This is a genomic window from Brevibacterium sp. NPDC056726 (assembly GCF_042790515.1).
Taxonomy (GTDB): Bacteria; Actinomycetota; Actinomycetes; order Actinomycetales; family Brevibacteriaceae; genus Brevibacterium; species Brevibacterium sanguinis.
This window is the reverse complement of record NZ_JBHTYZ010000006.1, coordinates 115,343-167,047: the sequence shown is the minus strand read 5'-3', so window position 1 is coordinate 167,047 and position 51,705 is coordinate 115,343. Positions and strand designations below refer to the sequence as shown.

Annotated in this window: 41 protein-coding genes and 1 riboswitch (1 of these 42 running past the window's edge); of the genes, 21 read left to right on the top strand and 20 right to left on the bottom strand. The window is 68.6% G+C overall.

What is annotated here, in order from left to right; genetic code table 11:
• Window positions 1–201 precede the first annotated feature (201 nt).
• The 3 genes from ACFQ91_RS13790 to ACFQ91_RS13780 form a co-directional block, all read right to left on the bottom strand.
• Window positions 202–603: a hypothetical protein gene (locus ACFQ91_RS13790; RefSeq protein ID WP_140955347.1), complete on the bottom strand. Its 402-nt coding sequence runs from the start codon at window positions 601–603 to the stop codon at window positions 202–204.
• A gap of 255 nt (window positions 604–858) precedes the next feature.
• The gene (gene thiC / locus ACFQ91_RS13785; protein WP_137827063.1) at window positions 859–2,688 is read right to left on the bottom strand and encodes a phosphomethylpyrimidine synthase ThiC; all 1,830 of its coding nucleotides are present in this window, start codon (window positions 2,686–2,688) and stop codon (window positions 859–861) included.
• Window positions 2,685–2,795, bottom strand: a riboswitch (TPP riboswitch). (Overlaps the previous gene by 4 nt.)
• 617 nt (window positions 2,796–3,412) lie before the next feature.
• Entirely contained in the window at window positions 3,413–4,762 is a 1,350-nt protein-coding gene (locus ACFQ91_RS13780) for a M18 family aminopeptidase (protein ID WP_137827064.1), read from the bottom strand.
• 245 nt (window positions 4,763–5,007) lie between these two features.
• Between ACFQ91_RS13780 and ACFQ91_RS13775 the strand changes: the two genes are divergently transcribed.
• On the top strand, window positions 5,008–6,585 hold the full coding sequence (locus ACFQ91_RS13775; RefSeq protein WP_232623820.1) for a DUF1684 domain-containing protein: 1,578 nt from the start codon (window positions 5,008–5,010) through the stop codon (window positions 6,583–6,585).
• 152 nt (window positions 6,586–6,737) lie between these two features.
• On the opposite strand, the gene ACFQ91_RS13770 is transcribed toward ACFQ91_RS13775, so the two are convergent.
• Window positions 6,738–8,732 carry a M13 family metallopeptidase gene (locus tag ACFQ91_RS13770; RefSeq protein WP_137827009.1) on the bottom strand — a complete coding sequence of 665 codons (1,995 nt, stop codon included), beginning with the start codon at window positions 8,730–8,732 and terminating at the stop codon, window positions 6,738–6,740.
• Window positions 8,733–8,857: 125 nt separating this feature from the next.
• Here ACFQ91_RS13770 and ACFQ91_RS13765 point away from each other — a divergent pair, with 125 nt between their 5' ends.
• Window positions 8,858–9,418 (top strand): low molecular weight protein-tyrosine-phosphatase, encoded by a 561-nt coding sequence (locus ACFQ91_RS13765; protein ID WP_137827010.1) that lies wholly within the window; start codon window positions 8,858–8,860, stop codon window positions 9,416–9,418.
• Window positions 9,419–9,507: 89 nt separating this feature from the next.
• Window positions 9,508–10,152 carry a copper resistance protein CopC gene (locus tag ACFQ91_RS13760; protein WP_137827011.1) on the top strand — a complete coding sequence of 215 codons (645 nt, stop codon included), beginning with the start codon at window positions 9,508–9,510 and terminating at the stop codon, window positions 10,150–10,152.
• 234 nt (window positions 10,153–10,386) lie between these two features.
• Here ACFQ91_RS13760 and ACFQ91_RS13755 read toward each other — a convergent pair whose 3' ends face one another.
• A complete protein-coding gene (locus tag ACFQ91_RS13755) occupies window positions 10,387–11,130 on the bottom strand; it encodes a GPP34 family phosphoprotein (protein WP_137827012.1) in 744 nt (247 codons plus the stop codon).
• Between the two features lie 289 nt (window positions 11,131–11,419).
• Between ACFQ91_RS13755 and ACFQ91_RS13750 the strand changes: the two genes are divergently transcribed.
• Genes ACFQ91_RS13750 through ACFQ91_RS13735 form a run of 4 tightly spaced genes read left to right on the top strand, consistent with a single transcriptional unit; the run spans window position 11,420 to window position 15,770 of the window.
• Entirely contained in the window at window positions 11,420–12,517 is a 1,098-nt protein-coding gene (locus ACFQ91_RS13750) for a glycosyltransferase (protein ID WP_137827013.1), read from the top strand.
• Window positions 12,514–13,716, top strand: a complete 1,203-nt coding sequence (locus ACFQ91_RS13745; protein ID WP_137827014.1) for a glycosyltransferase — start codon at window positions 12,514–12,516, stop codon at window positions 13,714–13,716. The genes ACFQ91_RS13750 and ACFQ91_RS13745 overlap by 4 nt, the downstream gene beginning before the upstream one ends.
• Window positions 13,713–14,843, top strand: a complete 1,131-nt coding sequence (locus ACFQ91_RS13740) for a glycosyltransferase (protein WP_198500403.1) — start codon at window positions 13,713–13,715, stop codon at window positions 14,841–14,843. The genes ACFQ91_RS13745 and ACFQ91_RS13740 overlap by 4 nt, the downstream gene beginning before the upstream one ends.
• A gap of 3 nt (window positions 14,844–14,846) precedes the next feature.
• On the top strand, window positions 14,847–15,770 hold the full coding sequence (locus ACFQ91_RS13735; RefSeq protein WP_137826811.1) for a galactosyltransferase-related protein: 924 nt from the start codon (window positions 14,847–14,849) through the stop codon (window positions 15,768–15,770).
• A gap of 3 nt (window positions 15,771–15,773) precedes the next feature.
• On the opposite strand, the gene ACFQ91_RS13730 is transcribed toward ACFQ91_RS13735, so the two are convergent.
• Window positions 15,774–16,718, bottom strand: coding sequence for a LysR family transcriptional regulator (locus ACFQ91_RS13730; RefSeq protein WP_198500404.1), 945 nt, complete (start codon window positions 16,716–16,718; stop codon window positions 15,774–15,776).
• Between the two features lie 77 nt (window positions 16,719–16,795).
• Between ACFQ91_RS13730 and ACFQ91_RS13725 the strand changes: the two genes are divergently transcribed.
• On the top strand, window positions 16,796–18,550 hold the full coding sequence (locus ACFQ91_RS13725) for an FAD-binding protein (RefSeq protein WP_198500405.1): 1,755 nt from the start codon (window positions 16,796–16,798) through the stop codon (window positions 18,548–18,550).
• A gap of 769 nt (window positions 18,551–19,319) precedes the next feature.
• On the opposite strand, the gene ACFQ91_RS13720 is transcribed toward ACFQ91_RS13725, so the two are convergent.
• On the bottom strand, window positions 19,320–20,246 hold the full coding sequence (locus tag ACFQ91_RS13720) for an AraC family transcriptional regulator (RefSeq protein WP_171007117.1): 927 nt from the start codon (window positions 20,244–20,246) through the stop codon (window positions 19,320–19,322).
• A 382-nt stretch (window positions 20,247–20,628) separates the two neighbouring features.
• On the opposite strand from ACFQ91_RS13720, the gene ACFQ91_RS13715 reads away from it, so the two are divergent.
• From ACFQ91_RS13715 to ACFQ91_RS13675, 9 genes are all read left to right on the top strand, one after another.
• Entirely contained in the window at window positions 20,629–22,275 is a 1,647-nt protein-coding gene (locus ACFQ91_RS13715; protein ID WP_137826815.1) for a bifunctional 3-(3-hydroxy-phenyl)propionate/3-hydroxycinnamic acid hydroxylase, read from the top strand.
• Complete coding sequence (locus ACFQ91_RS13710) at window positions 22,272–23,513, top strand: S9 family peptidase (protein WP_198500406.1); 1,242 nt, start codon at window positions 22,272–22,274, stop codon at window positions 23,511–23,513. The genes ACFQ91_RS13715 and ACFQ91_RS13710 overlap by 4 nt, the downstream gene beginning before the upstream one ends.
• Window positions 23,514–23,568: 55 nt before the next feature.
• Window positions 23,569–25,608, top strand: coding sequence for a maleylacetate reductase and hydroxyquinol 1,2-dioxygenase domain-containing protein (locus ACFQ91_RS13705; protein WP_332839540.1), 2,040 nt, complete (start codon window positions 23,569–23,571; stop codon window positions 25,606–25,608).
• Between the two features lie 374 nt (window positions 25,609–25,982).
• Window positions 25,983–26,378 (top strand): hypothetical protein, encoded by a 396-nt coding sequence (locus ACFQ91_RS13700; protein ID WP_198500407.1) that lies wholly within the window; start codon window positions 25,983–25,985, stop codon window positions 26,376–26,378.
• Complete coding sequence (gene kdpA, locus ACFQ91_RS13695; RefSeq protein WP_137826818.1) at window positions 26,375–28,045, top strand: potassium-transporting ATPase subunit KdpA; 1,671 nt, start codon at window positions 26,375–26,377, stop codon at window positions 28,043–28,045. Before ACFQ91_RS13700 ends, kdpA begins: the two co-directional genes overlap by 4 nt.
• Window position 28,046: 1 nt before the next feature.
• A complete protein-coding gene (gene kdpB, locus ACFQ91_RS13690; RefSeq protein WP_137826819.1) occupies window positions 28,047–30,224 on the top strand; it encodes a potassium-transporting ATPase subunit KdpB in 2,178 nt (725 codons plus the stop codon).
• A 159-nt stretch (window positions 30,225–30,383) separates the two neighbouring features.
• Window positions 30,384–30,974 carry a potassium-transporting ATPase subunit KdpC gene (kdpC, locus tag ACFQ91_RS13685; protein ID WP_137826820.1) on the top strand — a complete coding sequence of 197 codons (591 nt, stop codon included), beginning with the start codon at window positions 30,384–30,386 and terminating at the stop codon, window positions 30,972–30,974.
• The gene (locus ACFQ91_RS13680) at window positions 30,974–33,625 is read left to right on the top strand and encodes a DUF4118 domain-containing protein (RefSeq protein WP_198500408.1); all 2,652 of its coding nucleotides are present in this window, start codon (window positions 30,974–30,976) and stop codon (window positions 33,623–33,625) included. The genes kdpC and ACFQ91_RS13680 overlap by 1 nt, the downstream gene beginning before the upstream one ends.
• Complete coding sequence (locus ACFQ91_RS13675) at window positions 33,622–34,302, top strand: response regulator (RefSeq protein WP_137826700.1); 681 nt, start codon at window positions 33,622–33,624, stop codon at window positions 34,300–34,302. The genes ACFQ91_RS13680 and ACFQ91_RS13675 overlap by 4 nt, the downstream gene beginning before the upstream one ends.
• A 38-nt stretch (window positions 34,303–34,340) precedes the next feature.
• Here ACFQ91_RS13675 and ACFQ91_RS13670 read toward each other — a convergent pair whose 3' ends face one another.
• From ACFQ91_RS13670 to ACFQ91_RS13650, 5 genes are all read right to left on the bottom strand, one after another.
• Entirely contained in the window at window positions 34,341–34,889 is a 549-nt protein-coding gene (locus ACFQ91_RS13670) for a hypothetical protein (protein ID WP_137826699.1), read from the bottom strand.
• Window positions 34,889–35,176: a hypothetical protein gene (locus tag ACFQ91_RS13665; protein WP_137826698.1), complete on the bottom strand. Its 288-nt coding sequence runs from the start codon at window positions 35,174–35,176 to the stop codon at window positions 34,889–34,891. The genes ACFQ91_RS13670 and ACFQ91_RS13665 overlap by 1 nt, the downstream gene beginning before the upstream one ends.
• A gap of 203 nt (window positions 35,177–35,379) precedes the next feature.
• Window positions 35,380–36,180, bottom strand: coding sequence for a hypothetical protein (locus tag ACFQ91_RS13660; RefSeq protein ID WP_137826697.1), 801 nt, complete (start codon window positions 36,178–36,180; stop codon window positions 35,380–35,382).
• Between the two features lie 410 nt (window positions 36,181–36,590).
• On the bottom strand, window positions 36,591–38,087 hold the full coding sequence (locus ACFQ91_RS13655) for an MFS transporter (RefSeq protein ID WP_137826696.1): 1,497 nt from the start codon (window positions 38,085–38,087) through the stop codon (window positions 36,591–36,593).
• Window positions 38,088–38,188: 101 nt separating this feature from the next.
• Window positions 38,189–39,691, bottom strand: coding sequence for a sulfatase-like hydrolase/transferase (locus tag ACFQ91_RS13650; RefSeq protein ID WP_171007110.1), 1,503 nt, complete (start codon window positions 39,689–39,691; stop codon window positions 38,189–38,191).
• Window positions 39,692–40,027: 336 nt separating this feature from the next.
• Between ACFQ91_RS13650 and ACFQ91_RS13645 the strand changes: the two genes are divergently transcribed.
• Window positions 40,028–40,780, top strand: coding sequence for an IclR family transcriptional regulator (locus tag ACFQ91_RS13645; RefSeq protein ID WP_137826694.1), 753 nt, complete (start codon window positions 40,028–40,030; stop codon window positions 40,778–40,780).
• A gap of 8 nt (window positions 40,781–40,788) precedes the next feature.
• Here ACFQ91_RS13645 and ACFQ91_RS13640 read toward each other — a convergent pair whose 3' ends face one another.
• Window positions 40,789–41,973: an MFS transporter gene (locus ACFQ91_RS13640; protein ID WP_137826703.1), complete on the bottom strand. Its 1,185-nt coding sequence runs from the start codon at window positions 41,971–41,973 to the stop codon at window positions 40,789–40,791.
• Between the two features lie 350 nt (window positions 41,974–42,323).
• Between ACFQ91_RS13640 and ACFQ91_RS13635 the strand changes: the two genes are divergently transcribed.
• Complete coding sequence (locus tag ACFQ91_RS13635) at window positions 42,324–43,370, top strand: LCP family protein (protein WP_137826693.1); 1,047 nt, start codon at window positions 42,324–42,326, stop codon at window positions 43,368–43,370.
• A 132-nt stretch (window positions 43,371–43,502) separates the two neighbouring features.
• Here the strand turns inward: ACFQ91_RS13635 and ACFQ91_RS13630 are convergent, their stop codons facing one another.
• Window positions 43,503–44,999, bottom strand: a complete 1,497-nt coding sequence (locus ACFQ91_RS13630) for an MDR family MFS transporter (protein ID WP_137826692.1) — start codon at window positions 44,997–44,999, stop codon at window positions 43,503–43,505.
• A 5-nt stretch (window positions 45,000–45,004) separates the two neighbouring features.
• A complete protein-coding gene (locus ACFQ91_RS13625) occupies window positions 45,005–45,370 on the bottom strand; it encodes a DoxX family protein (protein ID WP_137826691.1) in 366 nt (121 codons plus the stop codon).
• A 195-nt stretch (window positions 45,371–45,565) separates the two neighbouring features.
• Between ACFQ91_RS13625 and ACFQ91_RS13620 the strand changes: the two genes are divergently transcribed.
• Window positions 45,566–45,979, top strand: a complete 414-nt coding sequence (locus ACFQ91_RS13620) for a helix-turn-helix domain-containing protein (protein ID WP_198500410.1) — start codon at window positions 45,566–45,568, stop codon at window positions 45,977–45,979.
• A gap of 211 nt (window positions 45,980–46,190) precedes the next feature.
• Here ACFQ91_RS13620 and ykgO read toward each other — a convergent pair whose 3' ends face one another.
• The 3 genes from ykgO to ACFQ91_RS13605 form a co-directional block, all read right to left on the bottom strand.
• The gene (gene ykgO / locus ACFQ91_RS13615) at window positions 46,191–46,313 is read right to left on the bottom strand and encodes a type B 50S ribosomal protein L36 (RefSeq protein WP_131248590.1); all 123 of its coding nucleotides are present in this window, start codon (window positions 46,311–46,313) and stop codon (window positions 46,191–46,193) included.
• Window positions 46,314–46,501: 188 nt separating this feature from the next.
• A complete protein-coding gene (gene pgm / locus ACFQ91_RS13610; protein WP_137826690.1) occupies window positions 46,502–48,142 on the bottom strand; it encodes a phosphoglucomutase (alpha-D-glucose-1,6-bisphosphate-dependent) in 1,641 nt (546 codons plus the stop codon).
• A gap of 140 nt (window positions 48,143–48,282) precedes the next feature.
• Window positions 48,283–48,609, bottom strand: a complete 327-nt coding sequence (locus ACFQ91_RS13605; protein ID WP_137826689.1) for a rhodanese-like domain-containing protein — start codon at window positions 48,607–48,609, stop codon at window positions 48,283–48,285.
• A gap of 197 nt (window positions 48,610–48,806) precedes the next feature.
• On the opposite strand from ACFQ91_RS13605, the gene ACFQ91_RS13600 reads away from it, so the two are divergent.
• Window positions 48,807–49,598: a pyridoxamine 5'-phosphate oxidase family protein gene (locus ACFQ91_RS13600; protein WP_332839541.1), complete on the top strand. Its 792-nt coding sequence runs from the start codon at window positions 48,807–48,809 to the stop codon at window positions 49,596–49,598.
• Window positions 49,599–49,689: 91 nt separating this feature from the next.
• Here the strand turns inward: ACFQ91_RS13600 and ACFQ91_RS13595 are convergent, their stop codons facing one another.
• Both ACFQ91_RS13595 and ACFQ91_RS13590 read right to left on the bottom strand, forming a co-directional pair.
• On the bottom strand, window positions 49,690–51,246 hold the full coding sequence (locus tag ACFQ91_RS13595) for an aldehyde dehydrogenase (NADP(+)) (protein WP_137826687.1): 1,557 nt from the start codon (window positions 51,244–51,246) through the stop codon (window positions 49,690–49,692).
• A 32-nt stretch (window positions 51,247–51,278) separates the two neighbouring features.
• A protein-coding gene (locus tag ACFQ91_RS13590) for an FAD-dependent oxidoreductase (RefSeq protein WP_198500411.1) crosses the window boundary here: on the bottom strand, window positions 51,279–51,705 show its end. Its footprint extends 1,133 nt past the window's final position; only the last 427 of its 1,560 coding nucleotides appear in the window; its start codon lies beyond the right edge, outside the window; its stop codon occupies window positions 51,279–51,281.

Sequence of the window (51,705 nt, the reverse complement as noted above, 5' to 3'; positions counted from 1 at the left end):
GCGGATAGCGGGTGGTGCACCACCCGCTATCCGCACTCCGCCGTGATCCACGATGCGGACGGCTGCTGGACACAGGCGGTCGGGGCGGGCGTCAGTGCGCGGACGCGCGTGGGCGAGGGCACGGGCGTGCGCGCGGGAGGTTGTGCGTGTCCATGGGTCGGTGTGTGCGGGGCGGTGTGTGCGGCCGCTCGCCAGCGCCGGTCAGTAGATCCATCCGGGGATGATCATCGCCGGCACTCCGTAGAAGCCGGTGTTGAACATCTCGATGATGAGGAAGTGGACGACGATCGTCGCACACAGGCAGATCACGAGAGTGAGCGCGCTGCGCAGCGCCCAGTGGACTCGCAGGGCGAGACCGATGACGGTGGCGAACGCGGCCCCGGAGACCCACCAGCCGAGCAGCACCGGGATGCAGAAGAGTGCGACGAAGACGGGCAGCGGAATGATCGACCCCGCGTTCCACCACGCCAGCGCGTAGATGCCCACGGTGATCAGCCCCGTCACGAGGACGATGAGGTACGGGGCGAACCAGTCGAACGACGCCCGGAACGAGGGCTCCGCTGACTGGTTCGGAGCATGCGGCGCGGCGGGCTGAGTGGACACAGAGCGACCCTACCAGCGGTGGACGAGCACCGACCCGAGAGTCCGGGAACGAGACGCTGCCCGGGACCACCTCGGCGAGGTGGGAACTTCGCTCCCAGCCCGGGAGCACCGCGGCGAGGTGGGGCACTCCGATCTCACCCCGGCAACCGCCTCGGCGGGGTGAGGCACGCCGACCCCACCCCGCCGACACCCGCTGACCGGACCCCAGCCCAGCCCGGACCTCAGTCCTGCCCGGACCTCAGCCCTGCCCGGACCTCAGCCCTGCCGCGGACCGATCGTCGGTTCGGGCAGATAGACCTCACCGCCGGCGGCGAGGAACTCCCGGCTCTTGGCCTGCATGCCGGCGATCGCGGCCTGCGCCTCGGCGCTGCCGTACGTGTCGCGGATGTCCTGGGAGATGCGCATCGAGCAGAACTTCGGCCCGCACATCGAGCAGAAGTGCGCGGTCTTCGCCGGTTCCGCCGGCAGCGTCTCGTCGTGGAAGGACTCGGCGGTCTCCGGGTCGAGGCCGAGCGCGAACTGGTCGCGCCAGCGGAACTCGAACCGCGCCTTCGACAGCGCATCGTCCCGGGCCGTCGCCCCCGGGTGGCCCTTCGCGACGTCCGCGGCGTGGGCGGCGATCTTGTACGTGATCACCCCCGTCTTGACGTCGTCGAGGTCGGGCAGTCCCAGGTGCTCCTTCGGGGTGACGTAGCAGAGCATCGCCGTGCCGTACCGGGCGATCTCCGTCGCCCCGATCGCCGAGGTGATGTGGTCGTAGCCGGGCGCGATGTCCGTGACGAGCGGACCCAGGGTGTAGAAGGGGGCGCCGTCGCAGAGCTCCTGCTGGCGCTCGACGTTCTCCCGCACGAGATGGAGCGGAATGTGGCCGGGGCCCTCGACCATGACCTGGACGTCGTGCTCCCATGCCCGCTTCGTCAGCTCGGCGAGGGTGTCGAGTTCGGCGAACTGGGCGGCGTCGTTGGCGTCGGCGATCGAGCCGGGGCGCAGCCCGTCGCCGAGGGAGAACGCGACATCGTAGGCCGCGAAGATCTCACAGAGCTCGTCGAAGTGCGTGTAGAGGAAGTTCTCCTCATGGTGGGCCAGGCACCATCCGGCCATGATCGACCCGCCGCGGGAGACCATTCCGGTCACGCGGTCGGCGGTGAGCGGGACGTAGCGCAGCAGCACACCGGCGTGGACGGTCATGTAGTCGACGCCCTGCTCGCACTGTTCGATGACGGTGTCGCGGTAGATCTCCCAGGTCAGCGCCTCGGCGTCGCCGTCGACCTTCTCAAGCGCCTGGTAGATCGGCACGGTGCCGATGGGGATGGGGGAGTTGCGGATGATCCACTCGCGGGTGGTGTGGATGTCGTTGCCCGTCGAGAGGTCCATGAGGGTGTCGGCACCCCACTTCGCGGCCCACTGGAGCTTCTGCACCTCCTCGGCGATCGAGCTCGTCACCGCCGAGTTGCCGATGTTCGCGTTGATCTTGACGAGGAACGCCTTGCCGATGATCATCGGCTCGGATTCGGGGTGGTTGATGTTCGCGGGGATGATCGCGCGCCCGGCAGCGACCTCGGAGCGGACGAGTTCGACGTCGCACTGCTCGCGGATCGCGATGTAGCGCATCTCGGGGGTGATGATGCCCTGCCGGGCGTAGTGCATCTGCGTGACGGTGCGTCCGGGCTTCGCGCGCCGAGGCGTCCGGTCGGGCCCCTGCCACTGCTGGGAGGGTGCGCCGCGGCGGACGGCTGCCCGCCCGTCGTCCTCGATGAGGTGGCCGCGGGCCGCGTAGTCCTCGGTGTCGTCGCGGTCGGCGATCCACTCCGCGCGGTGCGGGGGCAGGCCCTGTTCGGGGACGGCGCCGGGCCCGACGGTGCGGTAGACGTGGACCGGCTCGTTGGGGCGGCCGTTCGTGTCGTCGAGGTCGATGCGGGTGACGGGCACGCGGATGCCGTGCTCACGGTCCTCGACCCAGGCCAGGGAATGGGTGGGGTACTGCTCGAGAGCGAAACCCGCGGGGGTGCTCGCGGAGTTCTCGGCCGGTGCCGTCGGGCGCGGGGCAACGGTGGGACGGGTGGTTTCTGGGGTGGGCGCAGTCATCTGCGATCCTCTCTTCCTCCGCCGGTATCAACCGGATCAGGTTCAACGGTCTCGAGCGGTCTCAGCTCGATCTCAGCCCTCTTCCGAAGGCCCCCGTGGGGTCACACAACGACTATCACGGTGTGGGCGCCGCCACAAAATCACCCGCGGCAGGTGTTCACTGCGCGAGACGGTGGACGCGCGGTCGCCCGATTTGGTGCCTCAGTTTCAGCGTGCCCAAGTGGACGCGCCCCAGTGGGTGTGCCCCGGTGGACGGGCTCCTGCCGACGTGCCTCGGTGGACGTGCCCAGCGGACGCGCCCTGGGGGAAGTACCCCAGTGGGCTCGCCTCGGATTCCTGCGCACGCTGGACGCCTGCGGCATCGTGCCTGCAGGCCTGCTTCCACGCGCATTGTGCGTGCGCGCCCCGCTCGCTGCGTCATCGTGCGTGCAGCATCGCGCCTCGGCGGACGCACTCCCGCGACTTCGCTGACGGGGTGTCTGCGGGCGTGCGCCGGTGCTCGTCCTCGGGGTGCTCGTTCAACGGCGAGCGTGAATATCGCCGCCTCGGCGAATCTGCCGGCGCTCGTTCAACACGGAGCGTGAATATCGCGTCTTTGGGGACGCGATATTCACGCTTCGTGTTGAGTGAGACTCAGGGGTGAGTGAGGCTCAGGGGTGAACGAGGCGCTGCGTTGAACGAGCAAGCGCTCGCCCCCTGTGTCGGCTCCCGCAGGCGCGGCGCCTCACGCCCCCTGGAGGAACGTTTTCGCGACCGCGCCGAGCGCGACGACGTCGCTGATCGCGCACATCTCCCGCGCCGAGTGCATCGAGTAGAGCGCCGGTCCCACATCGACCGTCGTCATGCCCATGCGGGTGGCCGTCAGCGGTCCGATCGTCGACCCGCACGGCACCGAGTTGTTCGAGACGAAGTCCTGGTACTCGACCCCGGCGGCTGCACAGGCGCGGGCCCACGTCGCCGTGCCGACGGCATCGGTGGCATACCGCTGCTGGGCGTTGAGTTTGAGCAGGGGCCCCGCACCCAGGCGCGGACGCACGTGCGGATCGTGGCGTTCGGGGTAGTTCGGGTGGGCGGCGTGTCCGGCGTCGGAGGACACGCACACCGAGGCGGCCAGTGCGGCGAGGTAGTCACTGCGGTTCGCCTCGGGGAAGAGGGCGGCGACGATCCGCTCGGTGACGTCGGAGAGGAACGGCCCGCTCGCGCCCGAGCGCGAGTTCGACCCCACCTCCTCATGGTCGAACCCGGCGAACAGGGCCACCGCATCGAGCGCCTCGGCGTCGAGGGACGTCATCGCGGTCACCCCGGCGTGGACGGAGAGGAGGTTGTCGAGTCTCGGGGAGGCGAAGAACTCGTCCGCGGCGCCGAAGAGCGCGGGCTCCTGCGCGGGGATCGTGTAGACGTCGTGGCCGACGATGAGTTCGGGGTCGACGCCGGCGGAGGCGGCGAGGATCTCGAGGACATCGGCCTCGGCGAGGTCGGCGAGACCGACGATCGGGGTCGTGTGCCGCTGCTTGTCGAGGGTGAGGCCCTCGTTGACCTGCCGGTCGAGATGGATCGCGAGCTGCGGGATGCGTGCGATCGCCGGCGTGTGCGCGAGGACGACGCTGCCGTCGGCGAGGCTGAGGCGCCCGGCGAGGGCGAGCTCCCGATCGAGCCACGAGTTGAGCAGCGGCCCGCCGTAGATCTCGACACCGAACTGGCGCACGCCTTCGGCGACGAACTCGTCACCGGGCTTGAGTTTGAACGCCGGCGAATCGGTGTGGGAGCCGAAGACCCGGAACGGGGGCACCGCCGAGGCGGTCGACCCGTTCGCGGTCGAATCGGCTTCCGCTGCGTCAATCCGCCCTGTCGGGGCCATCCAGGCGATGATCGCGCCGTCGCGGATGACGTAGTACCCGTGGCCGACCTCAAGGGTCCACGGCTGACGTTCGTCGAGTCGGGTGAACCCGGCGGCGTCGAAGCGCTCGGCCGCTGCGGCAGTGGCATGATAGGAGCTGGGAGAGGCCGTGACGAAAGCGGAGAGGTCGGCTGCGACCTGCGCGTTTGCTGTCTGATCCGTGGATGGAGTGCTCATCTGAACAGCCTATCCTTTGGGGTAGCTTCGACCACAGGGGCCGAAGCGCCAGCGGTCGCCCGAAGCGGACGATCAGCGGTCGTCCGACGTGGATGGTCAGCGGTCTCCCGCACCGGGCGGGCCGGCGGTCGTCCGACATGGACGGTCAGCGGTCGTCCGAACCGGGCGGGCCGGCGGTCGCCGAACGTCGACGGCCGGCGCGGACGAGCGTGCAACGACGAGTGAGAATGCGAGGAGTGTTCGACGTGAACCAATTCGTGGCCGAGTGGAATACGTGGCGGGACTCGCGGAACTCCTCGTTGGCGACGCCCTTCGGGTGGCTCAGCGTCGTCGGGCTCCACTGGCTCGACGAGGAGTCGACGTGGCCGGGAGCGCCGGGAACGTTCACCGTCGACGACGACGGCTGGGTCACCCTCGCGCTCGATCCCGGCACGAAGGCCGGCCCTGCGGCCGCGACCTTCGATCTGCTCAGTGCCCCCACCGAGGCGGCTCCCACCTCCCACGACCTCACCGACACCGGCCCCGGCACCAGGCCCGAGGCAGGCACCGATCCCCGTTCAGGCACCGACGCGGAATGGGAGTCCGGGTCGACGCGCACGGCCGTCCGCCTCGGCGCCGATGACATTCCGCTGCCGGAGTCTCCCCAGGTCAGGGTCGAGGACAACGGGTTCAGCGCGAAGCTGCCGACCGGCGGGTCGCTCGACTGGTTCACTGTCGGCCATGTCCTCTATGAGCTCATCGAACGCGGCGGTCGCCTCGGTGTGCGCATCCGCGACTCGAAGTCGCCGCTGCTCGCGAAGTTCGTCGAGGTCCCCGTCTTCGATCCGAACCGGGACTTCGTCTTCCTCGCCCGCTTCACCCCCTTCGACGAACCCGAGATCCGGCCGGTCGCCTCGGCGCAGGAGAACCTCACGCTCGAGACGATGCTCGTCGGCACCGTCACCTTTACCACGCCCGCCGGGGAGGTGTCGCTCGTGGCCTCGGGGTGCCCGGCGACGGGACTCCAGCTCGACTTCCACGATGAGACGAACGGGCGGTCGACGGCGGCGTGGCGGACCCTTGACCTCGGCATTCCCAACGCCGACGGGTCGCTCGTCGTCGACTTCAACCGTGCGGTCAACTACCCGTTCGCGTTCTCCGCGTTCGCAACCTGCCCGGCCCCGGTCGCCGGCAACGACGTGCCGTTCGCCGTCACCGCCGGTGAGCGCCGGCCCCCGTTCTTCTACTCAGAGGCCGGCATCAACGTGCCGTTCCTCTTCTACTCGTGGTGGGACGAGGACAGCGCCCGCGTGACCCGGCCGTGGTACGACCGGTTCGGGCTCGACATGACGATCCTCAACCCGAACGAGAACGATGAGGAGCAGTCCCTCGTCGGCTTCGACGGGGTCGCGATGTCCGGCGGCGACGTCACGCCGCTGACCCGGAAGGCCAGGTCGCGGCTCGTCAAGGTCGCCACCGACGCGCTGACCTCGCGCCTGCCGGTCATCGGGATCGGGGCGTACGCGGAGTTCCTCGTCACCGCCCAGCGGGAGCTGCGCGAACAGCAGGGATACGCCGAGGCGGCCCCGGAGATCCCCGCCCCCACGCCGGGTCGCCTGCAGATCGTCATGAACTCCGAACTCGATCCGCGGGCCGTCGGCCTCGACGTCGTCCACACGGATCCGACGGGTCTCATCGTCGCCGAGGTCGACCTCGAGCTGCCGCTCGAATCACGGTTCGCCGAGCTCGAGGAGTTCGCTGCCGCGCTGCGGGCGGGCTCGCCGATCGCCAGCTGGCAGGAGTTCGACTACCGGGTCGTCACGATGATCCGCCGCCACCGATGATCCGCCGCCACCGCTGAGCCGCGCGCGGGCCGGTGACCTCCGAGTCGGCCGGTGAACCTCGCATCGGCCGGCACGACCCCAGCAACACGAAGGGCGCTCAGCCACCCGGTGCAGGGTGGCTGAGCGCCCTCGAGGCTGCTGAGACCGGCCGCCTACCAGATGCTCACGCGCTGCTCGGGCGCGAGGTACATGCCGTCGGACTCCTCGACGCCGAACGTGTCGTGGAAGACCGTCATGTTCTTCACGACCTGGTTGCAGCGGAACTCCTCCGGCGAATGCGGGTCGATGCTCAGGCGGCGGATGCGCTCCTCGGTGCGCATCTTCGCCCGCCACGCCTTGGCCCACGCGGTGAAGAACGAGGCGGCCTCCTCCGGCGAGGGGGCGCGACCGAGTTCGAGTTCGAGGGCCTTCCACCCGATCGACAGACCGCCGAGGTCACCGATGTTCTCACCGACCGTGAGCGCGCCGTTGACGTGCTGTGAGGCCTCGAGCCCCGCGGGCACGAGCGCATCGTACTGGTCGATGAGCGCTGTCGTCCGCTCCTCGAAGCGCTCGCGGTCCTCGGCCGTCCACCAGTCGACGAGGTTGCCGTCGCCGTCGTAGCGCGAGCCCTGATCGTCGAAGCCGTGGCCGATCTCGTGGCCGATGACCGCGCCGATCGCCCCGAAGTTCGCCGCGACGTCACCGTCGGCGTCGAAGAACGGCGGCTGGAGGATCGCGGCGGGGAAGACGATCTCGTTCATCACCGGATGGTAGTACGCGTTGACCGTCTGCGGCGTCATCAGCCACTCGGTGCGGTCGATCTCCTTGCCGATGCGCCCCACCTGGCGGGCGTGCTCGGCGCGGGCGGCCCGCCGGACGTTGCCGACGAGGTCACCGGCGTCGACCGTCGCGGGGTAGTCGCGCCACACCTCGGGGTAGCCGACCTTCGGGGTGAACTTCGAGAGCTTGACGAGCGCGCGCTGCTTCGTCTCCTCGCTCATCCAGTCGAGCTCGGTGATCGACTTCTCGTACGCCTTGATGAGCATGGCGACGAGGTGGTCGATCGCCTCCTTCGCCGCCGGCGGGAACTCGGCGGCGACGTAGAGCTTGCCGACCGCCTCGCCGAGGAGGGACTCGACGAGCCCGACCCCGCGCTTCCAGCGCTCCCGGAGGGCAGGCGTGCCGGAAAGGGTGCGGGAGTTGAAGTCGAAGTCCTCCTCGACGATCTCGTCGGTGAGCAGCGCGGCGTTCGCCGAGAGCACCGACCAGCGCAGCCACGTCTTCAGGGTGTCGAGGTCGGTCTCAGCCCACACCGTGACCATGCCCTCGACGTACGAGGGCTGACCGATGATGACGGTCTCGAGCTCGCCGTCGGCATCGGCGGTCAGGGCGGACAGCCACGCATCGAAATCGAAACCCGGGCCGATCTCGCGCAGCTGGTCGACCGTGTACTTGTTGTAGGTCTTCTCCGCATCGCGCGTGGCCACTCGGTCCCAGTGGTGGCGGGCGAGTTCGGTCTCGAAGGCCATGATCTTCGCGGCCACCTCGGCGTCGGAGAGCCCTGCCGCGGTCCCGAGCCCGCCGAGCGCGGACATCTTCTGCACGTGCGCGAGGAACTTCGCGCGCACCTCGGCGAAGTCGTCGTTGAAGTAGTAGTCCTCATCGGGCAGGGAGATCCCGGCCTGGACGAGGTAGAGGGCGTAAATGTCGGAATCCTTCGCATCCGCGGTGACGTACCCGCCGAGCAGACCGCCGATGCCCTCGGTCTCGAGTCGGCCGAGGAGGTTCGCGAGCTCCGACTTCGATTCGGCGGCGTCGATCGCGGCGAACGTCGACTCGAGCGGGGTGACGCCGAGGCTGTTGATCCGCTCAAGGTCCATGAACGAGGTGAAGAGGTCGGCGACCTTCTGGCCTTCGGTGTCCGGCTCCTGCGGGGTGTCGGAGACGGACTCGATGATCTCGCGGACCTTCGTCTCCGCGGTGTCGAAGAGCTCGCGCATGGCACCGTCGCCTGCGCGATCGTCGGGGATGGTGAAGCTGTCGATCCAGCCGCCGTTGGTGTGGCGGAAGAGGTCGTCCTGCGGGCGGACGGAGCTCAGTTCGGCTGAGGCGGCGGCGTCCGAGGGCTCCGGATCGGCCGGTGCATTCGCAGTTTGTGATGTCATGGTGCAACAGTATCGTGACCGACGATGGGCATGGGCTGAGAAGTTCGCCGCGGGCCCGAGACCGCGGTGCCGTGGCGTCCGCGGGGCGATTGCGCCCATCGTGCCCGCTGAGAAGGAGGAGAAGTATGACCGCACCGTCCGTGGTGTTCGTGTGCACCGGGAACATCTGCCGCTCCGTGACCGCCGAACGCGTGCTCGAGCATCATCTCGAGGCCACCGGCGCCGAGGCGGTCGTCGACTCCGCCGGGATCAGCGACGAGGAGGACGGCAACCCGATCGATCCGCGGCAGGCGCGGGTGCTCGCGGCCGCCGGCTACCGCACCGACGACCACGTGGCCCGGCAGATCACGCCCGAGTGGCTGGCCGACCGGGACCTCGCCGTGGCGATGACCGCCCGCCATTATCGGGCGCTCGCAGCGATGATCGCCGACCTGCCCGCCGAGGTGCGTCCGGAGCTGCGGATGCTCCGCGAATTCGATCCGGAGGCCGGTGACGGACCCCGCCGAGGCGGCACCGGGGCCTCCCACGGAACCGGGCACCGCCTCGGCGAGGTGCCGGCTCCCGACGTCGCCGATCCGTGGTACGGGGGTCAATTGCAGGATTTCGAAGAAACTCTTGAGACAATGGAGAGGTCAGTGCCGGGAATCGCCGATCACCTGCACGCCAAGGCCGCGGAAACTCGGTGATCCCGCCGAGGGCCGCAGCGATGGTCCGATACTCCGACCGACCATGCGGTCGCCCACAAACCATGGCAAACGTTGAAGGAGAAACACGTATGACTCGCACACAGAGGTCTGCTCTCAGGCTCGTCTTCGCCGCGCTCGTCGTCGCCGCCATGAGCGTCTTCGCGGCCTCCCCGGCCAGTGCACACGACCAGCTGATCTCGACGAACCCCGAGGACGGGGCACAGCTCGACGAGCAGCCCAAGTGGCTCGAGATGGATTTCTCCGGTGAGATCCAGCAGGTCGGCACCGAGGTCAAGGTCATGGTCGACGGCACCGACGTCTCCGCAGGCGAGCTGACCACCGAAGGCAAGAAGCTGACCGTGGCGCTGCCCGACAACCTCAAGCCCGGGGCGTACAACGTCGTGTGGCGTGTCGTGTCCTCCGACGGCCACCCGATCTCCGGCGACTACTCCTTCACGATCGGCGACGCCGAGGGCGCCGGCGGCTCCGTCGAGCAGACGACGCAGGCCGGCCTCGGCGGCGCAGTCGTCGACAACCCCTCGGAGACCCCTGAGGAGCGCGGTCAGATCGGCGAATCGACGAGCGCTGACTCGGGCATGTCGATGCCGATGATCATCCTGCTCGCCGTCGGAGCGCTCGCGATCATCGTCATCGTCGTCCTCCTCATGCGCCGCAAGGCCCAGGGTCTGCCCGGCACGAAGAACGACGGAAACGGCACCGGCTCGGGTCAGTGAGCTGAGCCCGCCGCACCGCAGTTCCCCGGACGCATCGTCCGGGGAACTGCTGCATTCACCGGCAGATCCACCCGCAGCTCTTCCCTCGCCGAGGCGGCGGAACGGTCGTCGATCAAGGCGCAGTGCGGATAGCGGGCCGTGCACCGCCCGCTATCCGCACTCCGCCGTGATCCACGATGCGGACGGCGGTCGGACACTGGTGGCCGGTGCGCCGGATGGGTGGGGACGCGGGGTTCAGAGTCCGATCTGGGCGGCGATGCGGGTGCGGCGCTCGCCGCCGGCGATGACCTTCTCCCGTCGCGCCTCCCCGGATTCGGCCGCTGCCCTCCTGGCGGTCACCTCGGCGACGTCGAGGACGGCCTTGACCGAGGGAGTCGCCCATCCGGCCATCGCGATCTGCTGGACGTGCCCGGCGATCGCCGAGTTCCACGGTAGGGACGCCGACAGTTCGGGGAGCACCCCGGCGGCAGAGAGCAGTGCGATGATCGTGCCCGTGCGCGCATCCGGGCGCACGCGTCCCTCCATCACCGCCGCCAGCGTTTCGCACAGCTGCTCCTCGGGCTCGGGATCGACGACCCGCCACGACATCGTCGGGATGATGAAGAGGAACTTCGCGGTGTGCTGGGTGAGGATCCCGTGGTTGGAAAGCCGCACGAGGAGCACATCGTCGAGCCGCGGCAGCAGGACCGGGAGCACGTCGGCAAGCGGCCTAGCGTCCTGGCCGAGGAGCGCGATGACGTTGACGAACATCGGATCGTGGGGGCGCGGCACCTCGGTGGCGCGGATGAGCGGCGCATGCGGCTTCTCACCGGGGAGGACTTCGATGAACCCGGCCTCGATCATGTCGACGAGGAGACCGCCGGTGAGCACGCACTCGAGCGCCGGGGAGAGCTCCGGGATCTGCCCGCTCGGCGGCAGCAGGAGAAGCATGAGGTCCTCGGAGATGAGGAGGTCTGGGCGGGGCGATTCGGCAGTCATGGGCTCATCCTTGTCCGGAACGTCCCCGAAGCCGCGACGCGCCTTCCGCTGGGACACATTCCCTTGTCAGGCAGTGTAGCCCTCCGGCGTCGGAGAGTCAGTCGTCAGTCGCCACACGGAGGGCCTGACAGGACTCTTGCCGCCGACTTGTTTACTGTGTAAGGTGAAATTTCGTCCGGGTGGGATCAGAAATCCGGCAAATGCCGCATACCGCGATTACCTCATTTCATGACAGCGGTCAGTGCTGTCGTCTGCGACGAGTCCGAACCAGCGAAGGAGTGTCATTGTCATGCGCGCGATGAAAGTGCTCTCCATTCCCCACCGGCACCCGTACGTCGAGGCGATCACTGAGCACGCGGCGGTCACTCTGGTCCCTGCACCCCTTCCGGGCGGCGCCGATGCGCCTGCCGGGTACGCGCAATTCGATATGGACAATTGGATTTCCGGACAATTCGAGACATTCGATATCGTCCATGTGCATTTCGGATTCGAATTGGTTCCGCACGCAGTCCTGCGTCGCTTCGTCGACGACCTGCGCCGCCACGAGGTCCCGCTGCTCGTCACCGTTCACGACCTCGACAACCCCCAACTGCTGCCGGCCGGCCAGGCCGAATTCCATCGCCGCCTGGAGCTCCTCGTGCGCAGCGCAGCGCGCATCATCACGCTCACCCCCGGGGCGCAGGCGGAGATCGCCGACCGCTGGCACCTCGACGCCGAGGTCATCGCCCATCCGCCTCTGGGCAGTGGTCTGCCTGCGGGCAGAGAGGATGTCGGTAGTGATCGGGTCGGCACACCGGCGAGCGCGCCCGCGCGATTCGCGGTCGGAGTGCTCGTCAAGGATGCGCGGCCGAGTGTCGACCTCGACGGGATCGCCGCACTCGCACGGACGCTGCACCAAGATGACGAACTCCGGGAGGCCACGAGCCTCACAGTGCTCAGGCGGCCGGTGGTGCGCCAGGGCAGGGAGGCCGAGGTCGCGCGCCTGGCAGCTGTGCTCGCGGAGACGGGAATGCCTGCCCCGGTGGTCGCCGAGCGGATGAGCGACAGTGAGCTCGAACAGTGGCTGGCAGACCTCGACTGCCTCGTCCTTCCCTACAGTCACGGCACGCATTCGGGTCTGCTCGAACTCGCGAACGACCTCGGCACCATGGTGCTCCACTCACCCATCGGGCACCTGTCCGAGCAGCGGCCGGGGCAGAACATCTCCGTCGACTTCCACGACCGGTCCGCATTGACCGGCGCGCTGCGTCGGGCGGCGGAGCGACCGCCTCTGCGCCCGATCGCACCGGCAGCGCACCGCGCGGCGCTGGCCCGGGTGAGGAGCGCGCACACAGAGATCTACCGGGCCCTGGCGGCGATGAGCACAGCGGGGAGGGCAGGCGCATGAGGATCCTCGTCATCGCCGACTACCGGTACCCGCTGCGCGAACCGCTGCGAGGCGGACTGGAGACGCACGTGTGGACCCTCGTGCGCGAGCTCGAACGGCGCGGACACCACGTCACCCTTGCCGCGAAGTCCGGTTCCGACTTCCTGGAGAACTCGCCGCCGGAGCTCATCTATGACGACCTCGCCTGGCCTCCGGGCGCCCGCCGCAGCGACTCGTCGCTGCCGCGGGAGATCGAGGACCATCAGCGCGCCTCCCTCGAGGCGGTCATCGACTACCTCGCCGCCCATCCGACGCAGTTCGACGTTGTCCACAACCACGCCGTGAGTGCGCTGCCGCTGTCGCGCGCGGCCGCGCTCGACGTTCCCGTGTTCACCACGCTGCACACGCCCCCGCGCCTCGACCTCGTCAACACGATCGACCCCGCGCAGCGCGGCCGCGTCTTCACCGTCTCCGGCTACGCACAGGAGTCCTGGGCGAATGCCGGAGTCGACACCACGGTCGTGATGAACGGCGCCGATGCGACGGTCTGGCCGCTCGGTCCCGGCGGTGACCGCCTCTGCTGGTTCGGACGACTCGTCCCCGAGAAGTACCCGCATGTCGCAGTCGACGTCGCCAACCGCCTCGGCGCGAGACTCACGCTCATGGGGCCGGTCGGCGACCCGGACTACTTCGCCGACTACGTCGCACCGGCGATCGCCCGCTCGCACGGGCGGGTCGACTACCTCGGCTGCCTGAGTCAGCGGGAAACGGCGCACATCGTGGGAGGGAGCGCGGCTACATTGGTCACGCCGATGTGGAACGAGCCCTTCGGCCAGGTCGTCATCGAATCCCTGTTCTGCGGCACTCCCGTCGTCGCCCTCGATCGGGGAGCCTTCGGCAAGCTCTACCGCTCGGTGCCCGGGGTGACTCTCGTGCCGACGGCGATGTCGGACGACGAGCAGCTCGCGGCGATGGCCTCAGCCGCCCACGACGGTCTCCGGGCCGGGGGCGAGCGAGCAGGGATCGCCGCCCGGCGTCGCCTCCGGGACTACGCGGTATCTCACTTCAGCGTCAGCTCCGTCGCCGACACCCTGCTCGGGCACTTCGCCGCAGCGATCCGTGATCCCGAGCGGTTCGGGACCGTCTGGGAAGGGCGTGCGCCGGTCGATGAGGATGCCGTGGCCGCCACGACCTATGCCCGCACCGGAGCGGCCGGATGATCGGCTGGTACGTCCACCATCATGGGCACGGTCATCTGCGGCGGATGATCGCGGTGCTGCCGCATCTCGACGATGACGTCATCGTCTTCTCCTCACTGCCGCGGCCATCCGCTCTGCCGACGCCGCGATCGGGGAGCGTCACCTGGGTGCAGCTCGAGCCGGACACCGCGCCGGGAGTCGACCCCGCCGATCCCACCGCCGGCGGCAGTCTGCACTGGGTCCCGACGAACATCACGGGGCACGCGCAGAGACTGGCGACGATCGCCGGCTATGCCCCCGAGCTGACGGCCATGGTCGTCGACGTGTCGTGTGAGGTCGCGATGCTCTCGCGCCTCCTCGGCCTGCGGGTCGTCGTGGTCGCGCAGGCCGGAGAGCGCACCGACGTCGCACATCGGCGGTGCTTCGAACTCGCCGAGGCGATCATCGTGCCGCTGCCGGCTCCCACCGTGAGGACGGGTCAGGCGTATGCGGCGGCCGTTCCCCACGCCTTTCGGTTCTCGGCCACGACACGATTCACCGGCGGGATCTCAGCGACCCGACCGGTCCCGAGCGAGGGCGCGAGAGCGGGCTGTCTTCTCCTCGGCTCGCGCGGCGGCTCGACCCTCGACGGGGATGCGTTCGCGGCGCTGCGAGCGGGCAGTCGTCACTCGTGGTCTGCGGTCGGGCTCGACGATGCGACGTGGACCGCTGACATCCTTCCGCGGCTGCGAGCCGCGCGCGTGGTGCTCAGCAATGCAGGTCTCGGCGCGATCGCCGACGTGATGAGCGCCCGCACTCCGGCGATCTTCGTGCCCCAGACGCGCCCGTTCGGCGAACAGGACGCCAACGGTGTGCTGCTGCGAACGCTGGGGTTCCCCGTCCTCGCCGGCAGCGACGTCGGTCCGGATCTCGATGATGTGCTCGCCGAGGCGGCCGACCGTGAATTCCCCTGGGAGGCATGGCAGATCGGCGGGGCTGCGGAACGCGCGGCCGAGGTCATCGACGGAGTGTCCCAGCCCCCGACACGGGTCGCTGGGGGAGCGGGACGCTCGCTCGCCGCCCCGTCGGCTGCCTCACCGACCGGTCCGTCCACCCCGCCATCGACACCGACGCCCACCCCGACCGCCGCCTCGGTGCCGGGTGACTGACCTATGCCGCAACCGCGCACGGTGATCGTCAGCCTCGCCTCCCCGGACCGGTTCGCCCGCATCCGCCGCCAGCACGAGGCTCTGATCGGCTTCCACTCAGAGCGCTTCGACGCCGGCACCCTCGCGCACGTCGTGAGCGTCTTCCCGTCACAGCGATCGGGCAGCGACGACAGTGTGGGGCGCGCCGGCGACGGGCTGCCGGGCATCGACCTGCCGGGCATCGACCTGCCGCCGACCGTCGACACCGTCCGCGTCGAATCCGCCACGGGTCGGGCCCCGCTGGCGGCTGCGCGCAATGCCGGTGCCCGCCGGGCCGCCGACCTCGGCGCGAGTCTGCTCGTCTTCCTCGACGCCGACTGCGTGCCCGGCCCCCGACTGCTGCTGCGTTACGAAGCGGCGACCGTGCCGGATCGCCTTCTCCTCGGGCCCGTCACCTACCTGACCGCGGAGGAGACGGCCGCCCTCGACGACGCCGTCGCGATCACCCCGCACCCCCATCCGGCACGCCCGGACCCGGCCGACGGTGAGGTCATCGACGTCGCCTCCGACGCGCCCCCGGACCCACAGGACCCGTATGCGCTCTTCTGGTCGCTGTCGTTCGCCTGCCGGCCCGAGCTCTACGCCCGCCTCGGCGGATTCCACGAGGGCTACGCGGGATACGGGGCAGAGGACACCGATTTCGGCTTCACCGCCCGACGTCACGGCATCGGGCTGCGCTGGGTGGGCGGTGCTCACGCGTTCCACCAGTTCCACCCCGTGAGCTCCCCGCCGATCGAACACGTCGCCGACATCGTCGCCAACGCCCGCGTCTTCCATTCCCGCTGGGGTCGCTGGCCGATGGAGTCATGGCTCGAGCGGTTCCGCGCCGCCGGCCTGGTCACCTACGACGCCGGTGTGGGCTGGCAGGTCGTGTCGGTCGGCGCCTGAGGCTCAGCCGCCCGGCAGCAGTCGGACGTAGGGGGCGAGGCCGGTGCCCTCGGCGGCGAGGCGGCCGGCCGTGTCGAGGATCGTCGTCTCCATCGCCGAGGCGGCGGCCGTGGCCCGCACATCCGCGCGGGAGGCGAGGCTGACGGTGCGCGAGAGGTGCGGATCGGTCAGCCGGATCGAGCGCAGGCGCGGACGGTCGACGAGGACCATCGCGGGGACGATCGCGAGCCCGAGGCCGCGTTCGACGAAGCGGAGGACCGCGTCCATCTCGGCTCCCTCGACGACGACGCTCGGGTCGAGGCCCGCGGCGTCGAAGGCCGCCGAGGTGGCCTCCCGGAGGTCGTACCCGTGATGGAAGACGACCTGGGGACGGTCGGCCACCTCGGCGAGAGTGATGCTGTCACCCACGGATTCCCAGTGGTCGGCCGAGGTGATGACGACGAGGTCCTCGCGGAGGACCTCCTGGGTGTGCAGGCGCGGGGTGAGCGCGCTGAGGTCGACGGTGCGGGTGATGAGGGCGAGGTCGAGCTGCCCCTGGCCGAGCGCCTCGACGAGCTCGCGCGAACCCTTCTCCATGACCTCGAGCTCGATGCCGGGGTGGTCGGCGTGGAAGCGGCTGAGCGCCTCGGCGACGAGGCTCACGCACAGCGTCGGGGTCGCGCCGAGGCGGACCCGGCCCTTGCGCAGACCGGCGAGTTCGTCCATGTCACGGCGGATCGCCTCGGCGTCGGCGAGCATTCTCCGGGCGGTCGGGAGGAGGGACTCACCGGCCGCGGTCAGGGTGATGTGACCGCGGGCGCGGTGGAAGAGCTCGGCGCCGAGCTCCTTCTCCAGCGTCGAGATCTGCCGGGACAGGGACGGCTGTGCGAGGTGGAGGGCCGCGGCGGCCTTCGTGAAGTGACCGGTCTCGGCGACCTCGACGAAGCTGGCGAGCTGTTCGAGATTCATGACTATAGTCTATCGCTATCGTCATGAGTCAAACAATGCATTGGACGTATCGTGTAGGCAAACCTAACGTGGAAGGCATGAGTACAGCACAGGGCAATGCCCGGATCAGGGAACACTCACTGTCGACCTCGGTGCTCGTCATCGGCACCGGCGGATCGGGTCTGCGCGCGGCCATCGAGGTCGCCGAGGCCGGCGTCGACGTCATCGCCGTGGGCAAGCGGCCGAAGGACGACGCACACACCTCGCTCGCGGCCGGCGGCATCAACGCCGCGCTCGCGACGATGGACCCCGAGGACAGCTGGCAGCAGCACGCCGCCGACACGATCAAGGAATCCTACGACCTCGCGAATCCGCGCACCGTCGAGATCGTCACCCAGGGCGCCGAGCAGGGCATCGCCGACCTCGAGCGCTACGGCATGAACTTCGCGAAGGAGGACGACGGGCGGATCTCGCAGCGCTTCTTCGGCGCGCACACGTGGCGGCGCACCGCCTTCGCCGGTGACTACACCGGCCTGGAGATCCAGCGCGCGCTCATCCACCGGACCGAGGAGCTCGACATCCCGGTCCTCGACACCGTCTACATCACGAAGCTGCTCACCGCCGACGGCCGGATCTTCGGCGCCTACGGCTTCGACCTCGTCGACGGCACCCGGTACCGGATCCACGCCGACGCCGTCATCCTCGCCGCCGGCGGGCACAACCGGATCTGGCGCCGCACGTCCTCGCGCCGGGATGAGAACACCGGCGACTCGTTCCGCCTCGCCGTCGACGCCGGCGGTCGCCTGCGCGACGCCGAGCTCGTCCAGTTCCACCCCTCGGGCATCATCGAACCCGAGAACGCGGCAGGTACGCTCGTCTCCGAGGCCGCCCGCGGTGAGGGCGGCATCCTCCGCAACGCCCTCGGCGAGCGGTTCATGGAGCGCTACGATCCCGAGCGGATGGAGCTCTCGACCCGTGACCGCGTCGCGCTCGCCGCGTACACCGAGATCGCCGAGGGCCGCGGCACGGCCAACGGCGGCGTGTGGCTCGACGTCTCCCACCTGCCGCGGGAGACGATCATGTCCCGCCTGCCGCGGGTCTACCAGACGCTCATGGAGACGCAGATGCTCGACATCACCAAGGAGCCGATCGAGATCGCGCCGACCGCGCACTACTCGATGGGCGGGGTGTGGGTCGATCCCGTCGACCACAGCACCGACGTCGAGGGCCTGTGGGCGATCGGCGAGGCCTCGTCCGGGCTGCACGGGGCCAACCGCCTCGGCGGCAATTCCCTCATCGAGCTCCTCGTCTTCGGGCGCATCGTCGGGCAGTCGGCGATCGCGTACTCCGATGGTCTGACCGCTCAGGTGCGGTCGCCGGAATCGCTCGCCGAGGCGCGCGCTGAGATCGATGATCTCCTCGCCTCCGACGGGGCGGAGAACGTCCGGGCGCTCCAGCGCGAGGTCCGCAACCTCATGACCGAGCATGCCGGCGTCGTCCGCGACGAGGCGGGTCTGCTCGCCGGGCTGGAGAAGCTCACGGCGATCGAGGCGCGGATGGCCGACGTCGGCATCCATCCCGACATCGCCGGATTCTCCGACCTCGCGCACGCCTTCGACCTCAAGTCGTCCGTGCTCGCGGCCCGGGCCACCCTCGAGTCCGCGCTCGAGCGGCGCGAGACCCGCGGCGCCCACAACCGCAGCGACTACCCCGACCTCGATCCGGCGATGCGGGTCAACCTCGTGTGGTCGCCGTCGACGGGTGTCGTGCGCGAGGAGATCCCGGCCGTCGACCCCGAGGTCGCCGAGCTCATGGGCGGGGAGATCAGCCAGGAGGGCAAGCTCGTCGAATGAGGGTGAGTGGGCCGAATCCGGGGCCGGGCCGAGTCCGACCGGGAAGGGCCGAGTGAGCTGAGTTGGGCCGCCTGCATGAGGTGTTCGTGCGGGCGGCCCCGCCGTTCTGAGGAAGATTCATGGCGGCCACCTGGATTGTGTGGAAGGTTCATGGCGGTCGCCCGGGTTGTGCGGAAGGTTCATGGTGGAATCGGCGCTGAGATCGCCATGGCGGCGGCGCACAATCACCGTGGATGTGGCGCAGACCCTCGCCTGCCGGAGCCGCAGACTCCGCGATCAGCCCCACTCGCTCGGTATGACCCTCCGCCCCAACCCCGCTCCGCAACCAGCGCGCCGGTTCAGCCCACGCGCTGGGCACGACCCTCAAGCCCAACACCGCCCCGTGGCCTCGACAGGATTCTGCGGAAGGTTCATGGCGGCCACCTGGATTGTGCGGAAGGTTCATGGTGGAATCGGGCCTGAGATCGCCATGGAGGCGGCGCACACTCACCGTGGATGTGGCGCAGACCCTCGCCTGCCGGAGCCGCAGACCCCGCAGACCCCGCAGACCACCCCCACTCGCCGGTCACGACCCTCCAGCCCAACACCGCCCCGCAACCAGCGCGCCGGTTCAGCCCACGCGCTGGGCAAGACCGTCCAGCCCGACACCGCCCCGTGGCCCCGCCGTTCTGCGGAAGGTTCATGGCGGAATCAAGCCTGAGATCGCCATGGCGGCGGCGCAGAATCACCGTGGATGCGGCGCAGACCCACCGCGTGGCCGCGAGCCCCCTCAGCGCATCGCGCGGGTCTGCGAGGGACGCTCGCCGAAGAGCCGGGCGTAGGCCGCGGCGAAGCGCGACGGGTGGGAGAAGCCCCAGCGGAAGGCGATGTCGCTGATCGCGGTGTCGCTGCCGAGGATGTCGGTCCGCGCGGCGTGCAGGCGCTCCTTCTGCACGTGGGCAAGAGGTGAGACGCCGAGCTGCTCGCGGAACGCCCGCTGCAGGGTGCGCACGCTCAGCCCGGCCGCCTCGGCGATCCCGGTCACGGTGAGCGGTTCGCCGAGGTGGTCGGCGATGTGATCGAGGGCGAGGCGGACCCGCTTCGTCGTCGCTGGGCCCGCGGGGTGAGCGTCCATCGTCTCGGGTTCGCCGGCACCGAGGTCGGGGTGGCCGAGGACGAGCTGGGTGAGCAGCATGTCCTCGAGGGACTTCGTCATCAGCGGAGACATATCGGCTCCGGCCCGTCCCTCGGAGACGAGTCCCTCGAGGGTGCCCAGCCACGCGCCGAACCCGGCGCCCAGCCGGAAGGTGTGGGTGCGGAATCGTGGCGCTGCGGGCGCTGCGCGCCCGAGCAGGGTCTCGGCATGGGCGCGCAGCACCGCGGCGTCGACGCGCAGATGGAGCTGATCGTAGTCGGGCCGCAGATTCATGCGCACCCGTGCGCCGGGGACGAGGATCGCCGCACTGGCAGCCGGCGTCACCGCGACCGATTCGGATCCGATGTCGACGCGCGCCCCACCGCGGCGGGCGATGAGGAAGCCGAGGTAGTCCTCGTGCTCGGGCACATCGACGTCGACCTCCGTGCCGAGGGAGAACTGGACGAAGCGCAGGCGCTCAAGATCGAGCTTCCAGACTTCGGGTTCGAACGCGCGCTGATCCACGCCCAGCAGCCGATGCGGGCTGAGCGAGCGACCGACGTCGCGCTCGAATTCGTCCACGCCTCCAGGCTTCGTCACCCCGGTCATGGTGCCAGATCCTACCTGCGATCCCTGATCAGACGGTGACGGCGACCGAAGAGTGACCCCGCGCAGCGGCGTCGGCCACCGGCGCGGAGGAGCCGCCGCTGCGATTCGTGTCGCGAATCGGCCAGAGGTGTCGCAGATCGTGTCGAAGCGGGCGCGCGGGCTTCCTATCGTGATGGCACGGTTCGATCCTCAGCGGTCGGCAGCGCAGCCGCGGCAGTTACGGCAGCGCAGCTGCGGCAGCCGCGCCGCAGCCGCTGCAGCCGCGGCAGCCACACCGCCCGTCGACGTTCCGGCGTCGCGTTCGCCGACCGGCCCGGCACGGATCGAACACCCTCTCAGTCACGAAGGAGTGCACATGAGTACCACCGCCCACACCGATTCCGCCGCCGAGACCACGTACGACGTCGCCGTCGTCGGATACGGCCCCTCGGGACTCGTCCTCGCCTCGGCGCTGGGCCGACGCGGCCACCGCGTCATCGTCGTCGAACGCTGGAAGACCCTCTACGGACTCCCGCGGCTCAACCACATCGACGGCGAGGTCGCCCGCATCATCCAGAACGTCGGTGACATCGACGTCGCGCTCAAGGGCGCCGAACCGGCCGACGAGTACGTCTGGCGCAACGGCGAGGACCACAAGCTGCTCACCGTCGACTGGTCGGGCGAGTCCTCGGGCTACGCGGCCCACTACACGATGTACCAGCCCGACATCGAGGACGCGATCGACGCCGACATCAAGACCCGCGACAACGTCGACGTCCTCCAGGGCTGGAAGGCCATCGACCTGAGCCAGGACGCCGACGGGGTCACCCTGCGGGTGCGCCAGTGGGACAGGCACGATCCCGAGCAGTGGGATCACGGCGAGGACGACCGGGTGATCCGGGCGAAGTACATCGTCGGCGCCGACGGGGCCAACAGCTTCGTGCGCACGAGTCTCGGCATCGAGCGCGACGACCTCGAATCCGATGATGTGTGGCTCAACCTTGACACCGAGAAGCTGCGCGACCTGCCGGAACGCTACTCGACGAGCACGCAGTACTGCGACCCCATCCGCCCGAACATGTCGATGCCGATCGGCGCCACGCGCCAGCGCTTCGAAGTCGCCATCCTCCCCGGTGAGAGCCAGGAGGAGGCCGCGACCGAGGAGTACGCGTGGCGCTGGTTCCGGGAACGGCACAACCTGGGCCCTGAGGATGTGCGCATCCTCCGCCAGATCGTCTATATCTTCTCCGCCCGCACCGCGGTCCGGTGGCGCGACGGCCGCGCCTTCCTCATCGGCGACGCCGCCCACACCATGCCGCCCTACATGGGTCAGGGTGCGTGCTCGGGCATGCGCGACGGCCTCACCCTGGCATGGAAGCTCGACCTCGTCCTCCGCGGGCACGCCGACGACGCCTTCCTCGACACCTACGAGACCGAGCGCCGACCCCACGTCGCGGCGATCCAGGCCGGCAGCGTCGCCCTCGGCGACATCGCGAACACCCTCGACGTCGAGGTCGCCCGTGCCCGCGACGAGGCGTTCTTCGCCGGCGAGGAGCTCGACGCGCCTGCGTTCCCGATCCTCGAGGCCGGTTACCTCGCCGGCGGTGAGCAGCCGCACGCCGGGACGCTGACCCCGCAGGGTGAGATCGAGAAGGACGGCCGCACCGCGCTCTTCGACGACATCATCGGCAACCCGCTCAACCTCGTCACCGTGGGCGATCCCGCCTCGGTGCTCTCGGCGGAGCAGTTCGATCGCCTCGCCGAGGTGGGGGTCGCCGTGGTCTCCCTGACCCCGGGCACACCGTGGTCGGTGACCGATGTGGCCGGCACGTACCGTGACTTCTTCGCCTCCATCGACGCCGAGGCGTACATCGCGCGCCCCGACTTCGTCGTCTTCGGCACCGGGTCGATGGCCGAGGTGCCTGACCTCGTCGAGGACATGCTCGCCCAGCTGCGAACCGACGCGACCGCGTCCGCGAGTGCGGCGACAGAGGAGCGGGCCGACACCGAGGCGGTGGCGTGACGGACGACGAGCACCGAGGCGGTGGCGGCGTGACGGTCGACCACCGCCGAGGCGGTGGCGGCGTCGACGACCAGCGCAAGGAACTCGCCGCGCACTGGCGAGCGATGCCCGCGCAGCGCCTCCTCGACGGCGGCATGGTCCACGGCGACGTCCTCCGACTCGAGGCCGCGACCGATGCCCTCACGCCGTGGGATGATGCCGCCGAGCACCTCGGCGAGGCACAGCTCGCACGTGCCGAGGCTGCCGCGAGCGCAGGACATGACCGGACGGCGATCGAGGCGTATCGCGCGGCCGTCGCGGACTTCCTCTTCGCCCAGATGCCGCTGCCCGACGGGCCGCGGAAGACCGCCCTCTACCTCCGGGCGCGGGAGGCCCTGGCAGCGATCGCGGCGATCCCGGGGTCGGGACTCAGCCGCGTCGAGGTGCCCTTCGGCGCCGGGGCCCGCGATTCCGGCTCGGATGCGGCTCGGCCAGGCAGCACCGGCACCCTCGTCGGATGGCTGCTCTCACCCGCGAACCCGCGCGCGAGCGTCATCGTCTTCGGCGGGCAGAGCGGGTGGGGTGCGACGTACCTGCGGATGGCCGACGCGCTCGCGGCCCGCGGCATCGCCACCCTCATGGCGGAGGGGCCGGGACAGGGCGAGAGCAGGATCGTCTCGGGCATCAACCTCGACGTCGACGTCGCCGCCGCGTTCAGCGCGTTCGTCGATGCCCTCCTCGACCGGCCCGAGCTGGCCGGCAGACCGGTCGGGATCTGGGGCAACAGCCTCGGCGGGACCTTCGCCGCCCTCACCGCCGTCGCCGATCACCGGATCACCGCCACCGTCGTCAACGGCGGATTCGCCCGACCCCGCCTCCTGCCGTTCCACACCTTCCGCGCGCAGGCGGCGGCCATGCTCGGCACCGCCGACGAGGCCGCGCTCGAGGCGAACTTCGCCCGGCTCGCGTTCGACGTAGCGACCGACCGGGTGGCCGGGGGCATCCTCGTCGTCCACGGGGGCGCCGACCCGATCGTCGACCGTGACGATCAGACCCCGTTCCTCGCCGCCGCAGAGGACGCGACGCTGCTCGAATGGCCCGGCGGCGACCACACGATCTACAACGACAGCGAAGCCCGCACCGCCGCCGTCGCCGACTGGCTCGCCGACCGCCTCGGTGCCGGTGATGCCACCGCAGCCGCGGACCACCCATCCGCAGCGGCTGCCTCGTCCACCTCGCCGCCTCCCCACGACCCCTGACCACCCGGACCATCCCCACGGCCCTATGACCCCGACCACCCCAGAGGAGAACCCCATGTCCACGACTGCCGCCCCGACCCTTCCCGCCACCGGCTTCAGCCACGCGAGCGCCGCCCAGCGCGTGCACTTCGGCACCGGCGACGGGCGACAGCTCCTCGCCGAGGAGGTCGCGCGGATCAACGCGAACCGGATTCTGTTCGTCGGCACTGAGTCAGCGCAGGCCAGGGCGGCAGGCATCCTCGGCGATCTCACCCCTGCTGCGACGTTCGCCGAGGTGGTCCAGCACGTGCCAGTCGAGACGGCCGAGGCCGCGCGGGCCCTGGCGACCTCGAGCGGTGCCGACCTCGTCGTGTGCGTCGGCGGAGGATCGGCGACCGGGGTCGGCAAGGCGATCGCCCTGACCCATCGGGTGCCGGTCATCGCGATCCCGACGACGCTCGCGGGATCGGAGGCCACCGACATGTGGGGCCTGACCGAGGCGGGCGAGAAGGTCACGGGGGTCGATCCCGTGGTCCTGCCCGAAGCCGTCATCTACGACACCGATCTCATCGCCGAGGCGCCCAGGGACCTGCTCGTCGCCTCGGCGCTCAACGGCGTCGCGCACTGCGTCGACGCGCTGTGGGCACCGCGGGCCGACCCGATCAACGCGGCCACGGCGACGACCGGGCTGACCGCGTTCGCCCGGGGTCTCGAGCCCTTGGCCGCCCCGAGCTCTGAGGGGTCGGCCGAATCCGGGCCCGTGACATCAGCCGTCGCCCTCGACCTCGCCTTCGCCGCCTACGAGGCGGGAGTGGCGTTCTCCTCCGCCGGGTCGGGCCTGCACCACAAGATCTGCCACATCCTCGGCGGGTCGTTCGGGATGCCGCATGCCCAGACCCACGCCGTCATCCTGCCCTACGTCGTCGCCGTCAACGGCCCCTTCGACACGGCGGCGATGGACCGCATCGCCGACGCTCTCGGGGTCGAGGACGGACTCGTCGGGCTCGTCGACCTCAGGGACCGCCTCGGCGGACCGACGTCGCTGAGCGAACTCGGGTTCGCTGCCGAGGACATCGCCCGGGCCGCCGAACTCTGCACGGCCGCGGTGCCGCCGTCGAACCCGCGCACGGTCGCTCTCGACGCGATGACGGCCCTGCTCACGGCGGCGGTCGAGGGACGGGATCCCGCCGAGCTGCGGGCACAGCTGTCACCGGAAGCCGGCGACGCCGCGGCGCAGGCCGAGGTCGAGCGCGACGTCGTCGACCGGGTGGTCCGCTCGTTCGACGAAGCCCCCGATCCTCGGCTCAAGCGGGTGCTGCAGTCGCTGACGACGCACGTGCACGACTTCATCCGCGACGTCCGCCTCACGGAGGAGGAGTGGCAGGCGGCGATCGACTTCCTCACCCGCGCCGGGGACATCACGACCGATGTCCGGCAGGAGTTCGTCCTCCTCTCCGATGTCTTCGGCGCCTCGATGCAGACGATCGCGGTGAACAATCCGGCGGTCGGTGAGGCCACCGAGGCGACGGTGTTCGGTCCGTTCTTCGTCAACGATGCGCCGCTGATCGAACTCGGCGAGGACATGTCCGGCGGCGCCCACGGTGAGGCGTGCTGGGTCGAGGGACGCGTCACCGATGTCGACGGCAACCCCCTGGCCGGGGCCCGGATCGAGGTGTGGGAGGCCGACGACGACGGATTCTACGACGTCCAGTACGACGACGGCCGGGTGGCTGGGCGTGCGCACCTCTTCACCGACGACGATGGGAACTACCGGTTCTGGGCGGTCAAGCCGACGCCGTACCCGATTCCCAGCGACGGGCCGGTCGGCGCCATGCTCGACGCCGTCGGGCGCTCGCCCTACCGTGCCGCGCACCTGCACTTCATGGTCACCCACGATGATGCGCGCACCCTGGTCACCCACATCTTCGTCACCGGGGATGAGCTGCTCGGCTCCGACTCGGTGTTCGGGGTCAAGGACTCGCTCGTCAAGGACTTCAACGCGCACTCCGGTGACGAACCGACGCCCGACGGCCGTGACCTCGACGGTCAGCCCTGGCACGACGTGCGCTTCGACATCGTCCTCGCCCCACCGAAGGATGGAACGCCAGCTGTGTGAGGCTGATTGAGGGCGGGGGCCGTGGCCGCCCCTGGAATTGAGCCATTGTGCGGAAGGTTCATGGCGGCCGCTTGGGTTGCCCCTGCCATTGTGCGGAAGGTTCATGGCGGCCCCTTGGGCTGCCCCTGCCAGTCTGCGGAAGGTTCATGGTGGATTCGGCGCTGAGATCGCCATGGGGGCGGCGCAGAATCGCTGTGGACCTTCCGCACTTCGCGATGATGCGGGGCCGGGGTGTGAAAAGTGCGTTAGGACCTGTTAAGACGGCGTAAAGATCGGGCCTCGCAGCCGGCGGCGGCATGTGAGATGGGTGAGTACCGCAGCTGGAGCGTGCTGAGAACGCGGCAGCTGCTCGACCGGACTCACGAAAGTTAGACATGGACGCCCCTTACGCCGACTTCCTCTTCCTCCTGCTCATATTCGCCGGGGTCGCCGGACTCGCCGCCTTCGCGAAGGTCGTCGAGTCGGTGACCGCGCAGGGCACCCCCGCCGTCGTCACCGCTGATGCCGCGGCCCGTCCCGCCGAGGCGACCGCCAGCGACCGCGCGGCCCGTCCCGCCGAGGCGACCGGCACCGACCGCGGAAGCCGCACCGGCACCTCGGCGACCACCACCGCAACCCCCCGCCTCACGGAAAACCCCCGCTCCACCGACACGGCGACGACCGCCGCGCCGACTCCCCACGCAATCCCCCGCACCACCGCGGCGAACGATGCGCCCCGCCCCGCCTCGGTGAATGATGCGCCCCGCACCGCAGAGGAGCCGCGCGCATGACATGGTTCACCGGCATCACGCAGATTCTCCTCGTCCTCGCGCTGCTCGCCGCTGCGCACAAGCCGCTCGGCGCGTACATGGCGCAGGTGTACCTCAGCCCGAAGGACACGAAGGCCGAGTCTCTCTTCTACCGCCTCACCGGCGTCGACCCGCATTCCGAGCAGCGGTGGCGGACCTACTTCCTCTCCGTCCTCGGCTTCTCGCTCGTCTCGATCCTCGTCCTCTACGCGCTGCTGCGCCTCCAGGAGTTCCTGCCGCTTTCCAACGGCAAGACCGCGGTGCTCGCCGATCAGGCCTTCAACACCGCGATCTCCTTCGTCACGAATACGAACTGGCAGTCGTACTCCGGTGAGGCGACGATGGGCTACCTGTCGCAGATGGCCGGCCTCGCGGTGCAGAACTTCGTCTCCGCCGCCGTCGGCATCTCCGTGGCCATCGCCCTCATCCGCGGCCTCATGCGGCAGCGCTCGCTGTTCATCGGCAACTTCTGGGTCGACCTCACCCGCACGACCTTCCGCATCCTCCTGCCGATCTCCGTGATCTTCGCCCTCCTCTACATCGGCCTCGGCGTCATCGAGAACCTCACCCCCGACCAGGTCGTCCAGACGGTGGCCGGCGGCGCTCAGGCGACGCAGACGATCCCGGGCGGCCCGAACGCCAGCCAGGAGGTCATCAAGCACCTCGGCACGAACGGCGGCGGCTTCTTCAACGCGAACTCCGCCCACCCTCTGTCCTCGCCGAACGCCGTGGTCAACCTCTTCAACATCTTCCTCATCCTCCTCATCCCCTCGGCCCTGCCGCGCACCTTCGGGATCATGGTCGGCAGCCGCAAGCACGGCTGGGCGATCCTCGGGGTCATGGCGACGTTCTTCGTCGTCTCCCTCGTCGCCGTCATCCTCACCGAGACGACGCTGCCGACACCGGCCACCGACGCGGCCGGGGCGGCCATGGAGGGCAGGGAGACCCGCTTCGGGGTCATCACCTCGGCGTTCTTCGCGGTCTCGACGACCCTGACCTCGACCGGCGCGGTCGACTCGTTCCACTCGAACTACTCGGGACTCGGCGGCGGCGTCCTCATGCTCAACATGATGCTCGGCGAGATCGCCCCCGGCGGTGTCGGCTCCGGCCTCTACGGCATGCTCATCGTCGCGATCGTCGCGGTCTTCGTCTGCGGCCTCATGGTCGGCCGGACCCCGGAGTTCCTCGGCAAGAAGATCCGGAAGAAGGAGATCACGCTCGCCAGCGCCGTCATCCTCATCACCCCGACCCTCGTGCTCGCCGGCACCGCGGTCGCGACGATGTGGCCGGGCGCCTCCGACTCGATCCTCAACACCGACAATCCCCACGGCCTGTCCGAGATCCTCTACGCGTTCACGTCGGCGGCGAACAACAACGGGTCCGCCTTCGCCGGGCTCGACGCGAACACGCCGTTCTACAACACGGCCCTCGGCCTGGCGATGCTCATCGGCCGCCTCGCCCCGATCTGCGCGGTCCTCGCGCTCGCCGGTGCGTTCGCGGCCCAACCCACCACCGAGGCGACCCCGGGCACCCTGCCGACCCACCGACCCCTGTTCGTCGGCGTCACCGCCGGCGTCGGACTCGTCATCAGCGCCCTGACGTTCCTGCCTGTCCTCGCGCTCGGCCCCATCAACGAAGGACTCCTCTGATATGAAGACCGACCTGTCCACCACCTCCACGCCCCACCTCGTCGAGGACACGCCCACCCCGTCCGGTGGCCGGCACCCCGGCACCGAGGCGACCGGCACTCCGCTCGAGACCCGAGCGCCGCGCCGGGCCCGGTCGATCACGCTGCCGGCGCTCACCCAGGCCGTCGTGCTCGGGCTGCGGAAGTTCGATCCGCGCATCGCGTGGCGCAATCCTGTGATGTTCCTCGTCGAGATCGGCGCGGTCGTCACCCTCGTCCTCGCCGTCCTCGACCCCACGCCGTTCACGTGGGCGATCAGCGTGTGGCTGTTCCTCACGTGCATCTTCGCCAACACCGCCGAGGCGCTCGCCGAGGGCCGCGGCAAAGCGCAGGCCGACTCCCTGCGGGCGACCCGGGTGACGGCGAACGCCACCCGCGTGCTCGACTCCGGTGCCACCGAGACGGTGCCCGCCTCCCAGCTCACCGCCGGTGACCGCGTGCTCGTCACCGCCGGTGAGGTCATCCCCGGCGACGGCGATGTCATCGCCGGCGCTGCGACCGTCGACGAATCCGCGATCACCGGCGAATCCGCGCCGGTCATCCGGGAGGCCGGCGGCGACCGCTGTGCGGTCACCGGGGGCACGAAAGTCCTCTCCGATTCGATCACGGTCTCGATCACCGCGAGCCCCGGCGAGTCCTTCCTCGACAAGATGATCGCGATGGTCGAGGGCGCGAGCCGCCAGAAGACCCCCAACGAGGTCGCCCTCGGCGTCTTCCTCTCCGTGCTCACGCTCATCTTCCTCCTCGTCGTCATCACGCTCGCCCCGATCGCGGCGTTCTCCGGCGCCCCGCAGTCCCTGACCGTGCTCATCGCCCTCCTCGTCTGCCTCATCCCGACGACGATCGGCGCGCTGCTCTCGGCGATCGGCATCGCCGGCATGGACCGGCTCGTCGCCGCGAACGTCCTCGCGAAGTCCGGGCGCGCCGTCGAGGCCGCCGGCGACGTCTCGACGCTGCTGCTCGACAAGACCGGCACGATCACGATGGGCGACCGGCAGGCCACCGACTTCGTGCCGCTGGGGGAGACGACGGACATCGAGATCGCCGAGGCGGCCCGTCTGTCCTCGCTCGCCGACGAGACCCCGGAGGGCCGGTCCGTCGTGGCCCTGGCCGAAGGGGAGTTCCGCATCGACGCCGCCGGCCTCGAGGCCTTCCCCGACGCCGAGTTCATCCCGTTCTCCGCGACGACCCGTCTCTCCGGGATCGTCCTGCCCGCCTCGGCGGATCCCGCGACCGGCACGGCCACCCCGGCCCGCACGATCGTCAAGGGTGCGGCGAAGGAGGTGCTCACCTGGGCCGATGATCGCGGGGCCCGGGTTCCCACCGAGGCGAGCGCCGAGGTCGAGCGGATCAACGTCGGCGGCGGCACCGCGCTCGTCGTCGCCGAGGCGGTCGACGGTCACGGTGCCCGCGTGCTCGGCGTCATCGACCTGCGCGACATCGTCAAACCGGGCATGGCCGAGCGCTTCGCCCAGCTGCGGGAGATGGGCATCCGCACGGTGATGATCACCGGTGACAACGAACTCACCGCCCGCTCGATCGCGAAGGAGGCCGGGGTCGACGACTACCTCGCCGAGGCGACCCCCGAGGACAAGCTCGCCCTCATCAAGTCCGAGCAGGCCGGGGGACGGATGGTCGCGATGACCGGCGACGGGACGAACGACGCTCCCGCACTCGCCCAGGCCGATGTCGGGGTCGCGATGAACACGGGCACCTCGGCGGCGAAGGAGGCCGGCAACCTCGTCGACCTCGATTCGGATCCGACGAAGCTCATCGACATCGTCGCGATCGGCAAGCAGCTGCTCATCACGCGCGGGGCGCTGACGACGTTCTCGATCGCCAACGACATCGCGAAGTACTTCGCGATCGTGCCCGCGATGTTCCTCCTCGCGTTCCCCGGACTCGGCGCGCTCAACATCATGGGCCTGCACAGTCCGGAATCGGCGATCCTGTCCGCGGTGATCTTCAACGCGCTCATCATCGTCGCCCTCATCCCCGTGGCTCTGCGCGGGGTGCGGTTCCAGGCGACGACCGCCTCGGCGCTGCTGCGGACAAACCTCCTCGTCTTCGGACTCGGCGGGCTCATCCTCCCGTTCCTCGGGATCAAGCTCATCGACCTCATCATCAGCCCGCTGATGTGAGGGACGGGCCGGCGCTGCGACTCGTCCGTGACACAGCGCCCCACGCGTCCGCGGCGGCCGGGTCTCACGCCGCCGCGGGCACCCGCCGGCCAGGTCTCCAGGCCGCGGACACCGCGCCCCCACCCAACTCACCCCCACCGATCCCAGTTAGGAACTGTCATGCTCGCCCAACTCAGCCGCCAGACGTTCACCGGTCTGCGCGCCCTCCTCGTCTTCACCCTCGTCCTCGGTCTCGCGTACCCGCTGACCATGGTCCTCATCGCCACGGTCGTGCCGAGCCAGGACTCGGCGCTGCGCAACGCCGAGGGCGAGGTCGTCGGCTCCGCCCTCATGGCCCAGCCGGTCACCGGCGACGAATGGTTCTACCCCCGGCCCTCGGCCGGAGACTACGACGGGCTGGCCTCGGGGGCGTCGAACCTCGCGGTGACGAACCCCGATCTCGTCGACGCGATCGCCGCCCGCCGCGCCGACATCGCCGTCCGGGAGGACGTCGACCCCGAGGACATTCCCGCGGACGCGGTGACCGCCTCGGCGTCGGGACTCGATCCGGAAATCAGTCCTGAGTATGCTCGACTGCAGGTGGCCCGGGTGGCGAGGGAGACCGGACTGAGCGAGGAGGACGTGACGACGATGGTCGAGGACAACACGCAGCAGCCCCTGCTGGGCTTCATCGGCGAACCCCGCGTCAACGTCGTCACCCTCAACAACGAGCTGGCGAACAACGCCGACGCCCGGGTCGACGTCAACTGATGGCAGCACCGCGGCGAGGGAAGCTCACGGTCTTCCTCGGGTACGCACCCGGAGTCGGCAAAACCGTCGCGATGCTCGAGGCCGCGGCACTGGCCCGCAAGGCCGGCCGCGACGTCGTCGTCGGCATCGTCGAGGACCACGGGCGCGCGTTCACCGCGAGCCTCGCCGCCGGCTTCGAGACCCTCGACCGGGCGTCGGTGCCCTACCAGGGGCGGACCTTCGACGAGCTCGACACCGAGGCGGTGCTGGACAGGGCCCCCGAGATCGTCGTCGTCGACGAACTCGCCCACACGAACGTCCCCGGCTCCGGGCCGCGGGCCAAGCGGTGGGAGGACGTCGCGGCGATCCTCGACGCCGGCATCGACGTGTTCACGACGATCAACATCCAGCACCTCGAATCCCTCGGCGACGTCGTCGGGTCGATCATCGGCCGCGTCCAGCACGAACGCGTCCCCGACCCGTTCCTCCGCACGGCCGATGAGATCGAACTCGTCGACATCTCCCCGGTCGCCCTGCGGGCCCGCCTCGTCGACGGCAACATCTACGCCGCGGCGAAGGTCGATGCGGCGATGTCGAACTACTTCCGGCTCGGCAACCTCACTGCGCTGCGCGAACTCGCCCTCCTCTGGCTCGCCGACCGCGTCGACGAGGGCCTCGAGGAGTACCGCGACGCCAAGGGCATCCGGGAGACGTGGGCGGCCCGCGACCGGATCATCGTCGCCGTCACCGGCGGGCCCGAATCGATCACGCTCATCCGCCGGGGGCTGCGCATCGCCGGGCGGGTGGCCGGCCGCGAACTCCTCGTCGTCCACGTCATCGAACCCGACGGCACCCGGTCTGGGGCGGCCCCCGATCTGCTGCGCGCCCGCGAACTCGCTGAGGAGAACGGCGCGACGTGGCACACCGTCGTCGGCGACGACGTCGCGAAGGCCCTCATCGAATTCGCCCGCACCGTCAACGCCTCGCAGATCGTCCTCGGTGTCTCCCGCACCCCGTGGTACGGCCGGATCGCGGGGCCCGGGGTTGCCAACCGGGTCATCAGTGCTGCCGCGGACATCGACGTCCACATGGTCACCCACGCCCAGGCAGCCCGGACGTGGCGGCCGGGCCGGGACGTCCGCCGTGAGAATCCGCTCTCGAAGGTCCGCCGGATCCTCGGCTGGGTCATCGGGGCGCTCGCCCCGCTCGCACTCACCGCCCTGTTCATCTCGCTCGGACCCGGGGCCGCCTCGCTGAGCATGAACTTCCTCAGCTTCATCACCGTCGTCGTCATCGTCGCCCTCATCGGCGGACTGTGGCCGGCCATCATGACCGCCCTCCTCGGCACCGCGCTCATCAACTGGTTCTTCACCCTGCCCTACGGGTCGTTCACGATCGCGCAGCTCGAGAACATCATCGCGCTCATCATCTTCGTCGCCGTCGCCGTGGCCGTGGCCACCGTCGTCGACCTCGCCGCCCGCCGGTCCCGGCAGGCCCAGGCCGCCGAACACGAAGGAGCCGTGCTCAGCGAACTCGCCCGGTCGATGATCGCCGAGGGCGACAGTCCCGCGGGCATCGTCGAGAACATCCGCGCGACGTTCGTCCTCGACGGGGTGGCGCTCCTCGAACGCACCGAGGCGGGGGAGTGGACCCCGATCGCCTCGGCGGGGGACCCGGTGACGACCCGCGCCGAGGCGACCGAGACCGTCGACCTCGACGACGACACCGCGCTCGTCCTCCGCGGCCAGCCGCTCAGCGCCGGCGAACAGCGGATCCTCGACGCGTATGCGGGCCGGATCCTGCGCGTGCTCACGGAGTCCGAGCTCGCCGCGACCCGGTCCGAGGCGCGCGAGCTCAGCGCCGGCAACGCCGTGCGCACGGCCCTGCTCACCGCGGTCTCCCACGACCTGCGCACCCCGCTCGGGGCGATCAAGGCGGCGACGTCGACGCTGCTCCTCGACGAGATCGACCTCTCCGACGCCGACGAGAAGCTCATGCTCGCGACCATCGAGAACGGCACCCTGCGGCTCGAGAAGCTCATCGACAATCTCCTCGACATGAGCCGCATCCAGTCCGGGGCCGTGAGGATCTCGACGTCCCCGGTGCCCGTGTCCGATCTCGTCACCGCCGCCCTCGCCGAGGTGGGGGTCGGCACCGAGGGCGACCCCGGCCCCGAGGTCACCGTCGACATCGATCCGCAGGCGTGGGTCGACGTCGACTTCGGGCTCCTCGAGCGCGTGCTCGTCAACATCATCGAGAACTCGCTCAAGTACGGGGAGGGCTCGCCGCTGACGATCGATGCCTCGACCGGCGCCGAGGCGGTCCACCTCCGCATCGCCGACTCCGGACCGGGGGTGAGCGACGAGGCGCTCGAGACGATCTTCACGCCGTTCACCAGGCTCGATGAGTCGAATGCGAAGGGACTGGGGCTCGGCATGGCCGTCGCGCTCGGCCTCTGCCGGGCGATGGGCATCGAGCTCAGCGCCGAACACACCCCCGGCGGCGGCTTCACCGCCGTCCTCACCTTCCCGACGTGCACCGGGGCGACCGTGCAGGAGTCCGAGACTCCGGAATCCGGGGCACTGGAGGCTGAAGAATCTGAGCCCGAGGCGCCGGAGTCCGAGGCACCGGAGTCCGACATGTCCGCTGGTGTGTCCGAGGAGGCCCGATGAAGCGCGTGCTCATCGTCGAAGACGACGCGGACATCGCCACCGCCGTGGGCATCGGCCTCCAGGCGAAGGGCCACGAGGTCACCGTCGCCGGCAGCGGCCGCCGGATGAACGAGGTGCTCAGCGAATCGGAGATCGACGTCATCCTCCTCGACCTCGGGCTGCCCGACGTCGACGGGATCGAACTCATCGGGCAGGTGCGGCGCTGGAGCACGGTCCCGATCGTCGTCGTCTCCGCCCGCCACGATTCGCACGGGAAGATCGCGGCCCTCGACGCCGGTGCCGACGACTACGTGACGAAGCCGTTCTCCCTCGGCGAGGTGCTCGCCCGCCTGCGCGCGATCGAACGCCGCACCGGCCGCACAGGGGAGTCCGGGGTGGTGCGCACCGCCGACGGGCGGGTCGTCATCGATCTCGCCGCCCACGTCCTCGAGGTCGAGGGGGAGGGCAGGCACCTCACCCCGATCGAGTGGAAGATGCTCGAGGTCTTCGTCAAAAACAAGGGTGCGCTCGTCGAGGCGCAGACCCTGCTCACCGAGGTGTGGGGCCCGGAGTTCGGCACCGAGCGCGGTTACCTGCGCGTCTACATGTCCCAGCTGCGGGCCAAACTCGAAGCCGACCCCGCCAGGCCCCAGTACCTCCACACGCAGATGGGCATCGGCTACCGCTTCACCCCGTGAATCGTTCAGCTTTAGGAGCTGTCGACAGTTCTGTAAACTCACTCACTGTCGGAATTTACGCCACTGGCGTCGCGCCACGGTCCAAAGAAGGCGACTTTAGCAGCGGAGCCTTGGATCAGCTTGTTTCTAAAAACGTTCCAGACGGCACGTGCAGGAGGTGTCTCAGAAACTCGAATCAGCCCGTGAGACTTCCTCACTTCCTCTGACGTGATCGAGTCCGTTGCTTCACTGAGGATGATTCCCCCTCTAATTTCTACATCCTCGCCTGGCGGAACCGTGCCGGTCGTTACCTGAGTTGAAGTGAATTGTTCGCCTCGCTCCTGTTTTCGAACCGTCCAAGCGCTGAAGCGAGCAAGGCCGAGTCCGATATTCCAGTCGATCAGGTCTGTATCGGTTACCCCAAATTCCGACATCGCGGACGAGACATACACGCTCATGCCGTCGTCCCTGTATCGGTATGCGGTGATATTTAATGTGGGTTCTCCGGTTGCTGAATCGAGAAGAATGTCAGAGTCGATCTTGATCCGTCGATAGGCAAAAGCATCATCAGGTATCGAGGGGTCATCTATAATCCATTCGGCGTTCATTATAGATTAGCAAAATTATCTCGCCAATTGGGGTTTACGGATTCGAGGTCGGCGGTAAACCGTTCTAGCGCTGTTTTGATAATTTCCGTATCCAAGCGGTTGGCTGTTGCGTGATTAAAAACTAACGCTCCGTTTAGGTCTGCGTACACGAACGAGAACCCTTCTGGCGAGACCTCAATCACCAGATAACTGCGCCCGGCGCGCCACTGTGCGCTCGCGCCCCCATCGGTGTCTGCAAAAATAGTCGGGTAGGCTGAGTGATCGTTCAGGGTTTCCTTCAGAATCATCTCTAAATCGTTTCGGAATTCATTCTCAGTTCGTTCGAGTTTCCACCATTGAGATTTCGCGAAACTGAACGCACGATTGAAAGCTCCATGGGCTATTGGTTTCCGGTAGCGTAGCTGTTTCCCCCCCTCCATTCTGACCTTAGTTCCCCTGGGAAAAACTTCGCGAAAGGGTTGGGAGTACACTGGTTTCTTGTTAAGCGTTTTCACCGCTGCCCCCAATTCAACTTTTGTTTCGATGTCGTGAGTTGGTCAAAGCATTCTATTAAACGCTTGTGTGCGACGTCCAACGCAATGGCCCAGTTCGTCAGTTCCTCGTACTTTGCTTCGTCTTCTGCTTCCTCGGTCGAGAAGGTCGAAGATCTCAGCGAGAGAGAACTTTCGCTACGATCTGAAATTGCGACGAACTCAACGTGGGTTGCGAGGTCGTCGTCGTCAAAATGAAACAGACCTCCCGAGTTAGCGCCCTGTAGTCCTGGCAGTAAGTCGGCATTATCGTCTTCGGAGTGTCGAGAATAGAGTTTCTGGGATACGGTCCAGGGAACCTCAGGCCCGGTGCTATTTGTGTACTCTCCTCGCACCTTGCGCACCACTATAGTCTCGTTCAGTACGTTTGAAGCGTGATCGCTGAAATCATTAAAGAATGACTGAAGGTTGTTTCGTAAGATCTCATAGCCGGGGTACTGAGCGGTCTTATTGAACTCCCATCGGAGTATAATCCTGTCGTCTTGAAAAGATACTGAATGACCGCTCGGATTTGACAGAGTTAGCCAGGGAAAAGGAAAATGCTCCGAGCTTTCAGGTATGTACCCTGCGAAGGAAGTGTCATCCGCCTCCACTTTCCAAGGTACTCGCGCGAACTCTTCAGCGGCGTCGGGGTAAGCTTCCTGTAGCTTTGAAACCAGCGGTGCCATAGAAATTAGCCTTAATGGAATCTGATCGAAATAGATTGAAAGTTCCACGGCGCGCACTGGAGGATTGTCGAAGCTTCGGTCAGCAGTGGTCATGGTGTGATCCTACTTGGTGATGTCTGGTGAGTCTTGCAATACTACTGTGTGTCTCCGTGATCGGCCTGTGAGCGCTGATTCGGCGGGATCTTCTTGTATTTTGCTCAGCGTTTACTCGCGAACTGCCATACGCGGGCGGAGCAATCCGGTGTCGCCTTGAGCTGAGGAGACCGGATCCTTTTGCTCGCGCTGCTCACGGACACGATCAAGTAGCTTGAGGTCGTGCTGCGACTTGCTCAGATGGGATTGCCGGCGGTTGCGCGCAACTGCTGTTGGGACACTACGGAGGGGTGATTAGTCTCACTCTCACCGATAAGAGCGACAACGCGCCGAGGTGGGGGCGTGGTCACCCGCACCCCCACCTCGGCGGCCATCCGCCCCTCTCCGGGGATCAGGGGAGGGCCGTACGCTCACTGACCGTGGAAGTCCGTCCGCGGTCGCTGTCCGGACTTGAGCGGAATGCGCTTCCAGTCGCGTTCGGGATTGATGATGAGCATCCCGATGATCCCTGCGACGATGCACAGCGCCGAGGAGATCCCGAAGATGATCGCATAGCCCTGCAGCGGATCCGCTGAGGCTTCGACGACGGCACCGGTGAGCGCCGGGGCGATGACACCGGTGAGCGAGTAGATGCCGGTGTAGATGCCGAGGATCGCACCGCGCTGGCGCAGCGTGCTGATCTCGCCGATGAGGACCTGGGCGACGGGGATGACGCACATGCCGACACCGAAGGCGAGGGCGAGCAGCACCATGCCGAAGGAGCCGGAGCCGAAGAGCATAAACAGCAGGAGGAAGATCCCGGCGAGCGTGATCGCCGCGGAGCCGACGATTCCGCTGGCGACGCGGGCGCTCACGCCCCGCTTCATGAGGAACGTGGACAGCCAGCCGACGACGAAGAGGTTGACGACGATCTGAACGGCCCATGGGGCGGAGATCGCCCAGCCGACCTCGGCCGGACCATACCCCTTCGTCGTCGTCAGGTACACGGGCACCCACGCGATGAGGAGCACGGTGAGCCAGTACGCGGCGACACCGCCGAGGATGCTGCCGATGAACGTCCGGGTGAGCAGGGTCGACCCGATCTTCCGGGGAGCCTCATCGGCATCCGCGGCCGCCGACTCGGCCGCGACGGCCGATTCCCTCTCGACCGTCGTCATCTCGGAGTCGGGGTCAGCCTCCGAGCGCACAGGGGCGGGACCAGCGGTGACATCGGGACGAATCGCCTCGGTGCCGGGATCGGTCGCCTCGGCGGTGGTGCTCGCCTGGGCCTTGTCGAACCGGTACGGTCCTTCGCGTCCGAACAGCATCCACAGGACGCCCCAGACGAGGCTGGCGGCACCGAGGATGCCGAAGGTCTCGCGCCAGCCGATGCCGGCGACGAGGGCCCCGACGACGGGGGCTGCGACCATCGTGCCGGCGGGGACTCCGACGCCGACGATCGCGGCGGCCATGCCGCGACGATGCTTGGGGAACCACTGCATCGCGGCATGGTTCGCGGTGCCGTACGCGGGGCCTTCGCCGGCGCCGAGGAGCACTCGCGTGAGGATGAGCGCCGAATAGCCGGCGAGAGGGGAGACGATGATCGCCTGGGCGATGGACCAGATGATCGCGAGCACTGCGAGGATTCTCTTCGCGGGGAAGCGGATGGTGAGGAATCCGACGACGAAGGAGGAGATGCTGTAGAGGATGAAGAAGCTGCTCGAGATGATGCCGTACTGGGTGGGGCTGAGGCCGAGCTCCTGGCTCATCGGCTCCGCGGCGATGCCGAGCAGCGCCTTGTCGGCGAAGTTGATGACCATGAAGATGAAGATGGCCGTGAGAGCGAACCAGCCGTTGATCCCGAGCCGGAAGGCACGGTCGGTTCGCTGCGGTGAGAAGTCAAGAGGTGGTGCGGTGCGACGTTGCACGGTGGCATCCTATCGTCAGGCCCTGGGGCGGTAAGGTCTCTCCCCGCCCCAGGTGGGGGCCGGATGGTCGATGGAGCGGCGCCCCGCCGGTGGGCGGGGTGTCAGTGGGTGGGCGAGAGTTCCTCGAAGGTCTCCGTTTCATCGGTGACAGGAGCCCAGTCGGGTCCGTAGAGCTCCTGGTAGAGGTCGGTGCGGCGCACCGATCCCTTCGGGCGTCCCCCGGTCCACAGGTCGTAGCGCGGATCGGAGTACTCGGCGAAGAAGGTGTCGAGCTGCTCATCGAGTGAGGCGATGACCTCGGCATAGGCGGGATCCTTAGAGACGTCGGTGTTCTGCTCCGGATCGCGGGTGAGATCGAAGAGCTCGGCGTCGCCGGTGCCGGGCAGGCGCTTCCAGTAGGAGTACTCGGGCGTGCGGATGCCGCGGGACTCCTCCTGCTCGAAGAACACCGCGCCCCGCCCGGGGTCGGAGACTCCGGTGCGCAGCGCCTCGGCGAAGCTGTGGCCGGGGCTGTTGGCGAATTCGAGGTCGCCGAGGCCGACGTAGTCGAGGATCGTCTGCGCGAAGTCGTACTGGCTCGTCAGCTCCTCGTGGACGGTGCCGGCCTTGAGCGAGCCCGGCTGGGAGAAGATGAGCGGGATGTGGAGTCCGGCGTCGTAGAGGTGCGAGGGATTCGTGTCCATCGTGTGACCCCACAGGCCGTGCTGGCCGTAGAGGTTCGACTGGTCGGCGGTGACGATGACGAGGGTGTCCTCGGTGAGTCCGCGGGCCTCGAGGGCCTCCATGAGACGGCCGATGCCCTCGTCGACGAGTGAGATCTGGGCGCAGATGTTCGCCATCGTCGCCGGGTCGTTGTGCATCCGCAGGTAGCCGTAGAGGTGGTGGAGGTAGAAGTTGTCCGGATCGTCGGGGCCGTCGACGCGGGCGAGGAGCTCATCGCTGATCGCGGTGCGGGGGAAGCTCGGGAAGTCCTTGCCCTCGAAGCGCGCGTAATAGGGGTTGCGCGGGTCCGGACCGTAGTTGGCCGGCGGCAGCAGGTAGGGGGCGTCGTAGTTGACGTTGAGGAAGAACGGGGTGGAGGCGTCGACCTCGGCGAGGTAGTCGACGGCCTTCTCCGTGAAGAAGTCGACGATGTGGCGGTCGTTGACCTCCTTCTCGACCCCGTCGTCGACGACCATGTTCTCGTAGAAGCTCGTCGTGTGGCCGACGCCGAAGGCGAGCCAGCGGTCGAAGCCGGGCATCGGGGTGCGCGGGTTGCCGAGGTGGTACTTGCCCACCAGTGCGGTCTGGTAGTCGTTGGCCGACAGCGCCGAGGCGAGCGTGCGGAACTCGCGGACCGCGCACCAGTCCTCCGGCCAGACCTTGAGGTAGCGGTCGTCGAGCCAGTTGTGGATGCCGTGGGCCGAGGGCATGAGGCCGGTGAAGATCGAGGCCCGCCCGGGCGAGCACATCCCGTTCGTCGAGAACGCGTTCGCATACCGCACGCCGCCTGCGGCGAGCTTGTCGGTGTGCGGGGTGTAGACGTCCTCGTTGCCGTAGCAGCCGAGCAGCGTCGCCGGCTGGTTGTCTGCGGTGATGAGGATGATGTTCGGGCGGTTCGTCATGAGCGTGCTCCTCGTGCTGTGGTGCGGAGTGAGTCGGGCCGCGCTGAGGGGGCGACTCCGTGCAGTGGCCCGTCCGGGCGACCACACCAGCATGGTCTGCGTCACAGCCCGACGGAAGAGTAATGTTCCGGTGAATGGAAGTCGAAATCGCCGAGATAGTGAAGCTTTTCACAAGACTTTGTGCTGTCTGATCGATCGATCGGCGCTGTGACCTGCGATGATTCTGCTCAAGCCGGGGAGGCGAGCGATGCGCGACGGCTCGGGTCGCGGCAGAGATCGGTGATTCCTTCGTGACGAACTGTGGCCGATTTTTCCATTCAGTGAAACACTGTGGGGATGAGAAACTCCGCCGGCCCCGGCGAGACAGTGGCGTCCCGGATCATCCGCATCCTCGAGTGCTTCGACGGCTTCCATCGCACGGCGACGCTCACGCAGATCGCCGAGAGGTCGGGGCTGACGATGCCGACGGCGCACCGCCTCGTCAAGGAGCTCGCCGAGGCGGGGCTGCTGCGCCGCGGGCAGGGCGGGGCGTATTCGATGGGGATGAAGATGTGGGAGCTCGGCTGCGCCGCTCCGGACATCACGCGCCTGCAGGAGGGAGCGATGCCCTACCTCCAGGACCTCTACGAGGCGACGCGGGAGAACGTCCACTTCGCGATCCGCGACGGCCACGAGACGATCTACGTCGTCAAGCTCAGCGGCCCGACGAGCATCTCCCTGACGACGCGCGTGGGCAGGAGGCTCCACTGGCACACGACGGGTGTCGGCAAAGCGATCGTCGCGTTCTCCGATGAGGAGGTCCAGGAGGAGATGCTCTCGGTGCCGCTGCCGCGTCTGAGCCCGACGACGATCGTCGATCCCGAGCAGATGCGCCTCGAGTTCGCGCGCATCCGCGAGTCGGGATTCGCGCTCTCCCAGGGCGAGCACGAGACGGGGACGTTCTCGCTCGCCGCTCCCGTCCTCGACCGCAGCCGCCAGCCCGTGGCCGCTGTGGCCGTGACGCTGCCGAGTTCGCGGGCCAACGTCGCCCAGCTCAACGCCGCGGTGCGGACCGTGGCGATCGGCATCACCCGCACCCTCGTCGGGTAGGGCAGGGCCTACTCCGCGATGCGGGCGCGGCGGCGGTCCTTCTCGATGCGCACCTCGTGGCTCGACCGTGAGGGGTTGAGGAGTTTGAGGAGCGTGAGCGCGAGGATCGCCCCGAGCACCGCACAGCCGGCAGGGAGGAGCATCGCGACATGCGCACCGTAGTGGTCGACGAGGTTGCCGGCGATCGCCGAACCGAACGCGACGCCGAAGCCGAGCGAGGTGCCCAACCAGGCGAACGCCTCGGTGAGCCGTCGCGGCGGGGCGAGCTGCTGGATGACGGAGTTCGCGCCGACGAGGCTCGGGGCGATCGTGAACCCGACGATGAAGAGGATGAGCCCGAAGGTGAACATGTCCCGGGCCAGGAGCATCGTGCACGTGCCGATCGCCAGCAGGGACACGGTGACGCCGAAGCGGTGGTGGGTCTGGGACTTCCAGCTCATCGCCCCGTAGACGGCGCCGGAGATGAGCGAGCCGAGGGCGAAGGCGCTGAGGAGGAAGCCGGCGAGCTCCTTGACGCCCTGTTCGTCGGAGAATGCGACGGCGATGACGTCGATCGCGCCGAAGTTCACGCCGAGGAAGACGTTGACGATGATGATCGTGAAGATCCCCGGGTTGGAGAACACGTGGCCCTTGGCCTCGGTGGAGCGTTCGATGGGCGGGGGTTCGGTCGACTTCTGGATGTAGAGGAGGACCGAGCCGATGCCGGCGGTGATCATCGAGAGGATGATGCCGGCCGGCGGCCACACGGCGGTGGCGAGGATCGTGGCGATGACGGGGCCGGAGACGAAGAGGAGTTCGTCGGCGACGGATTCCCACGAGAACGCGGTCTGCAGCTGCCGGGGCGAAGTGACGAGATGGGACCAGCGCGAGCGGACGAGGGAGCCGACCGAGCCGACGGTGGCGCCGCCGATGCCCGCGAAGACGAACGTCAGTCCGACCCACCAGTCGAGGTAGACGGAGACGATGAGGAGGCTCAGGGCGATGAGGTGGGTGACGACGATGGGCACCATGACCGTCGCCTGCCCGCGACGGTCGACGAGGCGCGCGATCACGGGGCCGGTCAGGGCTTGGACGATCATGTAGACGGCGGCGACGATGCCGGCCAGTCCGTACGATCCCGTCACACCCTGGATGAAGAGGACGATTCCGAGGCCGAGCACGGCGATCGGCATTCGCGCAACCAGACCTGCCATCGAGAATCTGAGGGCACCGGGAAGCGCGAGGATTTCCCGATAGTTTTTGAACATCAGAGAAGTCTATCTGCGGTCTCAGCCGTTGCAACTGCGGAATCCGTCGAATGAGCGCGAAGTCACGACGATCGCCTCAGTGACCTCGCGATCCCCGGCGCGATGCCCCTCCCGGCGCTTGTCACAGTGCTCGTCCGGGCATTCGCCGGTGTGCTCGGGTCGGCAGGGTGCCCTGTCTCACCAGGGGTGGGAGGGGCCGGCGAGGTCATCGACGGGTCACTACAGGCCTATACAATAGGCGGGATTGCCCACCTCTCCTGCCGGCTAGCGCCGCCCCGACCCCACCCGGAGTGCAGATGACCAACAGCTCGTTCGACGACATCTTCGACCAGCAGAACGACGAACCCCAACGTCCCCGCCGCAAGAAGAAGCGCGTCTGGCGCAAGGTGCTCGTCGGCGTGCTCGTCGTCGTCGTCCTCGGCGTCCTCGGCGTCGGCGTCTACCTGTGGAACGTCGGACGGTCGTTCAACGACAACGCCAACCAGCTCACCGACGAGCAGGTCTTCGGCACGCAGCGGCCCGACGGGGACAAGGAGGACGGCGGGACGAACATCCTGCTGCTCGGCTCCGACGAGCCGATGAAGAACGTCGACGTCAACTCCTCGCAGGGCCTGCGGTCGGACTCGATCATGGTCATGCACCTGCCGGCGGACGGTGCGAACGTCCAGATCATGTCGATCCCGCGTGACAGCTGGGTCGACATCGAGGGCCACGGCAAGGCGAAGATCAACGCCGCGCTCTCCTACGGCGGACTGCCGCTCGCGGTCTCGACGGTCTCCGATTTCATCGGCACCCCGATCGACCACGTCGCGATCATCGACTTCGAGGGCTTCAAGGGGCTCACCGACAGCCTCGGTGGGGTGACGGTGAACTCCGAGCAGGCGTTCACGCAGAACGGCTACACGTTTACAAAGGGCGAGAACACGCTCAACGGCGATGAGGCGCTCACCTTCGTCCGGGAGCGCAAGTCGTTCAAGGACGGCGACTTCCAGCGCGCGCGCAATCAGCAGGCGTTCATCAAGGGCCTCATCAGCGAGCTCATCTCCGCCGACACCCTGTCGAATCCGCAGAAGATCCAGAACATGATCACCGAGTTCGCGCCGTACATGTACGTCGATTCGGGTCTCAACGCCCAGTACATCTCCTCGACGGCGTTCGCGATGCGCGACGTCCGCCCCAGCGACATCGAGTTCTTCACCGCCCCGACCGCCGGTGTCGGCCGGTCGTCGGACGGACAGTCGATCATCAACGTCGACCAGGACGAGCTGAAGAAGGTCCAGGACGCGTTCAAGAACGACACCCTGGCCGACTATGTGAAGAACGCTCCCGAAGCGCACCTCTGATCCCTCGCCGAGGCGGTCCAATCCGGGCCGTCGACGCGCAGTGACAGCAGAACCCCGTCCCAGGTGATCCTGGGGCGGGGTTCTGCTGTGTGCCGCGGGTGTGCGCTCAGCCTCGCCGAGGCGGGGCCTCGGTCAGGCGTCCGTCGTTGCCGGAGCTTCCGGAGCTTCCGTCGACGCCGGCGCCGGCCGCGGCGCCGGGTTCTTGACGAACCAGCTGCCGACGACGGCGACGAGCGAGAGCACCGCGCCGGCGAAGAACGCCGTCGAGACGCCGTCAGCCTGGGCGACCACCGGGGTGGCGCCGCCGCCCGCGGCGGCGACCGTGCCGAGGCTGAGCACTGTGATGAACAGTGCCGTGCCGATCGCGCCGGCGACCTGCTGGATCGCGCCGACGGTCGCGGAACCGTGCGAGTAGAGCTGCGGGCTCAGCGACCCCAGCGCCGAGGTGAGCAGCGGGGTCATCATCATCGCGACGCCGAGCGAGAGGCCCATGTGTCCGAGGAGGACGAACCAGGCCGGACTCGTCTCGTTCAGCTGGGTGAGCGACCACAGCACCGCGCTGGCGATGAGGGCGCCCGGGATGACGAGCGGACGCGGTCCGTAGCGGTCGAAGAGCCGACCGACGAACGGGGCTGCCAGGCCCATCGCGAGACCGCCGGGCAGGAGCATCATGCCCGTCGTCACCGAGTCGAGCTGGAGGACGTTCTGCAGGTAGATCGGCAGGAGGATGATCGAGCCGAACATCGCGGCCATCATGACGACGACGAGCCCCACGGCGAGGGAGAACGACCGGGACTGGAAGACCCGCAGGTCGAGCAGGGCGCGGTCACCGCGCTGGAGGACGAGCTGGCGCCAGATGAAGAGGCCGAGGCCGAGGACGCCGACGGCCAGTGCGGCGAGTGCCTGCGGAATCGTCTCGGGCGAACCGCTGCCGAGCGTGCTGAAGCCGTAGACGAGTCCGCCGAAGCCGAGGGCCGACAGCGGCAGTGACGGCCAGTCGAGCGGCGAATGGCTCTGCTCGCCGATGTTGCGCAGGCGCAGGGCACCGATGATCATCATCGCGATCGCCACCGGCAGGATGATCCAGAAGAGGAAATGCCAGGTGAGCGTGCTGAGGATGAACCCGGACAGGGTCGGGCCGAGCGCCGGAGCGACGGCCATGACGATGGTGATCCGACCCATGAAGCGGCCGCGCGCGTGTTCGGGTACGACCGTCATGATCGTCGTCATGAGCAGCGGCATCATCATCGCCGTGCCCGAGGCCTGTATGACGCGGGCGACGATGAGCACGGAGAACTCGGGCGCGAGCGCACCGAGCAGGGTGCCGGCGGTGAAGAGGCTCATCGCCAGGAGGAAGACCTGTCGTGTCGTCAGCCGCTTGAGGAGGTAGCCGGTCGTCGGGATGACGACGGCCATCGTCAGCATGAACGCGGTCGTCGTCCACTGGGCGACGTTGAGCGTGACGCCGAGGTCGGTGACGAGGTGCGGGATCGCCACGCCCATGACCGTCTCATTGAGCAGGGTGACGAAGGCGGCGCCGAGGAGCAGCCAGATCACCCCGGTGCCGCCGGTGGTCGGCTGTGCATCGGAGCGCGCAGCCGCCTCGGCGGTGTCGGTGGTCTTGGTCATGTGCATCAGACTCCAGCCAGGCGCAGCACGACGACGATGAGGGCCATGACCATGACGATGATGTTCATGGTGAAGTTCTCGTTGTGGCGGCGGTGCGCGAAGATCGCGAGGAATTGGATTGAGGCAAGACCGAGGCCGGCGACCACGGTGAGCCACGGGAGGATCCCGGTCAGGGCGGGGAGGATGAGCCCGATGGCGCCCGCGATCTCGGCGACGCCGAGGAGGCGGACCTGTCCCTCGGTGTAGTCGAAGAGGGTGGGCATCGGCTTGTCGGCGTTGTGCGGTTTGAGGACCTTCATCGTGCCGGCCATGAGGAAGAGGACGGCGACGAGGCCGGAGAGGACCCACGTGATGATGGAGAGAGCGAGCATTGATGCCCCTTTCGTTCTGTCTTTAGTTACTGGTGATAACCTAGATACCAACGGTAATTATTCCCGACGGACCGGCACGCACAGCAACGTCACCGAGGCACATGGATGTAACCATTGGCCCTGATCAGAGGTGATGCGCAGGTGAGTCAGGGCGTCGGTCGACCGGCAGGGACCGGTCGAGGAGAGGAGAGGGACATGGAATCGCTCAGCAGGCCGGCAGCGACGGGTCACGAGCCGCGGATGCAGTCGATGTGCTCGGGGCCGGCCGCCGATCCGGAGATCTTCCGGTCGATCCTCGCGCGCGTCGGCGACAAGTGGTCGATGATGCTCATCGGCATGCTGCAGGACGGCCCCCGACGGTTCACCGAGCTCAAGTCGATGACGAACGGGATCTCGGCGCGGATGCTCACCCAGACGCTGCGGCAGCTCGAGCGCGACGGTCTCGTCGAACGCGAGGTGTTCGCGGAGATCCCGCCGCGCGTCGAGTATCGGGCGACACCGCTCGGGCGCTCGCTCGTGCCCGCCGTCCTCGCGATCGCCGAGTGGGCCTCGACCCACACCGAGGAGATCGCTGCGAACCGCGAGCACTACGACGCGAACGCGGACTGAGCGGCGGTCGCGCCGAGGCGGTGGCCGCCGTCCGTGCGACGACCACCGGCACGCCTGCTGGCGACCGACCGTGGCGCGACCACCGGCGCCCCCGGCTGGCGCGGGTCGGCCGTTGGGCGGGTCAGCCGCGTGAGGCGTCGAAAGTCGCGCACGAAAAAGGTGCCGACCCCCTTGAGTGGGAGTCGGCACCGTGTCGCCGGTCGCCGGGGTCTCAGCCCTGACGCGACTTGAATCGCGGGTTCTGCTTGTTGATGACGTACGTGCGTCCGCGACGCCGCACGACCTGCGAACCCGGCTGCTTCTTGATCGAGCGAAGGGAATTCCTGGCCTGCATCGTGTCCTCCTCTGTGTGACTTGTTCCATCAACAGAGACGACGTCGATTGTATTCCGAGACCCCTCGCAGCCCAGGCCCCAACGAGAACAGCCGCCCCGCAACACCGCCCGCCCCACAACACCGCACTCCACACGAGAACAGCCGCCCCACCTCGGCGAGGTGAGACGGCCGAACGACCGGATGGGCCCTATTCGAGCACGCCGTCGACGAGGGTCCGTGCCTCGTTCTGGACAGTGCGCAGGTGGTCTTCGCCCTGGAGAGATTCGGCGTAGATCTTGTAGACGTCCTCGGTGCCGGATGGGCGCACGGCGAACCACGCGTTGTCCGTCGTCACCTTGAGTCCGCCGATCGGGGCGTCGTTGCCCGGCGCCGCGGTGAGCACCGAGGTGACCGGTTCCCCGGCGATCGAGGACGCGGTGACCTGGGAGGCGTCGAGCGAACCGAGCTTCGCCTTCTGCTCGCGGGTGGCCGGGGCGTCCTGCCGGGCGTAGGCGCTCGTGCCGAACTTCTCGGCCAGGCCGGCGTAGCGCTGCGAGGGTGTCTGCCCGGTCTTCGCCGTCATCTCCGAGGCGAGGAGGGCGAGGATGATGCCGTCCTTGTCCGTCGACCACACCTTGCCGCCTCGGCGGAGGAACGACGCGCCCGCGGATTCCTCACCGCCGAACGCGAGGCTCGAGTCGAGGAGGCCGGGGACGAACCATTTGAAGCCGACGGGCACCTCGAAGAGGCGGCGTCCGTGGGCGGCGACGACGCGGTCGACGATCGACGAGGTGACGAGCGTCTTGCCGATCGCCGCGGTCGCCGGCCAGTCGGGCCGGTTCTCGATGAGGTAGTCGATGGCCGCGGCGAGGTAGTGGTTGGGGTTCATCAGGCCGGCGTCGGGGGTGACGATGCCGTGGCGGTCGGCGTCGGCGTCGTTGCCGGTGGCGATGTCGTAGTCGCTGCGGGAGGCGATGAGCCCGGCCATCGCATAGGGCGAGGAGCAGTCCATGCGGATGTTCTCGTCCCAGTCGAGCGTCATGAACGACCATGTGGGGTCGAGCTCGGGGTGGACGACGGTGAGGTTGAGGTCGAAGTCCTCGGCGATCGCCGCCCAGTAGTCGACGCTCGCCCCGCCGAGCGGGTCGGCGCCGATCTTCAGCCCGGAGTCGCGGATCGCGTTCATGTCGATGACCGATTCGAGGTCACCGACGTAGTTGGAGATGAAGTCGAAGTTCTCCGTGTTCTCGAGGTGGAAGGCCCGCTGGAAGCTCGTGCGCGGGATCTTCTCCCACCCGGCCTCGAGGTAGGCGTTGGCGCGGTCGGCGATCCACTTCGTCGCCTCGGTGCCGGCCGGTCCGCCGTGGGGCGGGTTGTATTTGATGCCGCCGTCGGCCGGGGGATTGTGGCTGGGGGTGATGATGATGCCGTCGGCCTGCGCGTCGGTGCGCGACTTCCCGGCGTTGTAGCCGAGGATCGCGTGGGAGACTGCGGGTGTGGGCGTGTACCCGTCGCGTTCGTCGATGAGCGCGGTGACTCCGGCGGCGGCGAGGACCTCGAGCACGGTGAGGAACGCGGGTTCGCTCAGCGCATGGGTGTCGCGGCCGAGGAAGATCGGCCCGCGCACGCCGTGGTCCTTGCGGTAGTCGACGATCGCCGCGGTGATCGCGGCGATGTGGGCTTCGTTGAACGCGCGGTTGAAGCTCGAACCCCGGTGTCCCGAGGTTCCGAAGCTCACGGCCTGGGCGGGAACCGCAGGATCCGGGACAAGGTCGTAGTACGAGTCGAGCAGTGCGGGGACATCGATGAGGTCCCTGTCCTGGGCCAGCTGGCCGGCGCGAGTAGTCATACCCCTACCTTGCCAAACACCGCTGATCGGTCACAGTCAGGACACCCGAGTTCTTGCATCGTGGACGCTGCCGGGCCATGTTCGACGGGAGCCCACAGGGGATGGTCAGGAACCTTGTGACCGGCGGCGGTCAGGGCGGGTCACTTCACCCAGGGGTCCTGCCCGGTCTCCGAGACGATCGGCTTGCCGTGGTCGAGGCTCCACGAGCCCATCCCGCCTTCGACGTTGAACGCGTCGAAGCCGTTGAGGTTGAGCCAGGCCGTGGCCCGCAGCGACCGTCCGCCGGTGCGGCAGATGATGTACATGTCGTCATCGAGCGGCAGATCGTCGAGCCGTTCGGGCAGCTCCCCGAGGGGAACGTGGATCGCGCCGTCGATGTGCCCGGCTTCCCATTCGTCGTCCTCGCGCACGTCGATGATCGCGGCGCCTTCGGGAATCTCGGTGACGGTGACAGATGGTTCGCTCATGCCTCCCAGTGTAGGACTGCGCCGGTGGCCTCGCACCGGGACCCCACCGGCGCCGAGGCGGTCGACCGTCCCGTGGGTCAGCGCGCGCGGTGCCCACGTTGGAAGTCGCTCCCAATTGCGACAAGGCTGCTGTTTTCAAAGCGCGTCCGTGTGAGAATGGCCGCACCACGTCAGCGCAGGCATTCGGAAGGGACACGATGATGAGTCGCAACACGAACACTGAGGGCAGCGGCGAAGAGAAGGCCCGCGACGCCGCGGCCGGCCTCGACCGGGCGACGGAGAAGTTCGCCGGCACCGCCGACATCGAACAGGGAGCGACGACCGGCTACACCGAGGCCGACGTCGAATCCCGCGCCCAGGAGACCGCCACCGCCGAGGGCTTCACCCTCTACCGCAACCCCGACGGCTCGCACACCGCGATCGACGAGTCCGCCACCGTCGAATTCGCCGAGGTCGACGCCGACGCGGCGGCCGCCTCGGCGAACGCACCCCGCCGTCACCAGACGCACCGGGAGGGCGACCTCCACCAGCAGGACGTCGTGAAGATCCTCAGCGACGCGAAATGGGTGATGCTCACGACCGCCCTCGCCGACGGCACGCTGCTCTCCCACCCGATGGTCCCGCAGCAGGTCACCGACGATGCCGACGTCTGGTTCTTCATCGGCCTCGACGGCGACCAGGCGATCGCCCTGCAGGGCAACCCGAACGTCAACCTCGCCGTCGCCGAGTCCGGGAACTGGCTCTCGGTCGCCGGCACCGTCGAGTTCGTCGACAGTCAGGCGAAGATCGACCACCTGTGGAACGACGATGCCGCGGCATGGTTCGACGGCGGTCGCAATGACCCCAACCTCGGGCTCATCCGCGTCAACGGCGAGTCCGCGCAACACTGGGGTGCGACCGGCGGGAAGGTCTCCGCCCTCGTCGAGATGATCAAGGCCAAGGTCACCCGTCAGCAGCCCGAGGGAGGCAGCTCGACGACCGAGCTGTGACCCGGCTGAGCTGTGACCCGGCTGGGCTGTGACCCTGCCGACCGCCACGGGCGCTGTCCGACACCGGGAAGCGCCCGTGGCGTCTGTCCGCTCAGCCCCAGGTCGTCGACGCACCCGCCGGTGACACGGCCTGCGGGAGGCCGAGCGGGTTCGCGTCCTGGAGGGCGGCGGGCAGGAACGCCGCCGGAGCGTTCTGGAACGCGACCGGGCGGAGGAACCGCTGGATCGCCGCCGACCCGACCGAGGTCGACGCATCGTTCGTCGTCGCCGGCCACGGCCCACCGTGCTGCATCGCCGGTGTCACCGCCACCCCCGTCGGCCAGCCGCCGAAGAGGACACGTCCCACCTGCCGGGAGACCGCATCGACCAGCTCGCCGAGGCGGCCCTGATCCTCCGTCTCACCCGCCGTCTCCGCGGTGCTGAGGTGGAGGGTCGCGGTGAGATTGCCGGCGAAGAACTCGGGCACGAGTTCGGCGTAGGACGTCCCGGCGGGCACCTCGACGATGATCGACAGCGGCCCGAACGCCTCATCGAGGAGCGCCTCACGGTGCGCGCGGAAGTCCTCGAGGGAGAGTGCGACGAGCGTCGGACGCGCCCAGCCCTGACCGTCGTCATCGATGCGCAGTCCGCCCTCGGCGATGACCCGGACGCCCGGGACAGCGAGGATGGCGTCCCGCCGCTCTGCGAAGCCGCGGGCGATCCCCGGATTGAGCAGGCGGTGCTCCTCGACGGCGCCGGCAGCGGTCGCGATGTCCTCGTCGAGTCCGTGGTCGGGCGGGGCGAAGAGGAAGCCGGGTTTCGTGCACAGCTGACCGGCCGAACCGGACACGCTCGTGACGTACCCGGCGGCGATGTCGGGTCCCGCTTCGGTGAGGGCCGCCTCGGTGACGAAGACGGGATTGACGCTGCCGAGCTCACCGAAGAACGGAATCGGAGTGGGCCGGGCCGCCGCGATGTCGGCGAGGAGACGCCCGGCGCGGATCGACCCGGTGAACGATCCCGCCTTGATCCGCTCGTCCTCGAGCACGGCGGTGCCGGCCTCCTGACCGTGGATGAGCGCGAAGACCCCGGCGGGCATGCCCGCGGCCGTCAGGGCCCCGTCGACGACTGCGGCGGTGGCGTCGGAGAGCTCCGGGTGCCCGGAATGGGCCTTGACGATGAGCGGGCAGCCGGCGGCCAGCGCCGCAGCCGAATCACCCCCGGCGACGGAGAACGCGAACGGGAAGTTCGAGGCGGCGAAGTTGAGGACAGGCCCGACGGGGACGTGGACGCGGCGCACATCAGGGCGCGCACCGAGGGCGAACGCATCATCGGCCGGGTCGATCCGGGCGTCGACGTACGCGCCCTCGCGCAGGGTCGCAGCGAACATCCGCAGTTGCACGGCGGTGCGGGTGAGTTCGCCGGTCAGCCGTGCTTCGCTCAGACCGGTCTCGCGCATCGCGATCGGCACGAGCGTGTCCCGCGCGGCCTCGAGGGCGTCGGCCACGGCGGTGAGGGCGTCGGCCCGGTCGGCCGGTGCGGTCGCGGCGAAGGCCGGAGCGGCGGCTGCCGCGGCGGCGACGATCCTCTCGAGGTCGGGGGAGAGCGCCGAGGCGGTGGGGCGTGACGAGCCGGGCGCCGAGGTGGCAGTGGTGGTGTCGGTGGTCATGGTGATCCTTTCGTGCTGAGTGCCGGTGGCGGTCACAGGTCGAAGAACGTCGAGAGCGGCACGGGTTGGGCGACGGGTCTCTTCATCGTCTGGGCGAGGGAGGCGTGCAGGGACGAGGATTCGGCGCGGTCGGGAGCACCCGTGGCGAGGCACGTGACGGCGAATCCGCATTCGCGTCCCTGGCACCAGCCCATGCCCGCGCGGGTCATGTTCTTCTGCGCCCTGGCGTCGTCGGCTTCGAGGGTGGTGCTCGCCTCGGCGATGGTCGCGGCCGGCACCTCCTCGCACCGGCACACGATCGTCTCCCGGGTGAGCCGGTCCGTCCAGCCCGGCGGCACGGGGTGGGCGCGATGCATCGCCTCGGCGAACGCACGGTGCCGGGCGATCGTCCGCCTCGTCGCGGTCCGGTCGAACGCCCGCGGGTGAGCCGCGGTCCGGTCATCGGGGGACGCACCGGTG

Excerpts from the sequence above, each read along its gene's own strand:
- thiC (WP_137827063.1), bottom strand. The coding sequence starts at position 2,688 with ATGACTGCGCCCACCCCAGAAACCACCCGTCCCACCGTTGCCCCGCGC.
- ACFQ91_RS13780 (WP_137827064.1), bottom strand. The coding sequence starts at position 4,762 with ATGAGCACTCCATCCACGGATCAGACAGCAAACGCGCAGGTCGCAGCC.
- ACFQ91_RS13770 (WP_137827009.1), bottom strand. The coding sequence starts at position 8,732 with ATGACATCACAAACTGCGAATGCACCGGCCGATCCGGAGCCCTCGGAC.
- ACFQ91_RS13765 (WP_137827010.1), top strand. The coding sequence starts at position 8,858 with ATGACCGCACCGTCCGTGGTGTTCGTGTGCACCGGGAACATCTGCCGC.
- ACFQ91_RS13760 (WP_137827011.1), top strand. The coding sequence starts at position 9,508 with ATGACTCGCACACAGAGGTCTGCTCTCAGGCTCGTCTTCGCCGCGCTC.
- ACFQ91_RS13755 (WP_137827012.1), bottom strand. The coding sequence starts at position 11,130 with ATGACTGCCGAATCGCCCCGCCCAGACCTCCTCATCTCCGAGGACCTC.
- ACFQ91_RS13750 (WP_137827013.1), top strand. The coding sequence starts at position 11,420 with ATGCGCGCGATGAAAGTGCTCTCCATTCCCCACCGGCACCCGTACGTC.
- ACFQ91_RS13745 (WP_137827014.1), top strand. The coding sequence starts at position 12,514 with ATGAGGATCCTCGTCATCGCCGACTACCGGTACCCGCTGCGCGAACCG.
- ACFQ91_RS13740 (WP_198500403.1), top strand. The coding sequence starts at position 13,713 with ATGATCGGCTGGTACGTCCACCATCATGGGCACGGTCATCTGCGGCGG.
- ACFQ91_RS13735 (WP_137826811.1), top strand. The coding sequence starts at position 14,847 with ATGCCGCAACCGCGCACGGTGATCGTCAGCCTCGCCTCCCCGGACCGG.
- ACFQ91_RS13730 (WP_198500404.1), bottom strand. The coding sequence starts at position 16,718 with ATGAATCTCGAACAGCTCGCCAGCTTCGTCGAGGTCGCCGAGACCGGT.
- ACFQ91_RS13725 (WP_198500405.1), top strand. The coding sequence starts at position 16,796 with ATGAGTACAGCACAGGGCAATGCCCGGATCAGGGAACACTCACTGTCG.
- ACFQ91_RS13715 (WP_137826815.1), top strand. The coding sequence starts at position 20,629 with ATGAGTACCACCGCCCACACCGATTCCGCCGCCGAGACCACGTACGAC.
- ACFQ91_RS13705 (WP_332839540.1), top strand. The coding sequence starts at position 23,569 with ATGTCCACGACTGCCGCCCCGACCCTTCCCGCCACCGGCTTCAGCCAC.
- ACFQ91_RS13700 (WP_198500407.1), top strand. The coding sequence starts at position 25,983 with ATGGACGCCCCTTACGCCGACTTCCTCTTCCTCCTGCTCATATTCGCC.
- kdpA (WP_137826818.1), top strand. The coding sequence starts at position 26,375 with ATGACATGGTTCACCGGCATCACGCAGATTCTCCTCGTCCTCGCGCTG.
- kdpB (WP_137826819.1), top strand. The coding sequence starts at position 28,047 with ATGAAGACCGACCTGTCCACCACCTCCACGCCCCACCTCGTCGAGGAC.
- kdpC (WP_137826820.1), top strand. The coding sequence starts at position 30,384 with ATGCTCGCCCAACTCAGCCGCCAGACGTTCACCGGTCTGCGCGCCCTC.
- ACFQ91_RS13680 (WP_198500408.1), top strand. The coding sequence starts at position 30,974 with ATGGCAGCACCGCGGCGAGGGAAGCTCACGGTCTTCCTCGGGTACGCA.
- ACFQ91_RS13675 (WP_137826700.1), top strand. The coding sequence starts at position 33,622 with ATGAAGCGCGTGCTCATCGTCGAAGACGACGCGGACATCGCCACCGCC.
- ACFQ91_RS13670 (WP_137826699.1), bottom strand. The coding sequence starts at position 34,889 with ATGAACGCCGAATGGATTATAGATGACCCCTCGATACCTGATGATGCT.
- ACFQ91_RS13665 (WP_137826698.1), bottom strand. The coding sequence starts at position 35,176 with ATGATTCTGAAGGAAACCCTGAACGATCACTCAGCCTACCCGACTATT.
- ACFQ91_RS13660 (WP_137826697.1), bottom strand. The coding sequence starts at position 36,180 with ATGACCACTGCTGACCGAAGCTTCGACAATCCTCCAGTGCGCGCCGTG.
- ACFQ91_RS13650 (WP_171007110.1), bottom strand. The coding sequence starts at position 39,691 with ATGACGAACCGCCCGAACATCATCCTCATCACCGCAGACAACCAGCCG.
- ACFQ91_RS13645 (WP_137826694.1), top strand. The coding sequence starts at position 40,028 with ATGAGAAACTCCGCCGGCCCCGGCGAGACAGTGGCGTCCCGGATCATC.
- ACFQ91_RS13640 (WP_137826703.1), bottom strand. The coding sequence starts at position 41,973 with ATGGCAGGTCTGGTTGCGCGAATGCCGATCGCCGTGCTCGGCCTCGGA.
- ACFQ91_RS13635 (WP_137826693.1), top strand. The coding sequence starts at position 42,324 with ATGACCAACAGCTCGTTCGACGACATCTTCGACCAGCAGAACGACGAA.
- ACFQ91_RS13630 (WP_137826692.1), bottom strand. The coding sequence starts at position 44,999 with ATGACCAAGACCACCGACACCGCCGAGGCGGCTGCGCGCTCCGATGCA.
- ACFQ91_RS13625 (WP_137826691.1), bottom strand. The coding sequence starts at position 45,370 with ATGCTCGCTCTCTCCATCATCACGTGGGTCCTCTCCGGCCTCGTCGCC.
- ACFQ91_RS13620 (WP_198500410.1), top strand. The coding sequence starts at position 45,566 with ATGGAATCGCTCAGCAGGCCGGCAGCGACGGGTCACGAGCCGCGGATG.
- ykgO (WP_131248590.1), bottom strand. The coding sequence starts at position 46,313 with ATGCAGGCCAGGAATTCCCTTCGCTCGATCAAGAAGCAGCCGGGTTCG.
- pgm (WP_137826690.1), bottom strand. The coding sequence starts at position 48,142 with ATGACTACTCGCGCCGGCCAGCTGGCCCAGGACAGGGACCTCATCGAT.
- ACFQ91_RS13605 (WP_137826689.1), bottom strand. The coding sequence starts at position 48,609 with ATGAGCGAACCATCTGTCACCGTCACCGAGATTCCCGAAGGCGCCGCG.
- ACFQ91_RS13600 (WP_332839541.1), top strand. The coding sequence starts at position 48,807 with ATGATGAGTCGCAACACGAACACTGAGGGCAGCGGCGAAGAGAAGGCC.
- ACFQ91_RS13595 (WP_137826687.1), bottom strand. The coding sequence starts at position 51,246 with ATGACCACCGACACCACCACTGCCACCTCGGCGCCCGGCTCGTCACGC.